Annotated in this window: 53 protein-coding genes and 1 tRNA gene (2 of these 54 running past the window's edge); 36 read left to right on the forward strand and 18 right to left on the reverse strand. The window is 68.7% G+C overall.

The features are described from left to right. Both ACFQY2_RS11355 and holA read left to right on the forward strand, forming a co-directional pair. A protein-coding gene (locus ACFQY2_RS11355; RefSeq protein WP_378745914.1) for a hypothetical protein crosses the window boundary here: on the forward strand, positions 1-464 show its 3' portion. The gene continues 22 nt to the left of window position 1, outside the view; the window shows 464 of its 486 coding nt (coding positions 23-486); its start codon lies off the left edge, out of view; it ends in the stop codon at positions 462-464. A 9-nt stretch (positions 465-473) separates the two neighbouring features. Beyond that, positions 474-1538: a DNA polymerase III subunit delta gene (gene holA / locus ACFQY2_RS11360; protein WP_378745915.1), complete on the forward strand. Its 1065-nt coding sequence runs from the start codon at positions 474-476 to the stop codon at positions 1536-1538. Between the two features lie 58 nt (positions 1539-1596). On the opposite strand, the gene ACFQY2_RS11365 is transcribed toward holA, so the two are convergent. Together ACFQY2_RS11365 and rpsT are read right to left on the reverse strand one after the other, a co-directional pair. Next, positions 1597-2244 (reverse strand): hypothetical protein, encoded by a 648-nt coding sequence (locus tag ACFQY2_RS11365; RefSeq protein WP_378745916.1) that lies wholly within the window; start codon positions 2242-2244, stop codon positions 1597-1599. Between the two features lie 470 nt (positions 2245-2714). Beyond that, entirely contained in the window at positions 2715-2975 is a 261-nt protein-coding gene (gene rpsT / locus ACFQY2_RS11370; RefSeq protein WP_378745917.1) for a 30S ribosomal protein S20, read from the reverse strand. A gap of 233 nt (positions 2976-3208) precedes the next feature. On the opposite strand from rpsT, the gene ACFQY2_RS11375 reads away from it, so the two are divergent. Beyond that, complete coding sequence (locus ACFQY2_RS11375; protein WP_378745918.1) at positions 3209-4555, forward strand: GH1 family beta-glucosidase; 1347 nt, start codon at positions 3209-3211, stop codon at positions 4553-4555. Beyond that, complete coding sequence (locus ACFQY2_RS11380) at positions 4552-5787, forward strand: MFS transporter (RefSeq protein ID WP_378745919.1); 1236 nt, start codon at positions 4552-4554, stop codon at positions 5785-5787. Before ACFQY2_RS11375 ends, ACFQY2_RS11380 begins: the two co-directional genes overlap by 4 nt. On the opposite strand, the gene ACFQY2_RS11385 is transcribed toward ACFQY2_RS11380, so the two are convergent. From ACFQY2_RS11385 to ACFQY2_RS11405, 5 genes are all read right to left on the reverse strand, one after another. Next, a complete protein-coding gene (locus tag ACFQY2_RS11385) occupies positions 5738-6460 on the reverse strand; it encodes an alpha/beta fold hydrolase (RefSeq protein WP_378745921.1) in 723 nt (240 codons plus the stop codon). The two genes, ACFQY2_RS11380 and ACFQY2_RS11385, sit on opposite strands and share 50 nt — an antisense overlap. A gap of 88 nt (positions 6461-6548) precedes the next feature. Then, entirely contained in the window at positions 6549-8264 is a 1716-nt protein-coding gene (locus tag ACFQY2_RS11390; RefSeq protein WP_378745922.1) for an ABC transporter family substrate-binding protein, read from the reverse strand. A 142-nt stretch (positions 8265-8406) separates the two neighbouring features. Beyond that, positions 8407-10350, reverse strand: coding sequence for a dipeptide ABC transporter ATP-binding protein (locus tag ACFQY2_RS11395; protein WP_378745923.1), 1944 nt, complete (start codon positions 10348-10350; stop codon positions 8407-8409). Beyond that, on the reverse strand, positions 10347-11267 hold the full coding sequence (locus tag ACFQY2_RS11400) for an ABC transporter permease (protein WP_378745924.1): 921 nt from the start codon (positions 11265-11267) through the stop codon (positions 10347-10349). The genes ACFQY2_RS11395 and ACFQY2_RS11400 overlap by 4 nt, the downstream gene beginning before the upstream one ends. 13 nt (positions 11268-11280) lie before the next feature. After that, positions 11281-12264 carry an ABC transporter permease gene (locus ACFQY2_RS11405; protein ID WP_378745925.1) on the reverse strand — a complete coding sequence of 328 codons (984 nt, stop codon included), beginning with the start codon at positions 12262-12264 and terminating at the stop codon, positions 11281-11283. Positions 12265-12520: 256 nt separating this feature from the next. Here ACFQY2_RS11405 and lepA point away from each other — a divergent pair, with 256 nt between their 5' ends. The 16 genes from lepA (at position 12521) to ACFQY2_RS11485 (ending at position 29148) form a co-directional block, all read left to right on the forward strand. Further along, a complete protein-coding gene (gene lepA / locus ACFQY2_RS11410) occupies positions 12521-14389 on the forward strand; it encodes a translation elongation factor 4 (RefSeq protein WP_378745926.1) in 1869 nt (622 codons plus the stop codon). 134 nt (positions 14390-14523) lie between these two features. After that, positions 14524-15174, forward strand: coding sequence for a DUF1990 family protein (locus tag ACFQY2_RS11415; RefSeq protein ID WP_378745927.1), 651 nt, complete (start codon positions 14524-14526; stop codon positions 15172-15174). Further along, complete coding sequence (gene hemW, locus ACFQY2_RS11420; protein ID WP_378745928.1) at positions 15174-16409, forward strand: radical SAM family heme chaperone HemW; 1236 nt, start codon at positions 15174-15176, stop codon at positions 16407-16409. Before ACFQY2_RS11415 ends, hemW begins: the two co-directional genes overlap by 1 nt. Positions 16410-16493: 84 nt before the next feature. Beyond that, positions 16494-17537 (forward strand): heat-inducible transcriptional repressor HrcA, encoded by a 1044-nt coding sequence (gene hrcA, locus ACFQY2_RS11425; protein WP_378745929.1) that lies wholly within the window; start codon positions 16494-16496, stop codon positions 17535-17537. Between the two features lie 43 nt (positions 17538-17580). Continuing rightward, positions 17581-18690, forward strand: coding sequence for a molecular chaperone DnaJ (gene dnaJ, locus ACFQY2_RS11430; protein WP_378745930.1), 1110 nt, complete (start codon positions 17581-17583; stop codon positions 18688-18690). Between the two features lie 34 nt (positions 18691-18724). Then, entirely contained in the window at positions 18725-19453 is a 729-nt protein-coding gene (locus tag ACFQY2_RS11435; protein WP_378745931.1) for a 16S rRNA (uracil(1498)-N(3))-methyltransferase, read from the forward strand. Positions 19454-19530: 77 nt separating this feature from the next. Continuing rightward, positions 19531-19878, forward strand: a complete 348-nt coding sequence (locus ACFQY2_RS11440) for an HIT domain-containing protein (protein ID WP_378745932.1) — start codon at positions 19531-19533, stop codon at positions 19876-19878. Positions 19879-19963: 85 nt separating this feature from the next. Continuing rightward, positions 19964-20989, forward strand: a complete 1026-nt coding sequence (locus ACFQY2_RS11445; protein WP_378746164.1) for a PhoH family protein — start codon at positions 19964-19966, stop codon at positions 20987-20989. Then, positions 20986-21444 carry an rRNA maturation RNase YbeY gene (gene ybeY, locus ACFQY2_RS11450; RefSeq protein WP_378745933.1) on the forward strand — a complete coding sequence of 153 codons (459 nt, stop codon included), beginning with the start codon at positions 20986-20988 and terminating at the stop codon, positions 21442-21444. Before ACFQY2_RS11445 ends, ybeY begins: the two co-directional genes overlap by 4 nt. Continuing rightward, positions 21441-22739 (forward strand): hemolysin family protein, encoded by a 1299-nt coding sequence (locus ACFQY2_RS11455; RefSeq protein ID WP_378745934.1) that lies wholly within the window; start codon positions 21441-21443, stop codon positions 22737-22739. The genes ybeY and ACFQY2_RS11455 overlap by 4 nt, the downstream gene beginning before the upstream one ends. Then, positions 22732-23682: a GTPase Era gene (gene era / locus ACFQY2_RS11460; protein ID WP_378745935.1), complete on the forward strand. Its 951-nt coding sequence runs from the start codon at positions 22732-22734 to the stop codon at positions 23680-23682. Before ACFQY2_RS11455 ends, era begins: the two co-directional genes overlap by 8 nt. A gap of 18 nt (positions 23683-23700) precedes the next feature. Further along, entirely contained in the window at positions 23701-24648 is a 948-nt protein-coding gene (locus ACFQY2_RS11465; protein ID WP_378745937.1) for a zinc-binding alcohol dehydrogenase family protein, read from the forward strand. A gap of 174 nt (positions 24649-24822) precedes the next feature. Then, positions 24823-26577 carry a 2-isopropylmalate synthase gene (gene leuA, locus ACFQY2_RS11470; RefSeq protein WP_378745938.1) on the forward strand — a complete coding sequence of 585 codons (1755 nt, stop codon included), beginning with the start codon at positions 24823-24825 and terminating at the stop codon, positions 26575-26577. Positions 26578-26672: 95 nt separating this feature from the next. Continuing rightward, entirely contained in the window at positions 26673-27434 is a 762-nt protein-coding gene (recO, locus tag ACFQY2_RS11475) for a DNA repair protein RecO (protein WP_378745939.1), read from the forward strand. After that, positions 27431-28234 (forward strand): isoprenyl transferase, encoded by an 804-nt coding sequence (locus ACFQY2_RS11480; RefSeq protein ID WP_378745940.1) that lies wholly within the window; start codon positions 27431-27433, stop codon positions 28232-28234. Before recO ends, ACFQY2_RS11480 begins: the two co-directional genes overlap by 4 nt. A gap of 215 nt (positions 28235-28449) precedes the next feature. After that, positions 28450-29148, forward strand: a complete 699-nt coding sequence (locus ACFQY2_RS11485; RefSeq protein WP_378745941.1) for a DsbA family protein — start codon at positions 28450-28452, stop codon at positions 29146-29148. A 48-nt stretch (positions 29149-29196) separates the two neighbouring features. Here ACFQY2_RS11485 and ACFQY2_RS11490 read toward each other — a convergent pair whose 3' ends face one another. Further along, positions 29197-29691, reverse strand: a complete 495-nt coding sequence (locus tag ACFQY2_RS11490) for a glutathione peroxidase (RefSeq protein WP_378745942.1) — start codon at positions 29689-29691, stop codon at positions 29197-29199. 60 nt (positions 29692-29751) lie between these two features. Here ACFQY2_RS11490 and dusB point away from each other — a divergent pair, with 60 nt between their 5' ends. From dusB to ACFQY2_RS11515, 5 genes are all read left to right on the forward strand, one after another. Then, a complete protein-coding gene (gene dusB, locus ACFQY2_RS11495) occupies positions 29752-30927 on the forward strand; it encodes a tRNA dihydrouridine synthase DusB (protein WP_378745943.1) in 1176 nt (391 codons plus the stop codon). Beyond that, a complete protein-coding gene (locus ACFQY2_RS11500; protein WP_378745944.1) occupies positions 30917-32302 on the forward strand; it encodes a deoxyguanosinetriphosphate triphosphohydrolase in 1386 nt (461 codons plus the stop codon). The genes dusB and ACFQY2_RS11500 overlap by 11 nt, the downstream gene beginning before the upstream one ends. Further along, the gene (dnaG, locus tag ACFQY2_RS11505) at positions 32302-34164 is read left to right on the forward strand and encodes a DNA primase (RefSeq protein WP_378745945.1); all 1863 of its coding nucleotides are present in this window, start codon (positions 32302-32304) and stop codon (positions 34162-34164) included. The genes ACFQY2_RS11500 and dnaG overlap by 1 nt, the downstream gene beginning before the upstream one ends. Before the next feature lie 34 nt (positions 34165-34198). Further along, the gene (locus ACFQY2_RS11510) at positions 34199-34966 is read left to right on the forward strand and encodes an ATP-binding cassette domain-containing protein (RefSeq protein WP_378745947.1); all 768 of its coding nucleotides are present in this window, start codon (positions 34199-34201) and stop codon (positions 34964-34966) included. A gap of 88 nt (positions 34967-35054) precedes the next feature. Then, positions 35055-35130 (forward strand) — tRNA-Asn (locus ACFQY2_RS11515). Positions 35131-35222: 92 nt separating this feature from the next. Here the strand turns inward: ACFQY2_RS11515 and ACFQY2_RS11520 are convergent. Further along, positions 35223-36209, reverse strand: a complete 987-nt coding sequence (locus ACFQY2_RS11520; RefSeq protein ID WP_378746165.1) for a diaminopimelate dehydrogenase — start codon at positions 36207-36209, stop codon at positions 35223-35225. After that, positions 36209-36775 (reverse strand): peptide deformylase, encoded by a 567-nt coding sequence (gene def, locus ACFQY2_RS11525; protein WP_378745948.1) that lies wholly within the window; start codon positions 36773-36775, stop codon positions 36209-36211. Before def ends, ACFQY2_RS11520 begins: the two co-directional genes overlap by 1 nt. A 58-nt stretch (positions 36776-36833) precedes the next feature. Between def and ACFQY2_RS11530 the strand changes: the two genes are divergently transcribed. Further along, on the forward strand, positions 36834-37892 hold the full coding sequence (locus ACFQY2_RS11530) for a DMT family transporter (protein ID WP_378745949.1): 1059 nt from the start codon (positions 36834-36836) through the stop codon (positions 37890-37892). On the opposite strand, the gene pgl is transcribed toward ACFQY2_RS11530, so the two are convergent. From pgl to tkt, 6 genes are read right to left on the reverse strand one after another with little or no spacing between them, the layout of a single operon-like run. After that, positions 37886-38665: a 6-phosphogluconolactonase gene (pgl, locus tag ACFQY2_RS11535; protein ID WP_378745950.1), complete on the reverse strand. Its 780-nt coding sequence runs from the start codon at positions 38663-38665 to the stop codon at positions 37886-37888. The genes ACFQY2_RS11530 and pgl overlap by 7 nt on opposite strands. Positions 38666-38669: 4 nt before the next feature. Next, positions 38670-39605 (reverse strand): glucose-6-phosphate dehydrogenase assembly protein OpcA, encoded by a 936-nt coding sequence (locus ACFQY2_RS11540; protein ID WP_378745951.1) that lies wholly within the window; start codon positions 39603-39605, stop codon positions 38670-38672. After that, the gene (zwf, locus tag ACFQY2_RS11545; RefSeq protein WP_378745952.1) at positions 39602-41152 is read right to left on the reverse strand and encodes a glucose-6-phosphate dehydrogenase; all 1551 of its coding nucleotides are present in this window, start codon (positions 41150-41152) and stop codon (positions 39602-39604) included. Before zwf ends, ACFQY2_RS11540 begins: the two co-directional genes overlap by 4 nt. A 32-nt stretch (positions 41153-41184) precedes the next feature. Beyond that, on the reverse strand, positions 41185-42789 hold the full coding sequence (locus ACFQY2_RS11550) for a glucose-6-phosphate isomerase (protein ID WP_378745953.1): 1605 nt from the start codon (positions 42787-42789) through the stop codon (positions 41185-41187). Continuing rightward, positions 42786-43898, reverse strand: a complete 1113-nt coding sequence (gene tal, locus ACFQY2_RS11555; RefSeq protein WP_378745955.1) for a transaldolase — start codon at positions 43896-43898, stop codon at positions 42786-42788. The genes ACFQY2_RS11550 and tal overlap by 4 nt, the downstream gene beginning before the upstream one ends. After that, positions 43895-45991 (reverse strand): transketolase, encoded by a 2097-nt coding sequence (tkt, locus tag ACFQY2_RS11560; protein ID WP_378745956.1) that lies wholly within the window; start codon positions 45989-45991, stop codon positions 43895-43897. Before tkt ends, tal begins: the two co-directional genes overlap by 4 nt. Before the next feature lie 271 nt (positions 45992-46262). Here tkt and ACFQY2_RS11565 point away from each other — a divergent pair, with 271 nt between their 5' ends. After that, positions 46263-47177, forward strand: coding sequence for a heme o synthase (locus tag ACFQY2_RS11565; RefSeq protein WP_378746166.1), 915 nt, complete (start codon positions 46263-46265; stop codon positions 47175-47177). A 93-nt stretch (positions 47178-47270) separates the two neighbouring features. Here ACFQY2_RS11565 and ACFQY2_RS11570 read toward each other — a convergent pair whose 3' ends face one another. Next, positions 47271-48362 carry a heme A synthase gene (locus ACFQY2_RS11570; RefSeq protein WP_378745957.1) on the reverse strand — a complete coding sequence of 364 codons (1092 nt, stop codon included), beginning with the start codon at positions 48360-48362 and terminating at the stop codon, positions 47271-47273. Between the two features lie 233 nt (positions 48363-48595). Here ACFQY2_RS11570 and sufB point away from each other — a divergent pair, with 233 nt between their 5' ends. From sufB to ACFQY2_RS11605, 7 genes are read left to right on the forward strand one after another with little or no spacing between them, the layout of a single operon-like run. After that, on the forward strand, positions 48596-50014 hold the full coding sequence (sufB, locus tag ACFQY2_RS11575) for a Fe-S cluster assembly protein SufB (RefSeq protein WP_378745958.1): 1419 nt from the start codon (positions 48596-48598) through the stop codon (positions 50012-50014). 1 nt (position 50015) lies between these two features. After that, positions 50016-51212, forward strand: a complete 1197-nt coding sequence (sufD, locus tag ACFQY2_RS11580) for a Fe-S cluster assembly protein SufD (protein WP_378745959.1) — start codon at positions 50016-50018, stop codon at positions 51210-51212. Further along, positions 51209-51535, forward strand: a complete 327-nt coding sequence (locus ACFQY2_RS11585; RefSeq protein ID WP_378745960.1) for a non-heme iron oxygenase ferredoxin subunit — start codon at positions 51209-51211, stop codon at positions 51533-51535. Before sufD ends, ACFQY2_RS11585 begins: the two co-directional genes overlap by 4 nt. Further along, positions 51536-52306: a Fe-S cluster assembly ATPase SufC gene (gene sufC, locus ACFQY2_RS11590; protein ID WP_378745961.1), complete on the forward strand. Its 771-nt coding sequence runs from the start codon at positions 51536-51538 to the stop codon at positions 52304-52306. Between the two features lie 9 nt (positions 52307-52315). Continuing rightward, positions 52316-52645, forward strand: coding sequence for a metal-sulfur cluster assembly factor (locus ACFQY2_RS11595; RefSeq protein WP_378745962.1), 330 nt, complete (start codon positions 52316-52318; stop codon positions 52643-52645). Between the two features lie 19 nt (positions 52646-52664). After that, a complete protein-coding gene (locus tag ACFQY2_RS11600; RefSeq protein WP_378745963.1) occupies positions 52665-53840 on the forward strand; it encodes a MalY/PatB family protein in 1176 nt (391 codons plus the stop codon). Then, positions 53837-55228, forward strand: coding sequence for an MFS transporter (locus tag ACFQY2_RS11605; protein ID WP_378745965.1), 1392 nt, complete (start codon positions 53837-53839; stop codon positions 55226-55228). Before ACFQY2_RS11600 ends, ACFQY2_RS11605 begins: the two co-directional genes overlap by 4 nt. On the opposite strand, the gene ACFQY2_RS11610 is transcribed toward ACFQY2_RS11605, so the two are convergent. Beyond that, positions 55203-55757, reverse strand: coding sequence for a TetR family transcriptional regulator (locus ACFQY2_RS11610; RefSeq protein ID WP_378745966.1), 555 nt, complete (start codon positions 55755-55757; stop codon positions 55203-55205). The two genes, ACFQY2_RS11605 and ACFQY2_RS11610, sit on opposite strands and share 26 nt — an antisense overlap. A gap of 79 nt (positions 55758-55836) precedes the next feature. Between ACFQY2_RS11610 and ACFQY2_RS11615 the strand changes: the two genes are divergently transcribed. Together ACFQY2_RS11615 and ACFQY2_RS11620 are read left to right on the forward strand one after the other, a co-directional pair. Beyond that, positions 55837-56412 carry a biotin transporter BioY gene (locus ACFQY2_RS11615; RefSeq protein ID WP_378745967.1) on the forward strand — a complete coding sequence of 192 codons (576 nt, stop codon included), beginning with the start codon at positions 55837-55839 and terminating at the stop codon, positions 56410-56412. Further along, positions 56402-56917: the 5' portion of an energy-coupling factor ABC transporter ATP-binding protein gene (locus tag ACFQY2_RS11620; protein ID WP_378745968.1), read on the forward strand. It continues 180 nt past the right edge of the window; the window shows 516 of its 696 coding nt (coding positions 1-516); it begins with the start codon at positions 56402-56404; the stop codon falls past the right edge of the window. The genes ACFQY2_RS11615 and ACFQY2_RS11620 overlap by 11 nt, the downstream gene beginning before the upstream one ends.

The raw sequence follows: 56917 nt of genomic DNA on the forward strand, positions 1-56917 counted from the left end.
TCATGGTGCTGGCCGGAGCGCTCTTGGTGTCATCGAGTGGGTGTGCTCCGCAGCCGACTCTGGACACCCCGGAGGTGCGGGCGGATGCCGTGGATTCCGCGTTCGACGATCTCGCGGATGCGATGGAGGCCCGGGACACTGAGGCGATCGAGGCGTTCGTCTGCGAGGACCACGAGCTGATCGACGTGCCGAAGCCGGTCGCGGACGGAGAGAGACGACTCGCGATCGCGGTCAGGGATCTGCGTGCCTTCGAGATCCACGACACCACGTACGTCGATTCGGATCCGGATGCCGAGTTCCGCATCGCACTGCTGGAGGAGCCGGCACTGCAGGGGGATGAGCCTGTGCAGGTGAGGGCGATCGTGCGGGTGGACGATCATGACACCTGTCTGTGGATGGCTCGGAAACACGATGCTCACGCTGATGGCGCCGTGAGACGGCGGCGATGTCGAGGTCGCCGGTAGGCTGGATCCATGGCCGCACCTCGCTCTTCAGCCCGTGGATCCGGCGCGCGCGGCGGTGCGGCGGCCAAGGGGACGAAGATCCCTCAGGTGGCCTGGCGTGAGCCTCGGCCGGCGCCGATCGTGCTCGTCTCGGGTCCGGAGGAGGTGCTGGCCGAGCGGGCCATCGCCGGCGTCCGCGAGTACCTGAGAGCGGAAGACCCCTCCCTCGAAGTCAGCGACATCCGCGCGGACGACTATGCGGCGGGGACGCTTCTCGGACTCACCTCCCCGTCGTTGTTCGGCGAACCGCGGCTGGTGCGCGTCTCCGGTGTGGAGAAGTGCTCCGACGCATTCCTGCAGGAGGCGGTGAAGTACGTCGAGAATCCGCAGGAGGGTGCAACGGTCATCCTGCGGCACACCGGTGCCAGTGTGCGCGGGAAGAAGCTCCTGGATGCCGTGCGCGCCGGTACGGGCGGCGGTATCGAGATCCCGTGTGCTGCGGTCAAGCGAGACAGCGACCGCGTGGACTTCGCGGCGGGGGAGTTCAGTGCGGCGCGCAAGCGAATCGCTCCCACCGCACTTCGCGCGCTCGCGTCGGCCTTCGCGGACGATCTCACCGAACTCGCCGCCGCCTGCCAGCAGTTGATCGCCGACGTCGAGGGCGACATCACCGATGAGATCGTCACGAAGTACTACGGCGGCCGCGTCGAGGTGTCGGCGTTCGTCGTCGCCGACACCGCGATCGCGGGGCGCTACGGCGAAGCGCTGATCGCGCTGCGGCATGCGCTGGCGTCCGGTGCCGACCCGGTGCCGATGGTCGCGGCGTTCGCGATGAAGCTGCGCACCATGGCACGGGTGGCGGGCAACCGCGAGCCGAGCCGCCAGCTCGCGCAGCGCCTGGGTATGAAGGACTGGCAGGTCGACCGGGCCCGTCGTGACCTCACCGGCTGGAACGAGCGCTCACTGGGCATGGCCATCCAGGCCACCGCCCGCGCGGATGCGGAGGTCAAGGGCGCCTCGCGGGACCCGATCTTCGCGCTTGAGCGCATGGTCGCGGTCATCGCCACGCGCGAACCTTTCGGGGACGTGCACTGACTCGGAGCTCAGCGGTACGGGTCTGCGGTGACGCGGGGGTGACGGGATGCGGTACGGGTCAGAAGGGTGCGCTGGCCATCGCCGTGCGGCATGGTCGACGCTGAAGCGTCGATCTGTGGGTTCGCGGGTCCGTGGCCGGGTCGGCTTGAGTGGCGTGGGCGTCGCGGAGCGCGGCCGCTTCGGCGTCGGCGTCGGTTTCGGTTTCGAGGTTGTCCTCGTCCTGTCGGGGGAGAGGGTCGGTGCTGAACGTGTCGCCGGCGAAGATCGCGTCGAGGAGCCGGTTCTGCTGGACCTCTGCGAAGGTCTCCTCTGTGGCATCCCACCCGGCCTGCTCCGGGGCCAGCGGGGGAAGGGTCGGGGTGCGGTGTTCGGGGTGCTGTGCCTGGTGGCGGGCCATCTGGGTGAGCCGGGCCAGGATCCCGATGGCGAGGTGTTCGGGCAGCACTGCCTGCAGGAGCGCCAGTCCGTCGCCGACGGAGCGGACGGTGACCGTGCGCTCGTCGCGGGCGCGAGTGTGGCGTTCCACGACTGTGAGGCCGGCGAGGGCAGCAGCGACGGTGCGCGCGTGGGCCCTGGTGCGGGCGGGGGTGTCGTGCTCGGCGACTTCCAGCGCGGCCGCTTCAAACAGGCCCAGCGTGTCGGGGGAGACGGCGCCCTCGCGCACCGCTTGACGCACGGCATCCGATTCCCGGATGATCTCCCGCACATGCCCCGGCGTGACCCGTCCCTCCTGGAACGCAGCCCGGGTGAGGGGGGAACTCCTCGGCGAGCATCCGGGCGTCGGCGAACGCGAACTCCATCGACCCGGTCGACACACGCCCGGCAGCGGAATGCTCCGCAATCATCGACCGGTGAATCGCCTCCCGATGCAACGGGGCCGCCGCGATCTCGTCCTCCATCAACGCCCACCGCTGCGCCAGTAATCCGGCCGCCTCGGCCTGCAGCACCGCGATCTGCCTCTGCTTGTCCCGCCACGCATCCAACAGCGCCACGCGCCGTTCGATGAGAGTGGAGACGTCCTCGGCCATACCGCCAGTTCAGAACAAAACTACGAAGAAAGGAAGAGAATCCGAGACGGTGGACAACTCGATCCTCGCCCGGATCCCGGCGTCTCCTGGACACGACGAAGAAGGCCCGCCCCGCGAACGGGACGGGCCTTTCTCACAGGATCGGAGCTCAGAGAGCGGCGACCTGCTTGGCGATGGCCGACTTGCGGTTGCTCGCCTGGTTCTTGTGCACGACGCCCTTGCTGACGGCCTTGTCGAGCTTGACCGATGCGACCTTGAGCGCGGCCTCAGCGGCCTCCTTGTCGCCGGCGCTGACGGCCTCGCGGGTCTTGCGGACGAGGGTACGCAGTTCGCTCTTGACGGCCTTGTTGCGCTCCTGAGCCTTCAGGTTGGTCTTGTTGCGCTTGATCTGCGACTTGATGTTTGCCACGTGTGGACGCTTTCTGTCTGGATGAGTGTTCGGATGCTGCAGACGAGAGAGGGCGTCGACAGCGGTCGTGAGGGACGAACCCACACGCAAGCCAAGAGTCAATGTTACCAGCACTGCGGCCGAGTGCCGAAACGACGCGTTCCGCACGACCCGCGCGGGATTCAGTCGCGCAGATCGTGACACGGGGTGCAGAATCGAGGTCACACGAACGACGACGCAGTCAGAGGAGACCCATGACCTCCCCACAGCCCGCTGTCGGACTGCCGCCCCTGCGCTGGTCGACAGCCACGGCGGCCTTCCAGATCGAGGGTTCGCGCACCGCCGACGGCCGAGGTCGCTCGATCTGGGACGACTTCGTCGATCGGCCCGGTGCCGTCGTCGACGGGAGCACCGCGGAGCCCGCGTGCGACAGCTACCGGCGCACCGCCGATGACATCGAGCTCGTGGCCGGACTGGGCGTCGACCGGTACCGCTTCTCGATTCCGTGGGTGCGCATCCAGCCCGGTGGCGCCGGCCCCGCCCGTGTCGCCGCGCTCGATCACTACTCCCGGCTGGTCGACGGCCTCCTGGAGCGGGGTGTCACACCGTTCCCCACGCTGTACCACTGGGAGCTGCCCGTCGAGCTCGAAGCCGCCGGGGGCTGGATGACGCGTGACACGGCGGAGCGATTCGGCGACTATGCGACCCTCGTGGCCGATCGTCTGGGGGACAGGGTGCGCAGCTGGTACACGCTGAACGAACCCGCGATGACCACTCTGCAGGGGTACGGCATCGGCGAGCTCGCGCCGGGCCGGCAGCTGCTGTTCGACGCGCTGCCGACCGTGCACCACCAGCTGATGGCCCACGGCCTCGCTGCGGCGGCACTGCGTGCGGCTGGCGCCACGCAGGTCGGCCTCACGAACAACCACACCCGGGTGCTGCCCGCCAGCGCGTCCGAGTCGGACCTCCTGGCCGCGTTCATGTACGACACGATCCACAACCGGATGTTCTCGGAGCCTCTGCTGGCCGGCGTCTACCCCGACATCGAGGCGCTCGGTCTGCCGGCGATGCCGGTGCGGGACGGCGACATGCGGCTGATTGCCGCGCCGCTGGATTTCTACGGCGTCAACTTCTACAACCCCACGACGGTCGCCGCGGCGCCCGGCGAGGCACCCCTGCCGTTCGAGCTGCTGCCGACGCCGGATGCGCCGGTGACCGGATTCGGCTGGCCCATCGTTCCGGATGCACTGCGCGACCTTCTCCTGGATCTCGCCCACCGGCATCCCGCCATGCCGCCCATCGTGATCGGCGAGAACGGCGCGTCCTTCCCCGAGCCGAGCGAGGCCGGCCCGGTGCAGGACGACCAGCGCATCGCCTACCTGAGCGCGCATATCGCGGCCGTCGAGGAGGCGAGGGCTCAGGGCGTACGCGTGGAGGAGTACACGGTGTGGTCGCTGCTGGACAACTTCGAGTGGGCGGACGGGTACACACAGCGCTTCGGACTCGTGCACGTGGACTTCGACTCCGGCATCCGCACACCGAAGGCCTCGTACGCCTGGTACCGGGACCTCATCCGGGCCGTGCGGGGGGACGCCCGATGACCGGTACGGCGCGCGTCGGCTCCGGGTGGATGACCCTGTTCACCCTCGCCTGGCTCGCGATCTGGACAGTGCAGTTGACGCCTGTGCAGCTGCTGCTGCCCCTGCAGCTGGACACGGCCGAGGAGGACTGGATCCGCGGTGTCGTCTCCTCCGGCGTGGTGCTCGGCGTCGGCGGTCTCGCCGGGATCATCGCCGGACCGCTGGTCGGCGCGCTCTCGGACAGGTCACGGTCCTCCCGAGGGCGTCGCCGTCCCTGGGCGCTCGTGGGCGTGTGGGTCGCGGCGGGGTTCCTCGTGCTCACCGGGTTCGCACAGGGACCGTGGCTCGTGGGCGCATGCTGGGTGGGCGTGTCGATCGGCGTCTCGGTCGCATCCGCTGCGTTCACCGCACTGATTGCAGATCAGCTTCCGCCGTCCCAGCGCGGTGCGGCCTCCTCCGCCGTGGGATCCAGCCAGGCGGTCGGAATCGTCCTGGGCGCCGGGCTGGTGGTGCTGCTGGGTCTCGGAGTCCTCGCCGGATACCTCCTGCTGGCCGCCGTCATCGCCGTCGTGGGTACGTCTGCCGCCCTGCTGCTGCCGGATCCTCCTGCCACGGCATCCGATCTGCCTCCGCGCTCGGGGACGCGTCCGCGCCTCGCCTCGCTGCGTGATCGGGATTTCGCCTGGATGCTGTCGGGACGGCTCGTCGTCAACATCGGCAACGCGCTCGGCACGGCGCTGTTCCTCTTCTTCCTGCTGCATGGGCTGGATCAGCCGAGCGCTCAGGCGCAGGACAACCTGCTGCTGCTGATCGTGGTGTACACGGTGTTCGTCGTGGTCGCTTCGGTGTTCACCGGCATCCTCTCCGACCGCACTGGTCGGCGGCGCCGACTGACGGTCGCAGCCACCTTCGTGCAGGCGGCCTCCGGGGTGGTGATCGTCCTCCAGCCCACCTTCGAGATGACGCTCGTCGCGGCAGCGCTGATGGGAGTCGGTTACGGCGCCTTCTCGACCGTGGGCCTCGCCTTCGCCACCGACCTGCTGCCGGATGCGCAGGATCACGGTCGTGACCTGGGGATCGTCAACGTCACGGCGGCGCTGGGTCAGCTGATCGGCCCCGTGCTGGGTGCCGCGCTCGTCGCGATGGTCGGCGGGTTCTGGCTGGTCTTCCTGATGGCCGCCGTGCTCTCGGTCGTCGGAGGCCTCATGACCGCTCGCGCACGACAGCCACTGCCACTCCCAGCACCGCGTTGAACACCTCGGGGCGCATGGCTGTGACCAGGTGCGTGGTGCGCGGTACCACGACCAGCTCGGCGTGCGGCGCGAGCCGGCGGAATAGTGCCTCATGGGTGCGCAGCTGGTCGTACTGCCCGTTCACGAACCACAGCGGCACCCGGATGCGGGCGACCGCCGCGGCGAGATCCAGTGATGACAGACTCCGGAGGGCGGTCGCCTGCGCGTCGAGGGCGTAGCCGCCCGCCGCATAGTCGGCCCGCGTCTCGGCGGGGATCGTCGCGGCGAGCATCCGCTCGGTGACCCAGAGCCCGCGCCGAGGCAGACGGTCCACCGCACCGGCGAGGGCGCGGTACGCGCCCAGAGCCGCACCCCGCGGAAGCGCGGTGCAGGACGCCGCGAGCAGCCCGGCGACCGGGGGAGGCTCTGCGGAGCCGGTGTACTCGAGCGAGAGCAGACCGCCCATCGAATGCCCGACCAGCAGCACCCGGCCCTGCCGGGCCGCGTCGCGCACGGCCGAGTCGATGGTGAGCAGCGCGCCCTCCAGAGTGAAGGCCTCCGCCATCCGGCTGCCGTGTCCCGGCAGGTCGACGGCGTGCGCCGGGATGCCGTGCTCGTCGAGCCACGCCACCTGCGACCGCCACATGGTCGCGGAGGTGCGGATGCCATGTACGAGAACGACCTGGACAGCCACACTCCCAGCATAGGAAAGCGGGGCCGGTGGATGAACCACCGGCCCCGCTCGCGATCGCCGGGCCGAAGCTCAGCGGATCAGATAAGGATTACTTCTCCCAGCCCACGTTCTCCACCGGCTGCACGCCGAAGAGGTCCAGGCCCACGTAGGGCTCGGGGGTCAGGTTGGCCAGACCCTTCTTGGCTGCGGAGATCGACGGACCGTTGTAAAGCGGGATGATGCCCCACTCCTGGTAGATCTCGGCCTCGAGCTTCATCGCTGCCTCGGTCTGCTTGACCGGGTCGCTGATGGACTCGACCTCGTCGTGGATCCTCTGGTCGGTCTCGGCGTTCTGCACACCGGACAGGTTCAGACCCTGGTCCTGACCGTACAGCTGGAAGAACCAGGCCGCACCGAACGGGTCGGACGAAGTGAACCGCAGACCTGCGACGTCCCAGTTCTTGGAGTTGTAGTCCTCGGCGAACTTGTTGGAGGGGCGGACATCGATCTTGAGCTCGATTCCGACCTCCTTCACCGACTTCTGCATCGACTGCGCGAGCGCAGCCTGCGTCGGGTCGTCGCTGAAGACGGGGTACGTGACCGAGAGCTTCACGCCGTCCTTCTCGCGGATGCCGTCGGAGCCCTTCTCCCAGCCGGCGTCATCGAGGATCTTGTTCGCGGCGTCCGGGTCGTACTTCCAGCCCGCCTTCTCGAGCGAGTTGCTGTAGCCGGGCTGGAACGAGAACAGAGTCAGAGAACCAGCCGGGTCCTCCGTGTAGTCCAGGCCGTTCCACGCGATCTTCTTCTGCTGCTCGATGTTGATCGCCATGAAGAACGCCTTGCGAACCTCGACGTCCTTGAACTGCGGCTTCTCGGCGTCGACCTCGAGGATCGTGTTTGCGGTCTGCTGAGCGCGGTGGATCGTGATGTCCTTCATGTCCGCGACCTGTGCGAGGCGGTCCTTGGTCGCCACGCCGACCGTGTCGATCTCGCCGTTCTTGAAGGCGTTGATCGAGGCCTGTGCGTCCATGCCCTTGAAGGTGACCTCATCGAGCAGGGGCTTGTCGCCCCACCACTTGTCGTTCGGCTTGAACGAGACGAAGTCCGTGTTCGCGTCGAACTTGTCGATGGTGTACGGGCCGGCACCCCACTCGGGGTGCGGGTTGTCGATCATCGCGGTGTTGAAGGTCTCGGGGTCGGCGAGCTTCGGGTGGATGACGCCGCCGTTGAACGGCATCTGCGGCCAGGCGAACTCGCTCTTGAAGGTGACGATCGCGGTCTTGGGCGTGTCGCCCTGCTCGACCTTCTCGATCTCCTTGTAGCCGTCGATCGCGTTCGGGACGAAGCCCTCATCGTTCGAGCGGTTGGCCTTCCACGTGGCGTCGATGGCGGTCCAGTCCATCGGGGTGCCGTCGTTCCAGGTCGCCTTGTCGGTGAAGGTGAAGGTGAGGACCGTCTTGCCGTCCTTGACCTCGTCCTTCCACTCGTCGAGGTAGTTGTCGTTCTTGTAGAGCGTGCCGTCCGGCTTCATCAGGATGATCTGCGGCATGTACCAGGCAGCGACGCGCGCGGTGTCGGCACTGGCGTCACCGTTGAACGCGTTCAGCTGCTCCGGGATCTCGTTGATCGGGAAGTTGACGGTGCCGCCCTGCTTGAGGTTCTCGCGCGGCTGCGGGTTGTAGTCCGCGGCCTGCGTCTCGGGGGCCTTGTCGCCGCCCTTGTCGCCGCCGTCACCGGTGTTGCCGGTGTTGGCTGCACACCCGCTCAGTGCGAGTGCGAAAGCGCCGGTTAGTGCCAGCGCTCCCATCAGCTTGTGCTGCTTCATGGTGCTCCTTTCGCCTTTCGGCGTGTCATAAGGGGAAGATTAGTTCGCGTCGCGATGCGTTCGCGGCGACGACGAGTGAATCGTGACTAACCGTTATCGGACGGTGACCCGACGGTTACCTGACCGACATATCGGATGATTCTCAGACAGTCGCGGGCCGCGTGCTCATGCTCTCGGCGTCGAAGATCACGCGCTGGCGCGTGCGCTCGATGTCGGGGTCCGGCACGGGGATCGCCGACAGCAGAGCCTGCGTGTACGGGTGCTTCGGGTTCTCGAAGACCTCGTCGACGTCACCGTGCTCGACGAACTCGCCGAGGTACATCACGGCGACACGGTCGGCGATGTGGCGGATGACAGAGAGGTCGTGCGCCACGAAGAGGTACGAGAGACCGAGCTTCGCCTTGAGCTCGTCGAGCAGGTTGATGACGCCGGCCTGGATCGACACGTCCAGGGCGGACACCGGCTCGTCCAGCACCACGATCTTCGGGTTCGTCGACAGTGCGCGAGCGATGCCGATGCGCTGTCTCTGACCGCCGGAGAAGGCACCGGGGAAGCGATCGCGGTGCGCCGGATTCAGGCCCACCAGATCCATCAGCTCCTGCACGCGCGTCTGGATCTCGTCGCGGGGCATCCCGATGGCCTGCATCGGTTCTGCGATGATGTCGGTCACCGTCATGCGCGGATCCAGGGCGCCCATCGGGTCCTGGAAGACGATCTGGATGTCGTGGCGCAGTTCCCGCTCGAGCTTCCTGTTGTGCAGTCCGTTGACACTGGTGCCGGCGATGATGATGTCGCCGTCCTCCTGCTTCTCGAAGTTCATGATCTCGAGGAGCGTGGTCGTCTTGCCGGAACCGGACTCGCCGACGATGGCCATGGTCTCGCCCTCGCGGACATCGAAGCTGATGCCCTTGACGGCGTGCACCTCGCCCACCTTGCGCTTGAACAGCGCGCCTTTGAGCAGGGGGAACGTCTTCACCATGTTGCGGACCTCGAGGGTGACCGGCCGCTGCTCGCGGGGGACGCGGGTGAGCTCGCTCTCCGGAATCACGACGGGCGGGTACACCGGCAGCCCGCCGATGAGCCCGTCATCGTCGATCTGATCCGCCCGGATGCAGGCGGCCTCATGGAATTCGCCACCGCTGGTGACCACCGGTTCGAGGTCGGGTTCGCGTCGCACGCAGGCGTCGATCGCGATCGGGCAGCGCGAGGCGAACGGGCAGGCGTCCGGCAGATCGATCAGCAGGGGCGGGTTGCCCTTGATCGGGATCAGCGGCTCCTTCTCGGCCTTGTCCACCCGGGGAATCGCGCCCAGGAGACCGATCGAGTAGGGCATCCGGGTGTTGTGGAACAGTTCGTGCGCGGCCGCGTGCTCGACAGGCTTGCCTGCGTACATGACCATGACGTCGTCCGCGGTGCGCGCGACCACGCCCATGTCGTGGGTGATCATGATCACCGCGGCGCCGGTCTCGTCCTGAGCCTTCTCGATCAGATCGAGGATCTGCGCCTGGATGGTGACGTCCAGGGCCGTGGTGGGCTCGTCGCAGATGATCAGCCGCGGGTTGTTCGCCATGGCGATGGCGATCACGACGCGCTGACGCATGCCGCCGGAGAATTCGTGCGGGAAGGACTTCATCCGCCGCTCCGGGTTGGTGATGCCCACGACGGTGAGCAGTTCGAGCGACCGCTCCCAGGCCTCCTTCTTGGAGAGTCCGCGGTGCACGGTCAACGCCTCGACGAGCTGATCGCCGATGGTGAAGACGGGCGTGAGCGAGGTCAGCGGGTCCTGGAAGACCATGGCCATGCCGTTGCCGCGGATCATCGACATCTGCTTGTCGGACTTGCCGAGCAGCTCCTGGCCCTCGAACTGGACGGAGCCGGTGACCTTCGCGTTCTCGTCGAGCAGGCCCATGATGGCGAGTGACGTGACGGACTTGCCGGAGCCGGATTCGCCGACGATTCCGAGCGTCTTACCGGCCTCGAGGTCGAAGGAGACGCCGCGGACCGCGTCGACGCGCCCGGCCTCGGAGGCGAAGCTGACCGTGAGGTCGCGGACGGAGAGGACGATGTTCGTGGTGGGGGTGCTCATGCGCGGCCTCCAGCCGACGAGGTGGGATCGAAGGCATCGCGCAGGCCGTCCGCGATCAGCGCCATCGAGACGGTGAGCAGGGTCAGCGCCAGGGCGGGGAAGTAGAACAGCCAGGGTGCGCTCGTGACGCTGGCGGCGCCGTACCCGATCAGCGAACCGAGCGAGACATCGGGGAGCTTCACGCCGAACCCGATGAACGACAGGCCCGTCTCGGTCATCACCGCGCTCACGACGCCGAGCGTGAAGTTGATCACGAGGAGTGAGCCGATGTTCGGGACCAGGTGGCGCAGCACGATGCGCATTCCGGAGACGCCCATGTAACGGGCAGCGTCGACGTACTCGCGCTCGCGCAGCGACAGGGCCAGCGTCCAGATGACGCGGGCGGGGAAGAACCAGCTCACGAAGATCATCGCGAGGGAGATCACCCGCCAGTCCCCACCGGCGTCATTGGAGATCAGAGCGAGGATCAGGAAGGTCGGCACCACCATGAGGAAGTGGATGACGATCAGGGTGATCTGCTCGACCCGGCCGCGGAAGTACGCGGCGGCCGTACCCACCACGGCGGACAGGACGGTGACGCCGATCGACACGGTGAGAGCGATCATCAGCGAGCGCTGCAGTCCCACGGCGGTCTGCAGCCAGTTGTCGTTGCCTGCCGCGTTGGTGCCGAACCAGTGCTCGGAGGAGGGGCCCGTGCTGAGGTTCAGGAAGTCCTGATCGTCGATCTTGTAGGGCGTCAGAAGGGGGACGACGATCGAGTAGATCACCATCAGGATGAAGATGATTACGCCGGCCACGGCCGGCTTGTTGCGCATGAAGCGGCGCGTGTACAGCGTCCACTTGCTCAGCTGCTTGGCGGGGACGCGCTCGTCGGTCGTCTGGGGGCCGACCTGCGGCTGCACGGTGGGGTCGATCATGTCGGTGCTCATATCAGCTCACCCTCACTCGCGGGTCGAGGACGACGACGGCGATGTCGGCGAGCAGGGCGCCGATGGCGGTCAGCACGGCGCCGAAGGCGGCGACGGCGACCACGCCGTGCACGTCGTTTCCGTTGATGGTGGTCAGGAAGTATCGGCCCATGCCCTGCCAGGCGAAGATGGTCTCTGTCAGGATCGCGCCGGTGAAGATCGCCGGGATCGAGAACGCCACCTGCGTGGCGACGGGGATGAGCGAGGTCCGCAGCGCGTGCCGGCGGATGGCCTGCTGCTTGGTCAGTCCCTTCGCGCGTGCGGTGCGCACGTAATCCGCGCTGATGTTGTCCAGCAGCAGGGTGCGCTGCAGGAAGTGATACTGGGCGTAGCCGATGATGACCAGGGCGATGGTCGGCAGGATGAGATGCTGCAGCGCGTCGATGATCACCGGGAAGAACCCGGTCACTCCCTCGGTCGAGGATCCGGTCACGTAGAAGACGCGGGTTCCGACCCAGTTGTTGAAGTTGATGGCGAGGATCACCACCGCGAGGCCGGCGACGATGATGTTGATGTTCATCGTGACGATGGAGACGCCCTGCCAGATGCGGTCACCCAGCTTGTACTGGCGGGATGCGGTGTAGACGCCGATCCAGATGCCCAGCAGCGTTGCGATGATCGTGGCGCCGAGCACGAGCTCCGCGCTGACCCACATGCGGAACGCCACCTGATCGTTCACCGAGCCGCCGGTCGGGCTCACCCCCCAGTTCCACTGGAAGATGATGCCGGAGAACCAGGTCCACCACCGCTCGATCAGCGGGACGGTCGCGTCGAGATTGCGCGGGCGGAGCAGGTTCTCGATCTGCTCGGGGCTCATCGGTGGCTTTCGGCCGACGTAGTTGCTGTGCGGATCGAGGAACGACCAGGCCAGGAAATAGGTGACGTTGGTCGCGACCACGATCATCAGCAGCCAGCCGAGTGTCCGGCGCACGAGATACTTGATCAAGGTGGTGATTCTTTCTCTTCTACAGCACGCGCGGGATCTGCCGACGCAACGCTGGGTCGGGATGATATTCAAGCATCATCCGCGCGATTACGCACACCGACAGCGCGGCCGGCTGTGATGGAGTCCTGAGCATCGCGACACTCGGTGTCACGACGGGCGGGCAACTTCGCGAGACTATCACCGGTATCTCCGAATGGGGTTTTCCGCACCCGACTCGTAGACTTGGCAGAACCCTTCCGGCCGCCTCAAGGACCACATGTCACCCCGCGCTATCACCCCGTTGTCGCCGTCGGCGACGCCCGCCACGCAGATCCGCAACTTCTGCATCATCGCTCACATCGACCACGGCAAGTCGACCCTGGCCGATCGGATGCTGCAGATCACGGGTGTGGTCGCCGACCGCGACATGCGCGCCCAGTATCTCGACCGGATGGACATCGAGCGCGAGCGCGGGATCACGATCAAGAGCCAGGCCGTGCGGATGCCGTGGCAGGTGGCCGCAGACGCGGCGGCGGGCCCGCAGACGTTCGCGCTGAACATGATCGACACGCCGGGGCACGTCGACTTCACCTATGAGGTGTCGCGCTCGCTGGCGGCCTGCGAAGGCGCGATCCTTCTCGTCGACGCCGCGCAGGGCATCGAGGCGCAGACGCTGGCCAACCTGTATCTCGCGCTCGAGAACGATCTGACCATCATCCCGGTCCTGAACAAGATCGACCTGCCGGCTGCCGACCCCGACAAGTTCGCGAAGGAGCTCGCCGATCTGATCGGCGGACGCCCCGAGGACGTGATGCGAGTGTCCGGCAAGACCGGCGTCGGCGTGGAGGACCTGCTCGACAGGATCGTGCAGGAGATCCCCGCCCCGGTCGGCGACGCCGATGCTCCGGCGCGGGCGATGATCTTCGACTCCGTCTACGACGCCTACCGGGGCGTCGTCACCTATGTGCGCATGGTGGATGGAAACCTCTCGCCGCGCGAGCGCATCCAGATGATGTCGACCCAGGCGACGCACGACCTGCTGGAGATCGGCGTGTCGAGCCCGGAACCGATCCCGTCCGAAGGTCTCGGCGTGGGAGAGGTGGGCTACCTGATCACGGGCGTGAAGGACGTCCGGCAGTCGAAGGTCGGTGACACGGTCACGACGGCGCGCGGGGCGGCATCCGAAGCGCTCCCGGGCTACACCGATCCCAAGCCGATGGTGTTCTCGGGTGTCTACCCGATCGACGGCAGCGACTACGGCGATCTGCGGGAGGCGCTCGACAAGCTGAAGCTCTCCGACGCATCCCTGCAGTACGAGCCGGAGACCTCCGTGGCGCTCGGCTTCGGCTTCCGCTGCGGCTTCCTCGGTCTGCTGCACCTGGAGATCATCACCGAGCGGCTCTCGCGCGAGTTCGGGCTCGACCTGATCACGACGGCGCCGAGCGTGATCTACGAGGTCATGACCGACGCGGGCGAGGCCGTCACCGTCACGAACCCGAGCGAGTATCCGGACGGGCGTGTGGCATCGGTAGCCGAGCCGATGGTCAAGGCGGCGATCCTGCTGCCCAAGGACTATGTCGGCACCGTCATGGAGCTGTGCCAGTCCCGACGCGGCTCGCTGCTGGGCATGGAGTACTTCAGCGAGGAGCGCGTCGAACTGCGGTACATGATGCCGCTCGGCGAGATCGTGTTCGACTTCTTCGACCATCTCAAGTCGCGGACCCAGGGCTATGCCTCGCTGGACTACGAGCCCGCCGGCGTGCAGACAGCCGACCTCGTCAAGGTGGACGTGCTGCTTCAGGGCGACAAGGTCGATGCGTTCAGTGCGATCGTGCACCGCGACAAGGCGTACGCGTACGGCACCCTCATGACCGAGCGCCTGCGCAAGCTCATTCCCCGACAGAACTTCGAAGTGCCGATCCAGGCGGCCATCGGCGCGCGGATCATCGCGCGCGAGACGATCCGCGCCCTCCGCAAGGACGTGCTGGCCAAGTGCTACGGCGGCGACATCAGCCGCAAGCGCAAGCTGCTCGAGAAGCAGAAGGAGGGCAAGAAGCGCATGAAGATGGTCGGCAGGGTCGAAGTTCCCCAGGAGGCGTTCATCGCCGCCCTGTCCGGCGACGTCGAGGGGAAGGACAAGAAGTAGCCCTTCGATTCCCGCGCTCCACGCTGAGCGCCGCTTCGGGTCGCTGTGAGCCTCGGGGCGCGTGGGCCCGGCGCAGGGACCACCACGGGCGGGTCGTGATGTCCCGTCCAGGTGCGTCCCGTAGTGTTGAACCCATGCGTCGCGGGACATTCCGAGAAGGTACGGTGGACTACGCCGCGGTCGGGGCGACTCACGCCCCCGATCTCATGCAGTATCCGCCGGAGCACAGCATCCCCGCTGAGGACTCGTGGCGGATCGGCAGCGGGGAGGACCGCTTCCGGACAGCGGCCGAGGCGCTGCTGTCGTGGACGGCGCAGCGGGCGGCCGGACTGCAGCTGAGCGACGTGCGCCCCGAGTCGGGCGCCGCGTACACCGGCGTCAGCTTCGACGCGGAGGGCACGCCGATCGCCCCCAACCGCACTCAGCTGGAGCAGCGCTTCGATGCCGAGGGCACCCCGTTCGCGGCACCGGGCATGACGCTGCGGCTGCGTGGGCGTGTCAAGGGAATGCGCGCGGATGCCGAGCTGCGGGTGATCTCGGTCACCGAGGAGCGCCGCCGGGTCGGCTTCGTGCTGGGCACGCTGGGCGGATCCGTGGTGAGAGGCGAGGAGTCCTTCGATATCGAGTGGCGCGAGGCGACCGACGAGGTCTGGTTCACCGTGCGCGCCTTCGACGCCCCGGCTTCGCTGCTCTACCGCCTGCCCGGTCTGGTGCGTCGACGTCGACGCGAGCTCTTCGCCCGCTACCTGCGTGCGATCTCGCCGCTGTACGCGACGCCGATCTGATGGCAGGGCCGCTACCGCTGGGCGATCCGGCGCCGACGGACGGCAGGCTGCCCGCGGACCTGCACGTCGACACGACGACGCCGTTCTCCGCCTACCTGCACGTGCCGTTCTGCCGCGTCCGCTGCGGGTACTGCGACTTCAACACGTACACCGCCACCGAGTTGCGCGGCGCGCGCCAGGACCAGTACGCCGACACGCTCATCCACGAGATCGAGTTGGCGCGGCGGGTGCTCGACGAGGCCGGCGCGCTGCGTCCGATGGACACGGTCTTCTTCGGCGGCGGCACGCCCACTCTTCTGCCCGCCGGTGATCTCGCGCGCATGCTGCACGCAGCATCCGAGGCCTTCGGGATCCGCGACGGCGCCGAGGTGACCGTCGAGGCGAATCCGGACACGGTGACTCCGGAGGTGGTGCAGACACTGCGGGAAGCCGGCGTGAACCGACTCTCCATCGGCATGCAGTCCGCCGTCCCGCACGTACTCGCGGCACTGGATCGCACGCACCGTCCCGAGAACGTGGACACCGCGGTCCAGGCGGCGCGCAGCGCCGGCCTGGATGTCAGCGTCGACCTCATCTACGGAGCCCCCGGGGAATCGCTGTCGGACTGGGAACAGTCCCTGGACGCCGCCCTCGCGCTGGAGCCGGACCATATCTCCGCCTACGCACTCATCATCGAGGACGGCACGAAACTCGCCAGGCAGATCCGGCGGGGCGAAGTACCCGCCCCGGATGACGACCTGCAGGCCGACATGTACGAGGCCGCCGATCAGCGACTCGCCGCCGCCGGATTCGACTGGTACGAGGTGAGCAACTGGGCGCGCCGGTCCGCGGACCCGCAGGTGGACCATCGTTCGCTGCACAACATGGCGTACTGGCGGGGTGCGGATTGGTGGGGCTTCGGGCCCGGCGCGCACAGTCACGTCGCCGGTCTGCGCTGGTGGAATGTCAAGCATCCTGCGGCGTACGCGCAGCGACTCGGCTCCGGGGACTCTCCCGCCGCCGGCCGCGAACAGCCGGACACTCGCGCGCGCACCCTGGAGCGCGTGCTGCTGCAGAGCCGTCTCGCCGAGGGTCTTCCGATCTCGGAGATCGCGGAGGACTACCGAGTCCGGGTGGCCGAACTGATCTCCGACGGGCTCATCGACCCGGCATCCGCGCTGCGCGACGACCGGGTGCGCCTCACGCTGCGTGGCCGCCTGCTCGCGGATGCGGTCGTCCGGGCGCTCACCGAGTAGCGGGTTCACGGCCTGCAGGGCTCAGGAATCGGCAGCGGGGTAGGATTGGCACTCGGAAGGTCGGAGTGCCAGCGGGGAGGGATCATGGTCACAGAACGAGGACTCGAGGTTCTCCGTGCGATCGTTCAGGATTACGTCGCCACGCACGAGCCCGTCGCCAGCAAGTCGATCGTCGAGCGGCATGCGTTCGGTGTCTCGGCCGCGACGATCCGCAACGACATGGCCCTGCTCGAGGACGAGGACCTCATCGAGGCGCCGCACACCTCGTCCGGACGCGTTCCGACGGACAAGGGCTACCGCGTCTTCGTGAACCACCTCTCGCAGGTGCGGCCGCTCTCGACCGGGCAGCGCAATGCCATCGAATCGTTCCTCACCGATCCCGCCGACCTGGACGACCTCATGGCGCGCACGGTACGCGTGCTGACCCAGCTCACCGGTCAGGTCGCGCTGGCGCAGTATCCGTCGTTCGCGCGAGCCAGCATCACGCACATCGAGCTCGTCGCCCTCGCCCCGAATCGGATGCTGGTCGTGCTGGTGACCGATGCGGGCGGCGTCTCCCAGCGCATCGCGCCGCTGCCCATCCTCCTCGACGACGAGGACGTGGCGGTGCTGCGCGCGCAGCTCGCGTCGCTCATCACCGGGCGCGCTGTCGGCGAGGCCTCGGACCGCATGCAGCTGCTCATCGACGCGGAGCAGGCGACGGCGATTCCGCGACTGCATCCGGCACTCGTCGTGCTGGCCGGGGTGATCTCCGAGGAACTGGCCGAGTTCCGTCAGGAGCGGCTCGTGATGGCGGGAGCCGCCACGCTCGCCCGCCGCGAGCAGGACTTCCGCGGCAGCATCCATCCCCTCCTCGAGGCGATCGAGGAGCAGGTGACCCTGCTGCGGCTGATGAGCGAGATGGTGACCGACGAGCACGGGCTCGCGACCAGCATCGGCACCGAGAACGCCCCTTTCGGGCTCGGGGACGCGTCTTTCGTCGCCAGCAACTACGCCGCGCCCAGCGGCACCGCACGCGTCGGTGTGATGGGGCCGACGCGCATGGACTATCCGAGCAACCTCGCGGCGGCCCGAGCCGTGGCGCGCTACCTGTCGCGCATGCTCGAAGAAGACGGCACCGGACGCTGAGGCGTCGGGTGGAAGACATTCACGCACACGCAGAAAGGTGATCGTGGCGGATCATTACGAAGTACTCGGGGTCTCCCGTGACGCATCGCAGGACGAGATCAAGAAGGCGTATCGCAAACTCGCCCGACAGCTGCATCCCGACGTGAACCCGGGTGAGGACGCGTCCGAGCGGTTCAAGCTCGTGACGCACGCCTACGACGTGCTCAGCGACGACGAATCCCGCCGTCGCTACGACATGGGAGGCGACGACAGCAACGGCTTCGGCGGTTTCGGCGGCTTCGGGGACATCTTCGAGACGTTCTTCGGCGCCGCGGGTGGAGGCGGCCGTGCGGCCCGCCCGCGGTCGCGTCGCGAACGCGGCGAGGACGCGCTGGTGCGCCTGGATCTCGACCTCGGCGACGTCGTCTTCGGCGTGCACCGGGACATCGAGGTCGATACGGCCGTGCTCTGCGAGACCTGCAACGGCAGCTGCTGTCAGCCCGGCACCTCTCCGGTGACCTGCGACGTCTGCGGCGGATCCGGACACGTCCAGCGCCAGGTGCGCAGCCTGCTGGGCAACGTCATCACGACGCAGCCGTGCGGCAGCTGCGAGGGCTTCGGCACGAGGATCGAGTCCCCCTGCGGCGCCTGTGCCGGTCAGGGGCGCGTGCGCACACGGCGCACCGTCGCTCTCGACATCCCTGCCGGCGTCGAGACGGGACTGCGGCTGCAGCTGCCGGGTTCCGGCGCCGTGGGCAGGGCGGGCGGTCCGAACGGAGACCTGTACATCGAGGTCACCGTCGCCCCGCATCCGGTGTTCAGCCGGGAGGGCGACGACCTGCTGGCCACCCTCGAGGTGTCCATGACGGATGCGATCCTCGGCACCACGACGACCATCGAGGGTCTGGACGGGCCGGTCGATCTCGAAGTGCGCACGGGAGTGCAGTCCGGTGACGTGCTGACGATCAGCGGCCGCGGGATCACGCCGCTGCGCGGCAGCCAGCGCGGCGACCTCCGCGTGGGCGTGCAGGTGCTGACCCCGACCCGGCTGGATTCCGCGCAGCGCAAGCTGATCGAGGAGTTCGCGAAGAAGACCAAGGCGCCGGAGCCCAGACTGTCCCAGTTCCAGCAGGGCCTGTTCTCGAAACTGCGCGATCGCTTCCGCAGCCACTGAGCTCACTGACCGCCGGACCCCGATCGGAGCCGACATGGCCCTGCACTTCATCGTTCCCGACTGCGCGGACGCCGCGATCGGCGACCTCATCTCCCTGACCGGCACCGAAGCCAAGCACGCGTCGGTCGTGCGCCGGGTCCGGGTGGGGGAGACCATCACGCTCGGCGACGGGAAGGGCACGTGGCTGGAGGGGACGGTCGACGACGTCTCCGCGTCGCGGGTGACGGTGCGGGTCGGCTCGCGCAGCACCCAGGAGGTCCCCGAGTCCCGTCTCGTGCTCGCGCAGGCGCTGGCGAAAGGCGATCGCGATGAACTCGCGGTGCAGGCCGCATGCGAGCTCGGCGTCGACCAGGTCATCCCGTGGCAGGCCGCTCGCAGCGTCTCGCGCTGGGAGGGCCCGAAGGCAGCGAAGGGACGTGAGCGCTGGGCGAACATCGTCCGCGAGGCGGCGAAGCAGGCCCACCGCGCCTGGGTTCCCGACGTCACCGCGGTGGAGACGACCGCGCAGCTGGCGGTGCGTGCTGCGGATGCCAGGATGCTGGTGCTCGATCCGTGGGCTCCCACGCGGCTGTCCGCCGTCGTGCCGGACGGGCGCGACATCCTCCTGGTGGTGGGCCCCGAAGGCGGCATCGCCCCGGAGGAGCTGGAGCGGCTGGAGGCGTCGGGCGGCGAGCGGGTCAAGCTCGGAGACACCGTGCTGCGCACGTCGACCGCGGGTCCCGCGGCGATCGCGGTGCTCTCCGGCATCCTCGGCCGCTGGTGACCCTTCGACAGGCCCAGGGACCGTTCGACGGCCCAGGGACCCGCCGACAGGCTCACGGACCCGGATAAGCTGAATCCATGACAGAGCCCTCCATCTTCACCCGCATCCGGAACGGGGAGATCCCCGGCGAGCTCGTCGCGGAGACCGAGCGGGTCTTCGCCATCCGGGACATCGATCCGCAGGCGCCCGTGCACCTTCTCGTCATCCCCAAGACCGAGCAGTACCGCGACGTCACCGAGCTGGCCGCAGGAGACCCCGGTCTGCTGGCCGAGGTGGTCACCGTCGCCCAGCAGCTCGCGACCGAGCACGCGAACGGCGAGTACCGGCTCATCTTCAACAAGGGCGCCAGCGCCGCACAGTCCGTCTTCCACGTGCACGCGCACGTGCTCGCCGACATCGAGAAGGGCAAGCTCGTTGGCTTCTGACACCGCACCATCCTCCGACGACGGGGCCGCGCATTTCCCCGCCCAGCCGGAGCGAACCGAGCGCATCTACGCCGACGGCGTCGCCATGGTGCAGCTGCTGGGCCCGCAGGACCGTCTGCTGCGCATGCTCGAGAAGCAGCATCCACGCGTCCAGGTGATGGTCCGAGGGAACGAGATCAATCTGGGCGGCTCGGCATCCGACGTCGAGGACGCCAAGAAGCTGGTGGAGGAGCTGCTGGAGATGACGCGCTCCGGACACGACCTGCTGCCCAGCGACGTGGAGCACTCCGCCCGCATCCTGCGGCGGGAGGAGGGCCCGCGTCCCAGCGAGGTGCTCGGCGAGGCGATCCTGACGACACGGGGTCGGGTGATCCGGCCGAAGACCCTCGGGCAGAAGGAGTACGTCGACGCGATCGAGGAGAACACGATCGTGTTCGGCATCGGCCCTGCCGGCACCGGGAAGACCTACCTCGCGATGGCCAAGGCCGTGCAGGCGCTGCAGCGGAAAGAGGTGCAGCGCATCATCCTGACGCGTCCGGCGGTCGAGGCGGGGGAGCGGCTGGGCTTTCTGCCCGGCTCGCTGACCGACAAGATCGATCCGTACCTGCGCCCGCTCTACGACGCGCTGAACGAGATGATGGACCCCGAGGTCGTGCCGCGCCTGATGGCGACCGGCACCATCGAGGTGGCGCCGTTGGCGTACATGCGGGGTCGCACCCTGAACGACTCGTTCGTCGTGCTCGACGAGGCGCAGAACACCACCCCCGAGCAGATGAAGATGTTCCTCACGCGCCTCGGCTTCGGCACGCGGATGGTCGTCACCGGCGACATCACGCAGGTCGATCTGCCGCAGGCCGCGTCGGGGCTGCGTCTGGTGACACGGGTGCTGAGCGACATCGAGGACATCCACTTCTCACGCCTCACCAGCGACGACATCGTGCGCCACTCGCTCGTGGGCCGGATCGTCGACGCCTACAGCGAGTACGACGAGCGACGCACCGCCGCGCGCGTCGAACGCGAGCAGGCGCACGAGTTCGCGAACCGCGCCGAGCGGCGAGCGGGCACGCGCCCGAACCCGAGAGACCGGAAGCCGAGACGGGGCCTGGAATGATCGAGATCAACAACGAGTCGGCGATCGAGATCGACGAGACCGTCCTGCAGCGACTCACGGACTTCAATCTCGCGCAGCTCCACGTCAGCCCCGACGCCGAAGTGGCGATCGTGCTGGTGGACGAGGGTGCCATGGAGTCGCTGCACGTGCAGTGGATGGACGAGCCCGGTCCCACCGACGTGCTCAGCTTCCCCATGGACGAGCTGCGGCCGGGCAGCCCGGATCGACCGACCCCGCCCGGGCTGCTGGGCGATATCGTGCTGTGCCCGCAGGTGGCGGAAGCGCAGGCCCAGGCGGCCGGTCATACGCTGATGGACGAGCTGATCCTGCTCACCACGCACGGGCTGCTCCACCTGCTGGGCTTCGACCACGCCGAGCCCGACGACGAGCGTGAGATGTTCGGGCTGCAGAAGACCCTCATCGACGGCTTCGCGCGTTCCGAACGGCACCGATGACACCGGTAGCACTCCTCGCCGTCGCGGTGCTCATGGTCGCCTTCGGCGGCGTGATGGCTGCGGTCGACGCCGCGTTCTCGGTCAGTTCCACCTCCGACCTGGAGGAGCTCGCCGAGACCGGTCGCGGCGCGTCGGCGCTGCGCCGTATCGCGGCCGACCCCGACCCGCACGTCAACGCCGTCGCCTTCATGCGCGTGCTGTCGGAGACCACCGCCGCCGTGCTCGTCACCGTCGCGCTGGATTCGCTCCTGCCCAGCATCTGGTGGGCCATGCTCGCCGCCGTGGTGCTGATGACCGGCATCACGTTCGTGCTCGTGGGCGCCAGCCCGCGCTCCTACGGCCGCCTGCACGCCGCCGGCATCCTGCGGGCCTGGGCTCCCACGGTCCGTGGTGTGCGCATCCTGCTCGGCCCGCTCGCGCAGGCGCTGGTCCGCGCCGGGCGCCGGGTGACCCCCGGAGGCGGGCGCAGCAGCTTCGCATCCGAGGAGCAACTGCTGAGCATGGTCGACGAGGCCGCGTCGCATGACCTCATCGAGGAGGACGACCGTGATCTCATCCACTCCGTCTTCGATTTCACCGACCAGTTCGTGCGGGCCGTCATGGTGCCGCGCACGGAGATCCTGACCGTGGACGCCGCCGCCACGACCACCGAGGCGATGGACCTGTTCCTGCGCAGCGGCGTGTCCCGCATGCCGGTGGTCGACGACGACGCGGATGACATCGTCGGAGTGCTCTATCTCAAGGACCTCGTGCAGTTCGCCTACCGGGACGAGAGCTCGTGGCGGGGGGCTCCGGTCAGGCCGATCGCCCGGCCGGCGATCTTCGTGCCCGAATCGATGCGCGCCGAGACGCTGCTGCAGCAGATGAAGCGCGACGCCGTGCACGTGTGCATCGTGATCGACGAGCACGGCGGCATCTCCGGCCTGATCACGCTGGAGGACCTGATCGAGGAGCTGGTGGGCGAGATCGCCGACGAGTACGACCGCGGTCCCGCCGAAGTGGTCGAACTGGGGGTGGGGCGCTATCGGGTGAACTCCCGGATGCCGCTCGAGGACGTGGGCGACCTGTTCGGGCTGGAAGTCGAGGACGAGGACGTCGACTCCATCGGGGGACTGCTCGGCAAGGAACTCGGACGGATCCCCCAACCGGGCGCGACGGCCACCGTGCAGGGACTCGTGCTCACCGGGGGAGCGTCGCGCGGCCGAGGCCGCGGCATCGCGACGGTGTTCGTGGAGCGGGCTCCCGAGGGGCATGATGGGGACGGCGATCGTGACGGAGGACAGCGGGATGACTGAGCACAGGGACGAGACCGCGCACGGCGACGGCAGCGAGCAGGCGACCGGCGGCGCGCAGACGCGCAGCGGGTTCGTGACGTTCGTGGGCCGGCCGAACGTGGGCAAGTCGACGCTGACGAACGCTCTGGTGGGCGAGAAGATCGCGATCACCAGCGAGAAGCCGCAGACCACCCGACGCGCCATCCGGGGCATCCTGAACCGCCCCGACGGGCAGCTGGTGATCGTCGACACACCCGGCATCCACCGCCCTCGCACCCTGCTCGGAGAGCGCCTCAACGACCTGGTGGAACAGGTTCTCGGGGATGTCGACGTGATCGGCTTCTGCGTGCCCGCCACCGAGAAGGTGGGCCCGGGCGACCGCAGGATCGCCGCCTCCCTGGATGGCTACTCGCGGGCCAAGAAGATCGCGATCGTCACCAAGACGGATGCCGCCGACAAGGACGACATCATCGAGCGCCTCATGGAGGTCGACTCGCTGCGGGAGGACTGGGCCGCGGTCATTCCGCTCTCCGCCGTCGGAAGCGATCAGCTGGACGTGCTCGCCGACGAGATGCTCAAGCTGATGCCGCGCGGGCCTCGACTGTACGAGGACGGCATCGTCACCGACGAGTCCGAGGAGGACCGCATCGCGGAGATCATCCGCGAAGCGTCTCTGGAGGGTGTGCGCGACGAGCTGCCGCACTCCATCGCCGTCGTCGTGGACGACATCGCACCGCGCGAGAACAGCGACCTCACCGACGTGTACGCCTCGATCGTCGTCGAGCGCGACAGCCAGAAGGCCATCATCATCGGGCACAAGGGCTCGCGGCTGCGGGACGTCGGCGCCGTCGCCCGCGCGGACATCGAGAGACTGCTCGGCACCCGCGTGTTCCTCAAGCTGCATGTGAAGGTCGCCAGGGAGTGGCAGCGCGATCCCAAGCAGCTGGGGCGCCTGGGATTCTGAGAGGCGGACGAGGCTGAGATGGCACTGCACTGGATCGCACCGGACTTCGGCTCGCCCGACACCTGGCGCTTCGAGGAGTACGACGTGCCGACGCCCGGCCCCGGCGAGGTCACGATCCGCGTGCTGGCGGCCGGCGTGAACCCCGCGGATGCCAAGCACGTCGCCCGACCGCGCCCCGGCATCGAGATGCCCGTGCCGATCGGGTACGAGATCTCGGGGATGCTCACGGCGATCGGGCCGGACACCGAGATCGTCACCGGTCCGGCAGTCGTCGGCGACGAGGTCATCGCCTTCCGGGTGCGCGGCGGTTATGCGACCGAGATCACCGTGCCGGCGCAGAAGGTGCTGCGCAAGCCCGCCGCCCTCAGCCATCCCGAGGCCGCGAACCTCCTGCTGGCCGGCACCACCGCGGCGGAGATGCTTGAGGTCGTGCGTGCGCAGCCGGGGGACACCCTGCTGCTGCACGGGGCATCCGGTGCGGTGGGTGTCAGCGTGCTGCAGCAGGCGGCTCTGCGCGGCATCCGGGTGATCGGCACCGCCTCGCCGGAGCGATTCGACGAGGTGCGCCGCTTCGGCGGCATCCCGGTGGAGTACGGCGACGGACTGCGGGAGCGCATCGCGGCGGCGCTCGACGCGGCCGGCTCGGGGCATGTCGATGCCGCGCTGGACGCCGTCGGCACCGACGAAGCGGTGACCGTCTCCCGGGAACTCGTGGACGACCCGTCGCGCATCGTGACCATCGCCGCACCCGCAGCCGCTGCCGAGCACGGCTTCCACGCGATCGCCGGCTCGATGCCGGCCAGCGCAGACTTCCGCGACGGCATCCGCGAGCATCTGGTCGAGCTGGCCGAACGCGGCGATCTCCTCGTGCCCGTGGCCCGCGAATTCCCGCTCGATCAGGCGCCCCAGGCGCTGGCGCTCTCGGCATCCGGGCATCCCGGCGGCAAGATCGCGCTGATCCCCTGACCGGCCGCGACGGCATCGCGCGAGCAATGTGCCAAGCAGGGTGTTAGCATTTGGGCATGCCTCTGGGCGGTCTGCTTCTTCTTAGCTGCCGTGACGAGTCCTGAACTTCGGGCCTTCTCGTCGCGGCGCTCGTGTTGGCCTGAGCACATTTCCTGACGAAGAGAAGCCCCCATCATGAAGAACACCCAGAAGCCGTCGGCGATGCCGGTGCACAAGTATCGCCCCTTCCACGAGCAGATCGCCGTCGACCTGCCCGACCGCACCTGGCCCTCGAAGCGGATCACCCAGGCGCCGCGCTGGTGCGCGGTCGACCTGCGCGACGGAAACCAGGCCCTCATCGACCCGATGTCGCCCGAGCGCAAGCGGGTGATGTTCGAACTGCTCGTCAGCATGGGCTACAAGGAGATCGAGGTGGGGTTCCCGTCGGCGAGCCAGACCGACTTCGACTTCGTGCGTCAGCTCATCGAGGAGAACCTGATTCCGGACGACGTCACCATCCAGGTGCTGACCCAGTGTCGCGAGCACCTCATCGAGCGCACCTACGAGGCCATCTCCGGCGCCAAGCAGGCCATCGTGCACTTCTACAACTCCACCAGCGTGCTGCAGCGCGAGGTGGTGTTCCGCTCGGACCGCGAGGGCGTCAAGCAGATCGCCCTGGAGGGCGCCCGTCTCTGCCGTGAGTTCGAGAAGCGGATCCCGGACACCGAGGTCTACTACGAGTACTCGCCGGAGAGCTACACCGGCACCGAGCTGGAGTACGCGGTCGAGGTGTGCAACGCGGTGATCGAGGTGTTGGAGCCCACCCCAGACCGCAAGGTGATCATCAACCTGCCGGCCACCGTGGAGATGGCGACCCCCAACGTCTACGCGGACTCGATCGAGTGGATGAGCCGGCGCCTCGCACACCGCGAGAACGTGATCCTGTCGCTGCACCCGCACAACGACCGCGGGACGGCGGTCGCCGCCGCCGAACTGGGCTACCTGGCGGGCGCCGATCGCATCGAAGGATGCCTGTTCGGCAACGGCGAGCGCACCGGCAACGTCGACCTGGTCGCCCTGGGCATCAACATGTTCACGCAGGGCATCGACCCGCAGATCGACTTCAGCGACATCGATCAGGTCAAGCGCACCGTCGAGTACTGCAACCAGCTGCCGATCCCCGAGAGGCACCCGTGGGTCGGCGACCTCGTGTTCACCGCATTCAGCGGGTCGCACCAGGACGCCATCAAGAAGGGCTTCGAATCGATGGCGGCCAAGGCCGAGGCGCAGGGCGTGACGGTCGACGACATCGAATGGGCCGTGCCGTACCTGCCGGTCGACCCGAAGGATCTGGGCCGTTCGTACGAGGCGGTCATCCGCGTGAACTCGCAGTCCGGCAAGGGCGGCGTCGCCTACCTGCTGAAGACGGACCACGCGCTGGATCTGCCCCGCAAGCTGCAGATCGAGTTCTCGGGCGTCGTGCAGGCGAAGACGGATGCCGAGGGCGGCGAGGTCACGAGCGACCAGATCTGGTCGATCTTCAACGACGAGTATCTGCCCGCCGATGACGACGACGCCAAGTGGGGCCGCTTCGAGCTGCTCGGCACGCAGACGCGCAGCGACATGACCGGCGAGGTCTCGCTGGATGTCGTGCTGCGCGACGGCGACGAGCGGGTGGCGACGGCGGGCACCGGCAACGGGCCCATCGCAGCGTTCATCGAGATCCTGCGCGAGCGCGGTTTCGCCGTCTCGCTGTACGACTACGTCGAGCACACCATGTCCAGCGGAGGCGACGCCCAGGCGGCGGCCTACGTCGAGCTGCAGGTGGACGACCACCGTCTGTGGGGCGTGGGGATCGACGGCGACATCTCGACCGCATCCCTCAAGGCGATCGTGTCGTGCGTGAACCGATCGATCCGCTCGCGCGCCTCGGAGCTGGTCGAGGCCTGACGCTGCGGCGTCGATCCCGGTCCGGGCGGATCGGGATCGACGCCGCGACGGTCGGGCCTGCGGCCGGACCGGCATGGGCGGGGGATAATCGATGAGTGCCCACCTATCGAGACGAAGCGGTGATCCTGCGCACTCACAAACTGGGTGAGGCCGATCGGATCGTCACCATGCTCTCGCGCCGCAACGGCAAGATCCGTGCCGTGGCGAAGGGCGTGCGCCGCACATCGTCGAAGTTCGGATCGCGGCTCGAGCCGTTCATGGTGGCGGACGTGCAGCTGTACCAGGGACGCTCGCTCGACATCGTGCAGCAGGCGGAATCGCTGGGCACCTACGGTGCTGAGATCGCTGCGGACTACGAGCGGTTCACGGCGGCCAGTGCCATGGTCGAGACCGCCGACCGACTCAACGAGTCCGAGGCCACACCCGATCAGTACCTGCTGTTGGTCGGTGGCCTGCGCTCGCTGTCCCGCGGCGAGCACGCCGCGCGCAGCATCCTGAACTCCTACCTGCTCCGAGTGATGGCGCTCTCCGGCTGGGCGCCGGCACTCGACGACTGTGCTCGCTGCGGCGCGGCGGGTCCGCACCTGCACTTCGGCGCGCAGCTGGGCGGGGCGGTGTGCCCGGACTGCGCGCCGGCCGGCAGCCCGCGTATCTCCGCGTCGACGCTCGGCCTGCTGCGCGCACTGATGCGCGGCGACTGGGAATCGGTCGACGCGGCGGCGCCGGGCGATCTGGCCGCGGCCTCCGGTACGGTCGCTGCCTACGCGCAGTGGCACCTGGAGCGCGGCATCCGCTCTCTCGAGCACGTGGTCGCACCCGAGCGACTCGCTCCCTTCCCACGACGAGGATCCCCGTGACCCCGAAGCCCTATACGCACAAGGACGCGGTGCCGTTCCGCCCGCTGGACTGGACGGGCTCTCACCCGCCGGAGTTCCCGGCCGTTCCGAAACATGTCGCGATCGTCATGGACGGCAACGGGCGCTGGGCGAACCGGCGGGGGCTGACCCGCATCCAGGGCCACAAGGCCGGCGAGGAGGTTCTGCTCGACGTCGTGGCGGGCGCCATCCAGGCCGGCGTGAGGCACCTGTCCGTCTATGCGTTCTCGACGGAGAACTGGGCGCGGTCCCCGGAGGAGGTCCGCTTCCTGATGGGCTACAACCGCGATGTGCTGCATCGTCGCCGCGACCAGCTCAACGAGTGGGGTGTCCGGGTGCGGTGGGCAGGACGCAGACCGCGGCTGTGGGGCTCGGTGGTCAAGGAGCTGCGGTTCGCCGAGGAGCTCACCCGCGACAACGACGTGCTGACGCTGACCATGTGCGTGAACTACGGCGGCCGGATCGAGCTGGTGGATGCCATGCGCGCTCTCGCCGAGGACGTCAGGTCCGGCCGGATCAAGCCGAGCGCCATCACGGAGAAGCAGATCCGCAAGCACCTCTATGTCCCGGAGATGCCGGACGTGGACCTGTTCCTGCGCAGCTCGGGCGAACAGCGCACATCCAACTTCCTGCTCTGGCAGTCGGCCTACGCGGAGATGGTCTTCCTCGACACCCTGTGGCCCGATTTCTCGCGGGAGGAGCTGTGGCGCGCGATCGGGATCTACCTGTCGAGGGACCGCCGCTTCGGCGGCGCCGTGGACGCACCGGTCGAGTCCTCCTGATCCACGGCGCCCGATCTGCGTGAGGCGGCGGCGCCCGATCTGCGGACGGCGGCGGCCGCCCGATCTGCGGAGGTCGTCCCGATCCGCTGACACATGTCGCGTATCCGTCCGCAGATCGTGCCCTCGTCGGCTGATCGGGCGGTCTCAGGCTGCTGGCGAGCCGGCGCTCGGGATGCCGCGGAATAGACCGAGGGGGTCGTGCGGTTGCATCGGTTGTGAGCGAACCCATCTCGATAGACATCTGGTCCGACATCGCCTGCCCGTGGTGCTACATCGGCAAGCGCAATCTCGAGACGGGACTGGCTGCTGTCGCCGGTGACGAGGACGCGCCGCAGGTGACCGTCACCTTCCACTCGTTCGAGCTCTCACCCGACACCCCGGTGGACTTCGACGGCGACGAGATCGACTTCCTGTCCGGTCACAAGGGCCTGCCGCGCGAGCAGGTCGTGGAGATGCTGGACAACGTCACGAACGTCGCCAGGAACGCCGGTCTGGAGTACCGCTTCGACCGGCTCAAGCACACGAACACGGTGAAGGCGCACGAGCTGCTGCACCACGCCAAGGAGCAGGGGCTTCAGCACGAGATGGAGGAGCGGCTGATGTCCGCGTACTTCACCGAGGGCAAGCATGTCGGCCGGGTCGACGATCTGGTGGAGCTCGCCGTCGAGGTCGGGTTGGACGCCGAGGCCGCGCGGGAGGCGCTCGAGTCGGCCAAGCACCTTCCCGACGTTCGGCAGGATCAGGCGCAGGCGCGCGCCTATGGCATCCAGGGCGTGCCGTTCTTCGTGATCGACGGTCAGTACGGCATCAGCGGCGCCCAGCCGCCGGCCGCGTTCGAGAACGTCATCCGCGACGTCTGGGCGGAGAAGAACGCCGAGACGACTGCCGAGGAACGGGATGTGACGGCGGGCTGACGCTCGCCCTCACCGGCGGCTCGGCGGATGAGATCCGCCGAGCCGGACTCACGCGGCGAGCGCCTCCTCGATCGCGGAGACGATCTCGGGCGAGTCCGGCAACTGCTTGGGACGGAACCGCTGCACGGAGCCGTCCCGGCCGACGAGGAACTTCTCGAAGTTCCACTCCACCCGGCCGCCCTTGCCCCTCGCGTCTGCCGTCTGCTTGAGGGCCTTGTAGAGCTCGTGAGCGCCGCGTCCGTTGACCTTGACCTTGTCGTTCACCGGGAAGCTGACACCGTAGGTCGTGGAGCAGAACTCCAGGATCTGCTCGATCGAACCCGGCTCCTGGCCCATGAACTGGTTGCACGGGAACCCGAGGACGGTGAACCCACGATCGGCATAGGTGCGCTGCAGCTGCTCCAGCTGTTCGTACTGGGGGGTCAGGCCGCACTTCGAGGCGACATTGACCACCAGGACCACGCCGGAGCCGTAGTCATCGAGTGTCTTCGTCGAGCCTTCGGCGTCGGAGAACGGGATCTGGCGGATGGTCGCGTCGGTCATGTCCACAGCCTAATTCCGCCGGGTCCAGCCGAGGCCGAGGTCTGGGAGAATGGAAGGGATATGACTCTCGCCACCACCTCCGCTCCCGCCCTGCGCATCGGCCCGATCGACCTCGACGTGCCCGTCGTCCTCGCCCCCATGGCGGGAATCACGAACACGGCGTTCCGGAGACTGTGCCGCGAGTACGGGGCGGGTCTCTACGTCAGCGAGATGATCACGTCGCGGGCTCTGGTCGAGCGCAACGCCATCACGATGCGCCTCATCCAGCACCACGAGAGCGAGACGCTCCGCTCGATCCAGCTGTACGGCGTGGACCCGGCCACGATCGCCGAGGCCGTGCGCATCATCGTCTCCGAGGACCGCGCCGACCACATCGACCTGAACTTCGGGTGTCCGGTGCCCAAGGTGACGCGCAAGGGCGGGGGGGCAGCGCTGCCGTGGAAGATCGGCCTCTTCGCCGACATCGTCGACCGCGCCGTCAAGGCGGCAGGAGAGGTGCCCCTGACCGTCAAGATGCGCAAGGGCATCAACGACGACCACCTCACCTACCTCGACGCCGGCCGTGCCGCGGAGGACGCCGGGGCCGCGGCCGTCGCGCTGCACGCGCGCACCGCCTCCCAGTACTACTCCGGACACGCGGACTGGAGTGCGATCGGCGAGCTGAAGCAGGCCGTCACCAGCATCCCCGTGCTGGGCAACGGCGACATCTGGTCGGCGGACGACGCCGTGCGGATGATGTCGGAGACCGGCGCCGACGGGGTCGTGGTGGGCCGCGGATGCCTGGGGCGCCCGTGGCTGTTCGGCGAACTCTCGGATGCTCTGGGCCCATCGACGGGCCCGGGGACCGCGACCCGGCGGCCGAAGGTCGACGCCACGCTGCAGTTCGTGGCGCAGGCGTTCCGCCGGCATGCGGAGCTGCTCGTGGAGTTCTTCGAGGACGAGGACCGCGGATGCAAGGACGTGCGCAAGCATGTCGCCTGGTACTTCAAGGGCTATCCCGTCGGCGGAGAGGTGCGGGCGGCTCTGGCCAGGGCGTCCAGCCTGCAGGAGATCGACGATCTGCTCGGCACGTTGGGCGACGCACCGTATCCCGGCGTCGGCGCCGAGGGCCAGCGCGGTCGTGCGGGCTCTCCCAAGCGCACGGCACTGCCGGAGGGCTGGCTGGACTCACGGGACATCGGTGCGGGCGTCGGCGACATGATGCGCGGTGCGGAGGTCGAGAACAGTGGTGGTTGACCCGGTGGCGGATGCAGGGACGCCGGGTTACGGCGCGCACGACGCCGAGCGGTTCTTCTCCGAGACGCACAGGTCGGAGCGCAACGATTTCTCCCGTGACCGCGCCCGCGTGCTGCACTCCGCGGCGCTGCGCCGTCTCGCAGCGAAGACGCAGGTCCTCAGCCCCGCCAGCACGGCCGACTTCGCCCGCAACCGTCTCACGCACTCGCTGGAGGTCGCTCAGGTCGGACGTGAGCTGGCCAGCGCGCTGGGCGTGTCCGAGGACGTCGTCGACACGGCCTGCCTCAGTCATGACCTCGGGCACCCGCCCTTCGGGCACAACGGGGAGCGCGCCCTCAACGACTGGTCAGCCGACATCGGCGGCTTCGAGGGCAACGCGCAGTCCCTGCGCATCCTCACCCGTCTGGAGACGAAGGTGATGGACGACGACGGTCACTCCGTCGGCCTGAACCTGACCAGGGCGAGCCTCGACGCGGCCTGCAAGTACCCCTGGACGATCGACAACCCGATGCCGGACCCCGGCGGTCGTCTGAAGTTCGGCGTGTACCCCGAGGACGAACCGGTCTTCCGCTGGATGCGCGACGGCGCGCCGGGACGGATGCGCTGCATCGAGGCCGAGATCATGGACCTCTCCGATGACATCGGCTATTCCGTGCACGACTTCGAGGACGCCATCCTGAACGGCTACCTGGACGTCGCCCAGCTCTCCGATCCCGTCGAGCATGACGCGCTGATCGACCGGATCCAGCAGTGGGTCGGCTACGACTACACCCGCGAGGAGCTCGCCGACGCCCTGTACCGGCTGGCGCGGCAGCCGATGTGGCTGAGCACCTTCGACCGATCGCGGCGCGACCTCGCCCGTCTGAAGAACCTCACGAGCGACCTCATCGGTCGCTTCGCGCGCGCGGCGGTGGCCGCGACCCGAGAGGCGCACCCCGGCCCCTCGATCGCCCGCTACAGCGGACACGTCGTGGTTCCGCGCGTCGTGGAGACCGAGATCGCCGTGCTCAAGGGCATCATGGGGCAGGCGATCGTCACCATCGACGCGCGCAAGGGCGTCTACAAGGAGCAGCGTCGCGTGCTGGGCCGACTTGCAGATGCGCTGTGGTCCACCGATGCGCTGTGGTCGGCAGGCGCCGACGTGCTCGAGCCGGCGTTCGCCGCGGACTTCCTCGCCGCGACGACGGATGCCGAGCGGGCTCGCGTCGTCGTGGACCAGATCGCCAGCCTGACCGACCAGACGGCCGTCGACTGGCACAACCGCCTGGTCGGCGAGATCGACCCGGCAGAGGTCGGCATCTGGACGCCGCGGCACGCACGGGCCGTGGTGCACCGGCGTCCCGCTCCACGAGCGACCGTCGAAGAGGTCCGCTGATGCCCCGCATCCTGCAGGCCGACGTCGAAGAGGTGAAGTCCCGCACCAACATCGCGGACATCATCGGCGAGCGCGTGGCGCTGAAATCCGCCGGCGTCGGGTCGTTGAAGGGGCTGTGCCCGTTCCACGACGAGAAGAGCCCCAGCTTCCACGTGCGCCCGCAGGTGGGGTTCTACCACTGTTTCGGATGCGGTGCCTCCGGCGACGTGTACTCCTTCCTGCGCGAGATGGATCACGTCAGCTTCACCGAGGCGGTCGAACGGCTGGCGGGGCGCGTCGGCTACGCCCTGCACTACGAGGACGGCGGCGCGGCCCCCGAGAGCAGCGGACGCAGCCGGCTGTACGCCGCCAACACCGCCGCGGCGGAGTACTTCCGCGGCCAGCTGCTGACACCCGAAGCCGAGAGCGCACGCCGCTTCCTCGGCGAGCGCGGTTTCGACGCCGGGTCGGCGGCGCACTTCGGTGTGGGCTACGCGCCCCGCGGGTGGGACAAGATGCTCACCGCGCTGAGCGATCAGGGCTTCACCCGGGAAGAGCTCAGCAGCGCCGGCCTCGTCTCCACCGGGCAGCGCGGCGTGTACGACCGGTTCCGGGGACGCGTCGTCTGGCCGATCCGCGACGTCACCGGGCAGACGATCGGCTTCGGCGCCCGCAAGCTGTACGACGACGATCAGGGTCCCAAGTACCTGAACACCCCGGAGACGCCGATCTACAAGAAGGCCCAGGTGCTGTACGGCTTGGACCTCGCCAAGCGCGACATCGCCCGCGGCGACCCGCGTCGCGTGGTCGTCGTGGAGGGCTACACCGACGTCATGGCCGCGCACCTCGCCGGCGTCACCACCGCCATCGCCACCTGTGGCACGGCCTTCGGCACCGAGCACATCAAGGTGCTGCGGCGTGTGATGGGCGACGACTCCGCGGCGGGGGAGATCGTCTTCACCTTCGACGGCGATGAGGCGGGTCAGAAGGCCGCGCTGCGCGCGTTCTCGGAGGATTCCCGGTTCACCGCACAGACGTTCGTGGCGGTGGCGCCCGATGGCCTGGACCCGTGCGATCTGCGCCTGCAGCGCGGTGACGCGGCCGTGCGGGGACTGATGGACGCGAAGGTTCCGATGTTCGAGTTCGCGATCGACCGCAAACTCGCCGGCTACGACCTCTCCACGGTCGAGGGGCAGGTCGGCGCGCTGCGCGCCGCGGCGCCCATCGTCGCGGTGATCCGTGACGAGCTGCTGCGCCCCGGCTATGAGCGCGTGCTGGCCCGCCGTCTCGGGATGGACCCGACCGACGTGCACCAGCAGGTGCTGAGGGCAGCGCGGGGAGCCGCGGCCGCCGAGCGCGAACCGCAACGGCCTGCGCAGCACTCGGCCACTCCTGACTCCGAGGCGCAGCCCACGCGCGTGCGACTGAGCGATCTTCCCCGCACCGCCGACGTCGCCATCGAGCGCGATGCCCTGATGGGCATCCTGCAGTACGGGCATCTCATCGACCAGGCCCTGCTGGAGCGCGCCGTGGCCGAGCCGTTCCGTCATCCGGCGCTGGACGCGGTGCGCGAGTCCGTGACCTCCGTCGAGGACCGCACGCGGGTCGGCTGGTCGACTTCGGCGGCCGACACGGTGCGCGAGCCGTACCGCGCTCTGGCGGGCGAACTGCTGATGATGCCGTTCCCCGCGAAGGACGAGGAACGAGCGCTGGTCTCCGCCACCGACCTGTGCCGACGTCTGATCCTGCGCACGATCGAGCGCGAGAAGAACGAGCTGCTCGGGGCCGTTCAGCGGGTCCCCGCCGACTCCGACGGCGGCCGTGCGCTGCGGATGCGCCTGCGGGACATCGACCTGGAACGGATGCGATTCGTCGAGTCCTGACCACGGGACCGCGAACTCCGGGCAGGATGGAGGCATGCCAGCCCCCAGCGACATCGCGATCGAGTGCTCCGACCTGGTGATCGACCGCATCGGCCACGGCGGCGTGACCCGGGCCATCGACGGCGTGACCTTCTCGGTGCGGCCCGGCGAGCTGCTCTGCGTCGGCGGGGCGACCGGATCCGGGAAGTCGACGCTCGTGGCGGCTCTCGCGGGCGTGCACGACTCCTCGCTGAAGGTTGCGGGCGGCCGCGCGGAGGTCTGCGGTGTCGACATCCGCAGGCCCGGGCGCCGGCGCCGGATGCTGACGGCTCTCAGCGGCTACGTGGCGCAGGGTGCCGGAGCGAACCTGCCCCCGCGACTGACCGTCGGCGAGGTCATCGCGGAGCCCATCACCTCACGCGAGAAGCGCGTCAACAGCAGGGCGCTCGCGATCAGGGTGGCGTCGCTGCTGGACGAGCTGCACCTGCCTCTCGGCGCGGCGGCGAAGTTCCCATACGAGCTCAGCGCGGGCATGCGTCAGCGTGTCGCGATCGCCCGCGCGTTCATGATGGAGCCGCGTGTGCTGATCGCGGACGAGCCGCTCGCGAATCTCGATCTCGAGGTCCGTCCGGTGGTGTTCGAGGCGATCACCCGGCGCCGCACCGAGCAGTCGATGGCGGCTCTGCTGGTCACGAACGACGCGGCGTTCATCCGTGAGCTGGACGCCGAGGCCCTGATGCTCCGCAGCGGGCATGTGGTCGCCAGGGGGATCGGTCGGAACCTCGTCTGGGCGCCCAACGCGGAGGCGGATGCCGCGCGCTGATCGCGCCACGCCCGGGGTTCCCTCCGTGTTCGAAGCAGGGTGCGGAGTTTGCTACGCTAGACGAGTTGCCCGCCCGCGGGGAACATGATCCTCGGTAGCTCAATTGGCAGAGCAGCCGGCTGTTAACCGGCAGGTTCTTGGTTCGAGTCCAAGCCGGGGAGCCAACCCCACGAAACCCCGCCCTCGAGGCGGGGTTTCGTCGTCGGGGGAGAGGCGGTCGCGTCGACGGGGGGGGGGGGGGGGGGAGAGGCGGACGTCAGAGCAGCTCTGCGCGCAGCTGCTCGGCCGGCTTGGGCGAGAGCAGGCCGGGAGCCACGTCGAACGGTGTCTTCGCGCCGTGGTCCCCGGCGGATGCCATCCGTGCGGCTGCACGCGCGTAGGCGACGAGCACGCTCGCCGTGAACTCCGGGTTCGAGTCCAGCGCGAGACGGAATTCCACGCTCTGACTCGTCCCTGCCGACGTGCTGCCGCTGCGGATCACGAAGCCGCCGTGCGGTGCGCCGGCGTGATCACGGACGAGTTCCTCGGCGGTGATGAAGTGCACCGTGGTGTCGTACGGCTCGAAGTAGTCCGGCATACCGACGATCGCGTCGCGAACCGCCTGCGCATCCGCGCCGTCTTCGAGCACCGCGAAGCATTCGCGGGTGTGCTTGTCGCGGGTGCTGAGCGACGGCTGCTGCCCCGCGCGCACGCGCGCGACCGCATCTGCGGAGGGGATCGTGTACTGGACGCCCCCGGCGACACCGGGAACGCGTCTGACGGCGTCAGAATGCCCCTGGCTGAGTCCGCGGCCCCAGAACGTGTGCGTCTCGCCCTGCGGCAGTATCGCCTCGCCGTAGAGGCGCTGCAGGGAGAACAGGCCCGGATCCCAGCCGGTGGAGATGATGGCGGTCGTTCCGCCCGCGCGCGCCGCGGCGTCGACGGCGGCGAAGTGCTCCGGAATGCGGGCGTGCGTGTCGAAGCTGTCGACGACGGAGAACTCGGATGCCAGAGACGGCGTCTGCACGGGCAGGTCGCTCTTGGAGCCGCCGCACAGCACCAGCACGTCGATCTCCTCGCGCATCGCCGGCAGGTCGTCGATGCGTCGCACGACCGTGTCTGCGCGGAGGGGAGTGATCGTGTGCGGATCGCGCCGGGAGAACACGCCCACCAGGTGCATGTCCGGGTTGCGCTCGAGGGATCGCTCCACACCTCGGCCGAGATTGCCGTAGCCGGCGATCGCGACGCGGATCGGCCCGTTCATCATCCCTCCAGATCGTCCACACCGGGCATCCAGCTCGACCCGCCGTGGGACCAGCCGCGTTTGCGGGCGATCTTCTGCGCGGTCTTCCAGTCGCCGTCCGAGAGACGGTCGACGTAGAGGATGCCATCGAGGTGGTCGTACTCGTGCTGCATGATCCGGGCGCGCCAGCCGTCCACTTCGATGCGCACCGGCGCACCCGCCAGGTCGGTGCCGGTCACCATCACCCGATCCGAGCGGCGCAGCGGGAACCGTTCGCCGGGGAAGGACAGACATCCCTCCGACTCCTCGTCCGGGTCGGGATCCCCCGGCTCGGTCGGTGCCATCCACAGGGTCGGGTTGATGATCTCGCCGCGCCACGGCTGCTCCTCGTCGTCCACGTACGAGTACACGTAGATGCGCAGAGCCACGCCCACCTGCGGGGCGGCGAGCCCCACGCCAGGCGCGAGATCCATCGTCTCGTACATGTCGGCGACGAGCGCGCGGATCTCGTCGGTGATCTCCGCGACCTCCGCTGCGGGGGAGTGCAGAACGGGGTCGCCCATGATGCGGATCGGAAGAACAGCCACGCCATAACCCTACTGGGCCGCTCACGCCGGGTAGGGTGAAACGGTGCAAGGGGCGGAAATGGCAACCGGGGTGAGCGACCAGCTGATCGGTGTCTTCCAGAACCCGGCTCTGCTGCTGGGAATCCCGCTGGCTCTCGCCGGCGCGGTGTTCATGTCACTGGGAGCGCAGTACCAGCATCGCGGCGTGGAGAAGGTGGAGAAGCTCACCGGCGTCGAAGGCGCCTCGGGCCTGAGCGGCGCTCAGCTGAAGAGCCTGCTGTCCCGTCCCTCATGGATCATCGGCACGATCATGCTGGGCTTCGCCATCATCTGCCAGCTCAGCGCCATCGCGATCGCCCCACTGATCGTCGTGCAGCCGCTGGGGGCCGTCGCCCTCGTCGTCACCACCCTGCTCAACGCCCGGGTCTCGGGCCATACCCCCACGAAGAAATCGCTCATCGCCATCGGCAGCTGCCTGGGTGGCATCTTCCTGTTCGTGGCGCTGGCCGCCCTGTACGCCGTCGAGCGGGAGATCAGCGATGAGGACCTCTTCACCATCCTCGCGGTGCTGCTGGTGGTCATCATCGCGCTCGGCACGTGCTGGCTGATTCTGCGGCGCCGCATGCGCGCACTCTTCTACGTCACCGGCGCCGGCATCCTGTACGGGTTCGTCGCCACACTGGCGAAGGCCGTGATCAGCCGCATCCAGGCCGGCAACTTCGAATGGCTCACGGTCGTGTGCGTCATCGCCCTCATCGCCGCGGCCGCCGTCGGCGCGTATTTCGTGCAGACGGCGTACAGCTCCGGCCCGCCCGACCTCGTCATCGCGGGCCTGACCGTGGTGGATCCGATCGTCGCCGTGCTGATCGGCGCTCTCGTGCTCGGTGAGGCGGATGCGGCACCGGTGCCGGTGCTGGTCCTGTTCGCGGTGGCAGGAGCGATCGCCGTGTTCGGCGTCTTCGGCCTCGCCCGGTACCATCCCCAGGTGCTCAGCGACAGTCAGGAGCTGGGGATACGGCGGGGCAGCGGCTCCTCACCCGACGGGCGCGGCCCTTCGACAGGCTCAGGGACCCCGCGTGGCTCGGGTGGCCCTCCGACAGGCCCAGGGACCCAGGCGGGCGACGCGCCGACTCAGTAGTCGAGATCGATGAGCTCGGGCGCGACCTCGGCCGCGGCCGCCTCATCGACGAAGAACACCGTGCGTCGGCGTCCCTTGGCACCCGCAGCGGGCACGCTGGCATAGCTGGCACCCGCCAGCGCGAGTCCGAGAGCCGACGCCTTGTCCGCACCGGTCAGCACGAGCCAGACCCGCTTGGACGCATTCAGCACCGGACGGGTGAGGGTCACCCGCTCCGCGGGAGGCTTGGGGGAGTTGCGCACCGGCAGGGCAGCGGCATCCGTCACCGTCACCTCCGTGCGGTCCGGGAACAGCGAGGCGATGTGACCGTCCGGCCCCACACCGAGGAAGCACACCGCGAACGACGGCCACCGCTCGTCGTCCGTGCCGAAACGTGCGAGCTCGGCGGCGTACGCCGCAGCAGCCTCGTCCAGGCTCAGCCCGTCGGACGGGGCGGCCACCTCGTGGACGTTCTCGGCGGGCACCGGGATCCTGTCCAGGAAAGCGCGTCGCGACTGGAGCGAGTTGCGGTCGGGGTCATCGCGCTCGACGAAGCGCTCGTCGCCCCACCAGAAGTGCACGAGCGACCAGTCGATCTGCTCCGTCCTGGCGTCCTCGGCGGCGGCCGCCAGCACGGCACCGCCCATCGAGCCCCCGGTCAGGCAGATGTGCGCCACGCGCCCGTTCCGCGTGCGCGCGCGCACTCGGGTGAGGAACCGGTCGGCGACGCGCGCCGCCAGCGCCGCCGCTGTCGGCTCGACCACGACGGACTTGACCGATCCCTGCACCTTCATGCGCTCACGCTCCCTTGTCAGCGGGGCCCAGACGACTCCAGCCCTCGGTGATGACACGACCGTACAGCAGGTCCGCGTCGAGGCGCCTCAGCTCCTCTGCCAGGCACTCGCGCAGCGTGCGCCTCGGCAGGTGCAGCTCGTGATCGGGCTGGTCGGGCTGGGTGAGGATCGCCACCCCGGGCGTCGGGCGCTCCAGCAAGATGTCGCCGCTGGCGCGTGTCAGGCGCACCGACTTGATGCCCTCCTGCCAGTGCTCCGGGTCCTCATAGGACCAGCTGACCGGCACGTCCAGCGCCATCCGCAACCAGGCCGCCAGCAGCGCGGTCGACGGCGACGCCGCCGCGCCGCGCACCTCGACCGCGGTCACGCGCTCGTACGGGGGCTGATCGAGCACCGCGGCCAGCTGCTCGCGCCAGTGCGTGAGGCGGGTCCACGCCAGGTCGGTGTCGCCGGGGGCGTGGGTCTTGCCGAGCAGCGCGAGCCGGTCGCGGACGTCCGGCGAGGTCGCGGCGTCCGTGATGCGGCGCTGCGCGATGCGCCCGAGGGGCGATGCTGCGGCATCCGTGGGCGCCTCGTCCGGCCACCATGCCACGACCGGGGCATCAGGCAGGAGAAGACCTGTCACCAGGCTCTCGGTGTTGCTGGCCGCGTCGCCGAAGGCGTGCAGCACCACGACCTCGCTGGCGCCGGCGTCGCCGCCGACGCGGATCTGCGCGTCGAGGTGGGCGGATCCCTCGCCCGAGACCAGCACGATGACTCGCATCGGGTGCTCGCGGGAGGCGTCGTTGGCCGCGTCGATGGCGGCTTCGGCCACACCGTTGCGGGCGACGATCAGCAGCGTGAGCACACGACCGAGGGCGACCGCGCCGCCCTCCTCGCGGACCTTGACCAACTGCTTGGCCACCTGGCTCACTGTGGTGTCGGGAAGATCGATGATCACGGGCGTCTCCAGACTCGTCCATCGCGGGCTAGCAGGGCATCGGCGGAGGCCGGACCCCAGGAACCGGGCGCATACTGCTCCAACGGGGTGTGCAGCGAGGCCCAGTACTCCTCGACCGGATCGAGGATCTTCCAGGACAGCTCCACCTCCTCGTGGCGGGGGAACAGCGGTGGATCGCCGAGCAGGACGTCGAGGATCAGACGCTCGTACGCCTCGGGGCTGGCCTCCGTGAACGCGTGGCCGTAGCCGAAGTCCATCGTCACGTCGCGGACGTTCGCACCGCTGCCCGGCACCTTGGAGCCGAACCGGATGGTGACGCCCTCGTCGGGCTGCACGCGGATGACCAGGGCGTTCTGTCCCAGCTCGGAGGTCTGCGCGCGGCCGAACAGGTGTTCGGGCGCGCGCTTGAAGACCACGGCGATCTCCGTCACGCGACGGCCCAGGCGCTTGCCGGTGCGCAGGTAGAAGGGGACACCGGCCCAGCGGCGGGTGTCGATCTCGAGCTTGATCGCGGCGTAGGTCTCGGTGGTCGACTGCGGCGCCATGCCGTCCTCTTCGAGGAAGCCGTTCACCTTCTCACCGCCCTGCCAGCCGCCGGCGTACTGCCCGCGGGCCGTGGCGAGAGAGATGTCCTCGGGAAGGCGCACGGCCTCGAGGACCTTCTCCTTCTCGGCGCGCAGGTGGTCGGCCGACATGCTGATCGGCTCCTCCATGGCGGTCAGGGCCAGCAGCTGCAGCAGGTGGTTCTGGATGACGTCGCGTGCCGCTCCGATGCCGTCGTAGTAGCCGGCGCGGCCGCCCACGCCGATGTCCTCGGCCATCGTGATCTGCACGTGGTCGACGTAGTTCCGGTTCCACAGCGGCTCGTACAGCTCATTGGCGAAGCGCAGCGCCAGGATGTTCTGCACCGTCTCCTTGCCGAGGTAGTGGTCGATGCGGAAGATCGAGTCGGTGGGGAACGCGGACTCCAGTGCCTCGTTCAGCGCCCTGGCCGACTCGAGGTCGCTGCCGAAGGGCTTCTCGATCACCACGCGGCGCCAGTGCAGGTCCTTCGCGCTCTGCTCGCCGACCAGGCCGGACTCGCGCAGCTGCTTCGCCACCTGGGGGAACGCCTTCGGCGGGATGGACAGGTAGTAGGCGTGATTGCCCATCGTGCCCCGCTCGACGTCGAGCTTCTCGACGGTCTCGCGCAGGCGACGGAAGGATTCGGGATCGTCGAACGTGCCCTGCACGAAGCGGATGCCCTGCAGCAGCTGCTGCCAGGTCTCCTCACGGAACTCCGTGCGGGCATGCTCCTTTACCGCGTCGTACACGACCTGGGCGAAGTCCTGGTCCTCCCAGTCGCGGCGGGCGAAGCCCACCAGGGCGAACCCCGGCGGCAGCAGGCCGCGGTTGGCGAGGTCGTAGACGGCGGGCATCAGCTTCTTGCGTGACAGGTCGCCGGTCACACCGAAGATCACCAGCGCGCTGGGACCTGCGATGCGATTGAGACGACGGTCATCGGGGTCGCGGAGGGGGTTTCTTCCGCGCGAGATCGGGGCAGTCATCGAGGGGGATATCTCCAGATCTTCCGGATGGTTCACTGCGCAGCAGTGAACAGGGTGAGGACGTCTTCGGCGGCATCCGTGATGGTCAGTGAGACGACGGGACGCCCGTGGTCGGCGAGGACGGCGGCATCGCCTGCCGCCTGGGCCTGGATGAGCTGTCCGAACGTGAAGGGTCGGCCCGGGATCTCGAGGTCGACGTCGGTGCGCTCGAGGATCTGCAGGAACACGCCCTGCGCGGGGCCGCCCTTGTGGAACTGCCCGGTGGAGTGCAGGAACCGAGGACCCCAGCCGAAGGTGGTCGGTCGAGCGGAATCCGCCGCGACCATCTCGCGGATGCCCTGCAGCTGGCCCAGCTCGAGACGATTGACATAGGCCTGGATCGAGACGTAGCCGTCGGCGGGCAGAGAAGCCCAGAGGGCGTCGAGAACGCCCTCGATCGATCCGGATGCGGCCAGCGCCGCATCGTTGACGCGCACCTCGATGCCGTCCTGCACGAAGGCGGGATCCGGCACGGCCGGGCGCGCGTCGAGAAGCCCTCGCGCGGCGGTCTTCGAGGCCTCGACATCCGGCTGGTCGAACGGATTGATGCCGAGCAGAAGCCCGATGACGGCCGTCGCGTGCTCCCACAGCAGGAACATCGCGCCGAGGCTGCCGCTGACGAGGACCTCGCCCGCGTGTCGATCGCGCAGATGGAATTCGCCGGCGTCCTCGACCAGACGCACGATCTGCAGATCGGACGGCCGGGCGTCGAGCTCGGGCGAGACGGGAAGCAGCACGACGGGGAGCAGGCCGGTGCCGTGCTTGCCGGTGGACTCTGCGATCAGCTGCTCGATCCAGTCGGGCAGGCCCTCGATGTGGGTGCCGTCCGATACGAGCCCCACCTTGTCGCGATGCGGCGTCGAGCCCGCGATGGCCGCGGCGAGCCGCAGGGCGGGGTTGTCAGGGGAGTCGATCGCGAACTCCAGCAGCGAGGCCTCCGCCTCGTCCAGGAGCTCGGCGATGTCGACGCCGGCCAGACCGGCCGGCACCAGGCCGTACGCGGTTAGCGCGGAGAAGCGGCCTCCCACGTTCGGGTCGGCGTGGAAGACCCGGTAGCCGGCTTCCGTCGCCGAGACATCCAGGGGCGAGCCGGGATCGGTGACGACGACGATGTGCTGCGCGGGGTCGATGCCGACATCGCTGAACGCGGCTTCGAACGCGCGGCGGTGGGAATCCGTCTCGATGGTGGTGCCGGACTTGGACGACACCACCAGCACGGTGCGGGAGAGATCGCCGTCGAGGGCGGAGAGCACCTGTGCGGGTGAGGTGGAGTCCAGAATGGTGAGGCCCACGCCCACCGTCCTGGCGATCACCTCGGGGGCGAGGGAGGACCCGCCCATACCGGACAGCACCACCCGGTCGACGCCCCGGGCGGACAGCTCGTCGCGCAACGCGAGGATCCGGGGGACGAGGGGTCGCGATACGGAGACCGCGTCCACCCATCCCAGGCGGACGGACGCCTCGGCCTCGGCGTCCGCCCCCCACAGGGTGGGATCGCCTGCGGTGACACGCGACGCCACGAGTCCGGCGACGAGGCGGGCGACCGTGTCATCCACCGCCGTCCTGGCCTCGTGCGCCACGTGCACCGAGACGGTCATCGCGCTTCTTCCAGCCCCTTGGTCACCTGAGCCAGCAGATCGTGCCAGGAGTCGATGAACTTCGAGACCCCTTCGTCCTCGAGCACCTGGGTGACGTCGTCGAAGTCCACGCCGACCGACTTGAGGCCCTCGAAGACCTCGCGGGCGGAGTCGTAGGTGCCGGTCACGGTGTCGCCGGTCACCGCGCCGTGATCGAACGTCGCTTCCAACGTCTTCTCGGGCATGGTGTTGACGACACCCGGGGCGACGAGCTCGGTCACGTAAAGCGTGTCGGGCAGCGCCGGGTCCTTGACCCCGGTCGAGGCCCACAGCGGGCGCTGCAGGGTCGCACCGGCGTCGAGCAGCGCCTTGGCGCGGTCGCCGGCGAACGACTTCTCGTACAGCTCGTACGCCAGACGGGCGTTGGCCAGACCCGCCTTGCTCCGGAGAGCCCTGGCCTCCTCGGTGCCGATCGCCTCCAGACGCTTGTCGGTCTCGGTGTCGACGCGCGACACGAAGAACGAGGCGACCGAGTGGATTGTCGACAGATCGATGCCGGCGGCCTTGGCCGTCTCCAGACCCGTCAGGTATGCGTCGATGACACCCGCGTAGCGCTCCAGGCTGAAGATCAGGGTGACGTTGACGCTGATGCCCGCGCCGATCGCCTGCGCGATGGCGGGAAGGCCGGCCTTGGTCGCCGGGATCTTGACGAGCAGGTTCTCGCGGTCGATGCGCTTCCACAGCTCCTTGGCCTGAGCGACCGTGCCGTCGGTGTCGTGCGCGAGATCGGGCGAGACCTCGATCGAGACGCGGCCGTCGACATGGTTCGAGGACTCCCACACCGGGCGGAACACGTCCAGGGCGTCGCGCACGTCCTGCGTGGTCGCCGCGAAGACGGCGTCCTCCGCGCTGGCGCCGGAAGCGGCGAGCTCCTGCACCTGCGCGTCGTAGGACGTGTCATCGGGGTTGGTGATCGCGTTGGCGAAGATGGTCGGGTTGGTGGTCACCCCGACGACGTTGCGCGAGTCGATGAGCTGCTTGAGGTTTCCCGTGGTGATGCGGGTGCGGGACAGGTCGTCGAGCCAGATGCTGACGCCGGCGGCCGAGAGGTCTTCGGTGGGGGTGCTCATGCGTTCTCCTTGATGCTGTCGCGTGCCGCCTCGACGACGGCCTCGGCGGTGATGCCGAACTTCTGGAACAGGGTCTTGTAGTCGGCGGAGGCGCCGAAGTGATCGATGCCGACCGACCGGCCCCGGTCGCCGACGATTCCGCGCCAGCTGAGCACCGAGCCCGCCTCGACCGAGACGCGCGCCGTGACGGCCTTGGGCAGCACCGACTCGCGGTACGCCTCGTCCTGCTCGGCGAACCACTCCAGCGACGGAGCCGACACCACACGGGCGTTCACACCCTCCGCAGCGAGCGTCTCGCGTGCGGCGACGGCCAGCTGCACCTCGGATCCGGTGGCCACCAGGATGACGTCCGGCTCGCCGTTCGGCGCCTCGGCGAGGACGTACGCGCCCTTCGCCGTGGCGGAGGCGGAGGCGAGGACGTCTCCGGACGCCTCGCCCTCGCCGCGCTCGAACACGGGGATGTTCTGGCGGGTCAGCGCGATGCCGACCGGACCGCCGTGACGGCGCAGGATCTCCAGCCAGGCGGCAGCCGTCTCGTTCGCATCCGCGGGACGCACGACGGTGAAGTTCGGGATGGCGCGCAGCGACGCCAGCTGCTCGATCGGCTGGTGGGTCGGACCGTCCTCGCCGAGGGCGACGGAGTCGTGGGTCCAGACGAACGTGCTGGGGATGTCCATCAGCGCGGCGAGGCGCACGGCGGGACGCATGTAGTCGCTGAAGATCAGGAACGTGCCCCCGTAGGCGCGTGTCGGTCCGTGCAGCGTGATGCCGTTGAGGATCGCGCCCATGGCGTGCTCGCGGATGCCGAAGTGCAGCACCCGTCCGTACGGGCTGCCCTTCCATTCGTGCGTCGACCACTCGGCCGGGATGAAGGAGGGGGCGCCGGCGATGGTGGTGTTGTTCGAGCCGGCGAGGTCGGCGGAGCCGCCCCAGAGCTCGGGAAGCTGCTCGGCGAGCGCGTTGAGGACCTTGCCGGATGCGGCGCGCGTGGACACCTCCGTGCCGCCCTCGAAGACGGGGAGCGCGTTCTCGATGTCGTCGGGCAGGGCGTGCGCCTCGAGGCGGTCCAGCAGCTTCTTGCGCTCCGGGTTGGCAGACGCCCACTCGTCGAATGCCTTCTGCCATTCGGCGCGCGCCTGCTGTGCGCGGGCTCCGAGCTGTCGGGTGTGCTCGATGACGGCGTCCTCGACGACGAAGGACTTCTCGGGGTCGAAGCCGAGCACCTTCTTGGTGGCGGCCACCTCCTCGGCGCCCAGTGCGCTGCCGTGCACCGATTCGGTGCCCGACTTGGTCGGTGCGGGCCAGCCGATGATCGTCTTCAGGATGATCAGGCTGGGCTTGGTCGTCTCGGCCTGGGCCTGGCGGATCGCGTCGTCCAGCTCGTGCATGTCCTCGACGTACTGGCCGGTGCGACGCCAATCGACTTCGAGCACCTGCCAGCCGTACGCCTCGTAGCGTGCGCGGACGTCCTCCGTGAACGCCACATCCGTGTCGCCCTCGATCGAGATCTGGTTGGAGTCGTAGAAGGCGATGAGGTTGCCGAGCTGCTGGTGCCCTGCCAGCGAGGACGCCTCGCTGGTGACGCCCTCCTGCAGGTCGCCGTCGCCGGCGATCACGTACACGCGGTGGTCGAAGGGGCTGGCTCCGGCGGGTGCCTCAGGATCGAAGAGGCCGCGCTCGTAGCGCGCCGCGTAGGCGAAGCCCACGGATGAGGCGAGGCCCTGTCCCAGCGGGCCGGTGGTGATCTCGACCCCCTTGGTGTGGTGGTACTCGGGGTGGCCCGGCGTGAGCGAGCCCCAGGTGCGCAGCGCCTCGAGGTCGCCGAGCTCGAGGCCGAAGCCGCCCAGATAGAGCTGGACGTACTGGGTGAGCGAGGAGTGGCCGACCGACAGGATGAAGCGGTCGCGGCCGAGCCAGTCGGTGTCGGCGGGATCGTGGCGCATCACGCGCTGATACAGCAGATAGGCCAGCGGTGCGAGGCTCATCGCCGTGCCGGGGTGACCGTTGCCGACCTTCTGAACGGCATCGGCCGCCAGGATTCGGGCGGTGTCCACCGCTCGTCGGTCGATCTCGTCCCACTGAAGTTCTGCCACGGTCATACTCCTTCTGACAACTGCGGAGGCGCCCGTATTCCTGCGCGGTCCGCGTCGTCACGGAGATGAGTGCACAGCGCCCGGGCGCGCGAGTGTTCTCAGCATACCCGCGTGCAAACAGGTCCTGCGGGTGGATTTCACGCAGTGACGGGGTGCATTTCCGATGCCGGGATGGTCCGTTGCGGGAGTCGATCGCGCGGTCCGCTGGCCGGGGTCCGGACGCTCTAGACTGGGAGGAGTGCCCACATCCGTTCAGAAGGAGGGGATCGCGATCTCTTCGACATCGCAGGCCGCCGAGACGACGTACTCGTTCGGTCAGAAGATCCGCGGATATTTCGCCCTCACCAAGCCCCGCGTGATGGAGCTGCTGCTCGTCTCCACCGTGCCGGTGATGTTCCTCGCGCACGGCGGCCTGCCGGATCTGTGGCTCGTCCTCGCGACGGTGCTCGGTGGTGCGATGAGCGCCGCGTCGGCGGCGTCGTTCAACATGTACCTGGATCGCGACATCGACGTGCACATGAAGCGCACGGAGAACCGGCCTCTGGTGACGGGGGAGGTGTCGCCGCGTGGTGCCCTGGTCTTCTCATGGGTGCTCGCGGTCGTGTCGACGATCTGGCTGCTCGCGTTCACGAACTGGCTGGCCGCGACCCTGTCCGCCATCGCCATCTTCTTCTACGTCGTGATCTACACGATGATCCTCAAGCGCCGTACAGAGCAGAACATCATCTGGGGCGGCATCGCCGGCTGCTTCCCGGTGCTCATCGGCTGGACAGCGGTGACCGGGTCCCTGGCCTGGCCGCCTATGGTGCTCTTCGTGCTCGTCTTCCTGTGGACGCCGCCGCATTACTGGCCGCTGTCGATGAAGTACAAGCACGACTACGACGACGTGGACGTGCCCATGCTGGGTGTCACGCGCTCCGCTTCGCAGGTCGGCCTGCAGGTCATCCTGTACGCCTGGGCCACTGTCGCCTGCTCGCTGCTGCTCGTTCCTGTCGCCCAGATGGGCGTGGTCTACATCGTCTCGTCTCTGGTGTTCGGCGGATGGTTCATCTACGAATCGCACCGTCTGTACAACCGCGCGGTGCATGGTGATGAGGCGCGTCCGATGCGCGTGTTCCACGCATCGATCACGTACCTCACGCTGATCTTCCTGGCCGTCGCGGTCGACCCGCTGCTGCCGTTCTGATCACTCCGGCCGGCCCGGTCTCTCGGGGCGGCTCACGGACGAACGCCCCGGTCCTCGCCGGGGCGTTCGTCCGTCGTGGCGCGAGAGCCCCGGTCAGTCCTCGGCGGCGGGCCGCTTCAGCGTGGTGACCATCACCGTGTAGGCCGCGGCCGAGAGCGAGGCGAGGACCATGTGGATCCCCACGAGGATCCCCGGCAGTCCGGTGCGCGCCTGCACCACGCCGACGGCGACCTGCACCAGGATCGCGACGATCAGGACCAGCAGCCAGGTGCGCGGAGGCAGGCGCAGCATCCACGCGGAGACGGCCAGGACGAGCACCAGCGCCGCGAGGATGTAGCCGGGCCATGAGTGCACGTGCGCCAGGATGGTGGCGTCGAAGCCCTCCCGCTTGATGCTCGCGTCACCGGAGTGCGGGCCGGATCCGGTGGTGAGCACGCCCACCAGGATCGTCACCGCGAGGGCGAGCCCCGTCACCTGCGTCAGTACCGTGAACCAGGCCGGGACGGCCGACACGCGGCGACCCGGCTGCATCCGCAACCGCACGAGGAACAGCGCCGTCACGCACACGAGGGTCAACGAGGACGCGTAGTGGAAGCCGACGATGAAGGGGTTCAGGTCGCTGATCACGGCGAACCCGCCGACGACGGCCTGCGCCATGACGCCGATCAGCACGACCCAGGCGAGCACGGCGAGATCCCGCCGGCGCACGGTCTGGCGCAGCGAGTCGAACGCGCCGAGCAGTACGGCGAGCAGCAGCGCGGCGGACATCAGCGCCGCGGCGGGCAGGTGCAGCGCCGAGGCCGCCGCATAGACGCCGATCGCCAGCACGATTCCGCCGACGGCGAACCACACCGCGCGCACGACGAGACGGCGACCACTGATGGCGTGCAGGGTGAGCATGAGCACCGCGAGGGCGAGTAGACCGACCAGGCCGGTCATCATGCGGTTGCCGAACTCGATGGCGCCGTGCAGCCCCTGGATCTCCAGGATGGGCACCAGCGATTCCGGCGTGCAGAGGGGCCATTCCGAGCAGCCCAGTCCCGACCCGGTCAGGCGCACCGCGCCTCCCGTGCCGATGATGAGCACCTCCGCCACGAACGACAGCCAGGCGAGCACGCGGAGCGGGCGGCCGAAGACGACGCCCTGCGGAGCCGCGGTCTGAGCGGGCGTGACGATTTCAGTCATGAGGCCTCCGGTCCGCCGGGACTCGGGCGGATACCGCCCGGCTCTCCGACGAAACCTGTAGAATCGGATCGTTGTGATGGGTGCGCTAAGCGCGGCGTCCATCAGTGACAGTTTAGGCGCGATGTGAGCGCCGATGATGGGGCCCACCAGCGGCATCCGATCTCCGAAGACTCGACGGAGGTCAGGTGTGTCGGGGCGGATGACACCGTTGAGGCCCATTTGAGGAGAGTGTGATGTCGGATGTGCTGATCGACCGCCCGGAATTGGACAGTCTGGGGGTGTACGAGTTCGGCTGGCACGATCCCGATGCCGCCGGAGCGAGCGCGACCCGCGGACTCAGCGAGAAGGTCGTGCGCGACATCTCCGCCCTCAAGGGTGAACCCGAGTGGATGCTCAAGAACCGTCTGAAGGGCCTGTCGCTCTTCGAACGCAAGCCCATGCCCACCTGGGGCGCCGACCTCAGCGGGATCGACTTCGACCACATCAAGTACTTCGTGCGCTCCACCGAGAAGCAGGCTCAGTCCTGGGAGGATCTGCCCGCAGAGATCCGCGAGACGTATGAGCGCCTCGGCATCCCCGAGGCCGAGCGCCAGCGTCTCGTCGCCGGCGTCGCCGCGCAGTACGAGTCCGAGGTGGTCTACCACCAGATCCGCGAGGACCTGGAGCAGCAGGGCGTCATCTTCATGGACACCGACACGGCGCTGCGCGAGCACCCCGAGTTCTTCGAGGAGTACTACGGCACAGTGATCCCCGCCGGCGACAACAAGTTCGCCGCGCTGAACACGGCGGTCTGGTCGGGCGGATCGTTCGTGTACGTCCCGAAGGGCGTGCACGTCGAGATCCCGCTGCAGGCCTACTTCCGGATCAACACCGAGAACATGGGGCAGTTCGAGCGGACCCTGATCATCGCCGACGAGGACAGCTACGTGCACTACATCGAGGGCTGCACGGCCCCGATCTACAAGTCGGACTCGCTGCACTCCGCCGTCGTCGAGATCATCGTGAAGAAGAACGCCCGCGTTCGGTACACCACGATCCAGAACTGGTCGAACAACGTCTACAACCTGGTCACCAAGCGCGCGGTCGCCCACGAGGGCGCGACCATGGAGTGGGTCGACGGCAACATCGGCTCCAAGGTGACGATGAAGTACCCGTCGATCTACCTCGTCGGCGAGCACGCCAAGGGCGAGACGCTCTCTGTCGCGTTCGCCGGTCCCGGTCAGCACCAGGACGCGGGCGCGAAGATGGTCCACCAGGCGCCCTACACCCAGTCCTCGATCGTCTCCAAGTCCATCGCGCGCGGTGGCGGACGATCCGGTTACCGCGGGGAGGTGAGGGTCGACCCCGGCGCGCATCACTCCTCCAACTCGGTCGTGTGCGACGCGCTGCTCGTGGACACGCAGTCACGGTCGGACACGTATCCCTCGATCGACATCCGCGTCGACGACGTGAAGCTCGGACATGAGGCCACGGTCTCGAAGGTCAGTGCGGAGCAGCTCTTCTACCTGCAGTCGCGCGGCATCGAGGAGACCGAGGCCATGGCGATGATCGTGCGCGGCTTCATCGAGCCGATCGCGCGTGAGCTGCCGATGGAATACGCGATGGAATTGAACAAGCTCATCGAGATGGGCATGGAAGGCAGTGTCGGCTGAGATGACGCCCTCTACCCAGGCGCCCGAAGCGGCGCCGCGAACAAGCACGCACATCGACCCCGCCGCGCAGGTGGCGAACGCCGGCTCCGTGCCGGTTCAGACCCGATCCGAGCGACCCCGGTCCTTCGATCCCGAAGACTTCGGAGTTCCGACCGGACGCGAGGTCAACTGGAAGCACACGCCAGTGGCGCAGCTGAAGTCGCTGTTCCAGACCGCTCCCGTGAACGAGGGCGTCGCCTACACGATGAGTCACGAGCAGTACCTCGCGCCGGCTCTGCCGTTCGGCTCCGCGCCGCGCGGCGAGTTCTTCCGTCCGGAAGACGTGGTCTCCGCCGTCGCCTGGCAGGGTGCCGCGGACGCGATGCACGTGCGCATCCCCGCCGAGGAGGAGGTCGCGGAGCCGATCGTGCTCCAGATCGACGGAGTCGGAGGGCGCGCGGATGCGCATCTGGTGATCGAGGCCGAGCGGCACAGCGCCGCCACGATCGTTCTGCGTCACACGGGCGCTGCCGAGTACGCGCAGAACCTCGAGATCATCGTCCGTGAAGGCGCCAAGCTCACGCTCATCAGCGTGCAGCAGTGGCAGGATGACGCCATCCATGCCGCGGCCCACCAGGCGCGGGTCGATCGCGACGCGGAGTTCACGCACTTCGTGGTCAGTTTCGGCGGGGGAGTCGTCCGGGTGAATCCGAACGTCGAGCTCGCCGGCACCGGCTCGCACGGCTACCTCTACGGCCTGTCCTTCGCGGACGCGGGTCAGCACCTCGAGAGCCAGGTGTACCTGCACCACAAGGGTGCGCAGACGACCGGCGACGTCCTGTACAAGGGCGCGCTGCGCGGTGCGAGCGCGCACAGCGTCTGGATCGGCGACGTGCTGATCGGACCGGATGCCACCGGAACCGACTCCTACGAGGCGAACCGCAACCTGGTGCTCACCGAGGGCGCGAGGGCCGATTCGATCCCGAACCTCGAGATCGAGACCGGCGACATCGCCGGAGCCGGTCACGCCAGCGCGACCGGGCGATTCGACGACGAGCAGCTGTTCTACCTGCAGTCCCGCGGGATCTCGGAGGCGGAGGCGCGCCGCCTGGTCGTGCTCGGCTTCCTCACCGAAGTCATTCAGCGCATCCGCATCCCCGCCCTGCAGCAGGAGCTGCTGGACGCCATCGAGGCGGAGCTGGTGGGGGTGACCGCATGAGCGCGCAGCGCGCATGCAGTGCCGCTGAGCTGGAGATGGACACGCCGCTGCGCGTGGAGCTCGACGGCGTCGCCATCGCCATCGTGAAGGACTCCGACGGCGAGATCCACGCGATCGGAGACCGCTGCACCCACGGGGATGTGTCCCTGTCCGAGGGATTCGTCGAGGGCAAGACGCTGGAATGCTGGGCGCACGGCTCGGCGTTCTCGCTCGAGTCCGGGATCCCCCTCAACCTCCCCGCCTACGAGCCCGTCCCCGTCTACGCCGTCGTGATCGACGGCGACGACGTGCTCATCGACCCCACTGTCATTAAGGAAGTCTGAATGTCTGTTCTCGAGATCCGCGACCTGCATGTGGAGGTCCAGACCGATCAGGGCGCATCGCCGATCCTCAACGGCATCGACCTGACCATCAACACCGGTGAGACCCACGCCATCATGGGCCCGAACGGCTCCGGCAAGTCCACCCTGGCGTACACGATCGCCGGTCACCCGAAGTACACCGTCACGCAGGGGAGCATCACCTTCGACGGCGAGGACGTGCTGTCGATGACCGTCGACGAGCGCGCTCGCGCGGGGCTCTTCCTCGCCATGCAGTACCCGGTGGAGATCCCCGGGGTCACCGTGACGAACTTCCTGCGCACCGCCAAGACAGCGCTGGACGGGGAGGCCCCTTCGATCCGTCAGTGGACCAAGGACGTCAAGGCGTCGATGACGAACCTGCGCATGGACTCGAAGTTCGCCCAGCGCAGCGTCAACGAGGGCTTCTCCGGCGGAGAGAAGAAGCGCCACGAGATCCTTCAGCTGGAGGTGCTCAAGCCCAAGTTCGCCGTGCTGGACGAGACCGACTCCGGCCTGGACGTGGACGCGCTGAAGATCGTCTCCGAGGGAGTCAACCGGGCCAAGGAGTCCACCAACCTCGGTGTTCTGCTCATCACGCACTACACGCGCATCCTGCGCTACATCCGTCCGCAGTTCGTGCACGTGATCGTCAAGGGCAAGATCGTGGAGGAGGGCGGCTCCGAGCTCGCCGACCGCCTCGAGGAGGAGGGCTACGACCGCTTCCTCGACCCCGCCGATCCCATCGAGGCGTAGGCTGAGGCCATGACCGCAACGCTGACCGATCAGAAGTACGAGGACGTCACCGAAGCGCTCAAGGACGTCATGGATCCCGAGCTCGGGATCAACATCGTCGACCTGGGGCTCATCTACGACCTCGCGTGGGACGACGAGAACGACGCCCTGGTGATCCACATGACGCTCACGAGCGCCGGCTGTCCCCTCACGGACGTGATCGAGGAGCAGACCGCGCAGGCGCTGGACTCCGTCGTGGAGCGCTTCCGGATCAACTGGGTGTGGATGCCGCCGTGGGGACCCGAGAAGATCACCGATGACGGGCGCGACATGATGCGCGCGCTCGGATTCGCCATCTGACGCCCCGCGGAACCACGACATGGTGACGCCGGTGCGGGCGCTGCCGCTCGCGCAATTGCGCGAGCGCAGCAGCGAGAAGTGGCGGGAGTATCCCGAGGACGTCCTGCCGCTGTTCGTCGCGGAGACGGACTTCCCGCTCGCGCCGGCGGTCGCCGCGGCACTCGAGCGCGCCGTCCGCACCGGCGACACCGGCTATGTGGCGTCCCGCACGCCGCTCGCCGCGGCCTATGCCGCCTTCGCCGAGCGCCGCTTCGGCTGGAGCGTCGATCCTCGCCGCATCCGGACCACAGCCGACGTGAGCATGGGGATCGTCGAGATCCTCCGGCGCGTCATCCGGCCGGGTGAGCGCGTCATCGTCAATCCCCCGATCTATCCGCCGTTCTTCGACCTGATTGAGGAAGCGGGCGGCGTCGCCGAGCGCATACCGCTGCGCGAGACCGGCGACGGCTGGCAGCTCGACCTGGAGGGCGTCAGGCGGGCGCTGGCCGGGGGAGCGCGGGCGGTGCTGCTCTGCAACCCGCACAATCCCACCGGCGCGGTGCATTCGGCGGAGGACCTGGACGCCTTGGCGCGCCTGGCCGAGGAGCACGGCGCGACGGTGATCTCCGACGAGATCCACGCACCGCTCACGCAGCCGGACGCCGTCTTCACGCCGTTCCTCGCCAGCGGTGAGGCCGCGCACCGCGTGGGGTACGCCGTCACCAGCGCGAGCAAGGCATTCAACCTGGCCGGGCTCAAGTGCGCGCTGATGATCACCGCATCCGACCAGACCGCGGCGGTGCTGCGCGCTCTGCCCATCGAGGTGGAATGGCGGACGGGGCAGTTCGGTCTGCTCGCGGCCGTCGCCGCCTTCTCTCCCGAGAGCGACGAGTGGCTGGACGGTCTGCTGGCGACACTCGACGAGAACAGACGCCTGCTGGCGGGGCTGCTCGCCGATCACCTCCCGGTGGCACGCTACCGGATGCCCGACGCCGGATACCTGGCCTGGGTGGACCTCACCGGCCTGGGCTGGGGCGCGAATCCTGCGAAGCAGATTCTGCGTCACGCCAGAGTCGCCCTGCACTTCGGCCCCGCCTTCGGCGCTGAGGGCGCGGGGCATGTGCGCATCAACTTCGGCACCAGCGCGGAGATCCTCACCGAGGCGATCGAACGGATCGCCCGGGCGCAGGACACCATCAGCGCGGCACAGGGGTGAGCTCCTCCGCTTCCGCGACGATCTGGGATCGACAGCGGCTCGGCATCACCGTCGGCACGGTCGTCCTGATCTTCCTCGCCGCGATCGAGGCGCTGGCGGTGACGACGGTGATGCCGGTCGTCGCCGCGGACCTGGGCGGTGAGGAGCTGTTCGCCGTGGCGTTCTCGGCGACGCTCGCCACCGGGGTGATCGGGATGGTCGCCGCCGGCGCCTGGAGTGATCGTTCGGGCCCACGGGCGCCGCTCTACACGGCGGTGGCGTTGTTCGCCGTAGGATTGATCGTGTCGGGGTTCGCCCTGGACATGCATGTCTTCATCGTCGGGCGGCTGGTCCAGGGCCTCGGCGCGGGCGGTCAGACCGTCGCCCTGTACGTCGTCGTGGCGCGGATCTACCCGCCTCGCCTGCACGGCCCCGTCTTCGCCGCGTACGCCGCGGCGTGGGTGGTGCCATCGATGATCGGACCGTTCCTCGCCGGTGCGGTGACCGAGTTCCTCCACTGGAGATGGGCGTTCCTTGGAGTCGCCGTACTCACCGCGGCAGCGTTCGGCCTGGTCGCCGCGCGACTGCGCGGCGTGTCGCTGGACGCCGACGCCGGAGAACAGGTGCAGGCCGGCGCGGAGGCACAGGTGATCGCTCGGCGAGGGGGCGTCGCCCTGCGGATGCTGCTCGCCGTCGTCGTCGCGACAGGTGCCGTCGTCGTCGGTCTGGCAGCCGACGCCCCTCCGGGCGTGGGCGGCCCCGTGGCGGCCGCTGCGACGGCGGTGATCGCGTTCGCGCTGCTGCCGCTGCTGCCGAAGGGCACGCTGCGGGCGGCATCCGGTCTGCCCAGCGTGATCCTCATGCGGGGGCTGGCCGCGGGTGCCTTCTTCGCCGCCGAGGCCTACGTGCCGAAGCTCCTGATCGACCGGTTCGAGTTCTCGCCGACGGTCGCGGGTCTGGCACTGACGCTCTCGGCTCTCGGGTGGTCGGGGGCTTCTGCCGTCCAGGGCCGCTACGGCGACCGGCTCGGCAGCACACGCATCGTGGCCATCGCGGTGCTGTTGCTGCTGGCAGGCATGGGCAGCGTGCTCCTCGTGAGCATCGTGTCGGCCGACCCCTGGGTGGTTGTGGTCGGGTGGGGGTTCGCCGGTGCGGGGATGGGACTGCTGTACCCGCGGTTGACGGTCCTCACGCTCGCCTACTCGACGACTGCGAACGAGGGCTTCAACTCCTCCGCGCTGTCGATCTCGGATTCGACGGGCTCGGCCGTGATGATCGCTCTGGCGGGACTCGGCTTCGTGCTCCTGCCTGTCGCCGGATCCGGCTACATCACGGTCTATCTCATCGCCATCGCGGCGCTGCTGATATCGCTGCTGCCCGGACTCAGGATGGGCGACGCCGGGCGCTGACCGACTCGAACGCGCGGAGCCCGGTCTGGAAGACCGCAGCGGACTGCGCGGTCGGGTCGGAACCGTCAGCGGCCACGGCGCCGATGCTGTGCGCGTGCATGCGCTGCTGGACGAGCATGACGTGGCCGAGGATGAACTCGAAGATCGCGTCCGCCGCGTGGGCGTGCTCCGGTGCGCCGCCCAGCGAGGCCAGTAGCGCATCCTGCGCGCGCCGGGCGCCCAGCCGCAGGGCGTAGGTGCTGAGAACCACCTCGGCGCCGTCGCGGTAGGCGAGCAGTGCGTCGCGGATGGAGGAGGCGGTGTGCATCAGCGGGATGCTCTCGTCGGGGTCGGGCACCGTGCGCAGGATGCGATCGGCGACGGCCGCGAGGAGCTCCTGTTTGCTGTCGAAGTGCCAGTACAGTGCGCTGGGCTGGACCTCGAGGTGGGTCGCCAGCCGGCGCATCGACAGGTCAGGCAGCCCGACGTCGTCGAGAAGGCGCACAGCGCAGTCGATGATGCTCTGACGGTCGTGCCGCACGGGGGTCATCGGGCCAGTATAGTGAACACCGTTCAGTTGAACACTGTTCAGGATGCGGTCCCTGCGACCGTGCGAAAGGGGAACCCCGATGACCGAAGCCTCCCGACCGCTCGGAGCGGACCTGGCCAGGATCGCCGTCTTCGCGGCGCTGATCGTCGTGCTGGGCACGGTGATGGTGCCCGTACCGGGCGGTGTGCCCATCACGGGGCAGACGCTCGGGGTGATGCTCGCCGGGCTCGTCCTCGGGGCCAGGCGTGCGCCGCTGGCGGTGCTCGTCGTGATCGTCCTCGCCGCGGCGGGTCTGCCGGTCCTCGCCGGTGGCCGCGGTGGGCTCGGGGTGCTGGTGGGACCGACGGCCGGCTATCTCGCGGGCTGGCTCGCCGGTGCGGTCGTCATCGGGCTGATCGCGCACAGCGGGCGGTTCGCCTGGTGGCGCGCCGCGACGGGCGTGTTCATCGGCGGCATTCTGGTCGTGTACCTGCTCGGCATCCCCGTGCAGGCGCTGGTCACCGGCGTGCCCCTCGGGCCGACGGTGCTGTCGAGCCTGGTCTTCCTCCCGGGCGACCTGGTGAAGGCGACCGTCGCAGTGCTCCTCGCGGTCGCCCTGCGCCGGGCTTACCCGCGGGCGTTCCCGGCCCGCACCCGGGTCGCGCATGCGGGCTGAGCAGATCGTCGACACCGCGATCGTGTGCGATGCGGTCGGGGTGCAGGTCGATGGTGCGGTGCTGCTGCAGGATGTGACGCTGCGTCTCGCGGCGGCGCGCACCGCGGTGATCGGCGCGAACGGTTCCGGCAAGTCGACCTTCGCCCGTCTGCTGAACGGCCTGCGCACCAGCACGACCGGCAGCATTCGCGTGCACGGATTGGATCCCGTGCGGGATGCCGCGCGGCTGAGACGGCGCGTCGGCTTCGTGTTCACGAACCCGGAGGCGCAGATCCTCATGCCCACGGCGGCCGAGGACGTCGCGCTGTCCCTGCGCGAGCTCCCGGCGGCGGAGCGCGCGGCGCGGGTGAGGGCGACCCTCGAGCGCTACGGCCTGGCTGATCATGCCGACGTGCCTGCATCCGCCCTTTCCGGAGGGCAGCGACAGCTGCTGGCGCTCGCGTCGGTTCTCGCGACGGAGCCTCAGCTGGTCGTCGCCGATGAGCCGACCACCCTGCTCGACCTG

This window comes from Microbacterium sp. GCM10027623, from assembly GCF_042666935.1.
Classification (GTDB): domain Bacteria; phylum Actinomycetota; class Actinomycetes; order Actinomycetales; family Microbacteriaceae; genus Microbacterium.

Excerpts from the sequence above, each read along its gene's own strand:
- sufC (WP_378745961.1), top strand. The coding sequence starts at position 51,536 with ATGTCTGTTCTCGAGATCCGCGACCTGCATGTGGAGGTCCAGACCGAT.
- pgl (WP_378745950.1), bottom strand. The coding sequence starts at position 38,665 with ATGAAGGTGCAGGGATCGGTCAAGTCCGTCGTGGTCGAGCCGACAGCG.
- ACFQY2_RS11390 (WP_378745922.1), bottom strand. The coding sequence starts at position 8,264 with ATGAAGCAGCACAAGCTGATGGGAGCGCTGGCACTAACCGGCGCTTTC.
- tal (WP_378745955.1), bottom strand. The coding sequence starts at position 43,898 with ATGAGCACCCCCACCGAAGACCTCTCGGCCGCCGGCGTCAGCATCTGG.
- ACFQY2_RS11445 (WP_378746164.1), top strand. The coding sequence starts at position 19,964 with ATGGTGCAGCTGCTGGGCCCGCAGGACCGTCTGCTGCGCATGCTCGAG.
- ACFQY2_RS11490 (WP_378745942.1), bottom strand. The coding sequence starts at position 29,691 with ATGACCGACGCGACCATCCGCCAGATCCCGTTCTCCGACGCCGAAGGC.
- ybeY (WP_378745933.1), top strand. The coding sequence starts at position 20,986 with ATGATCGAGATCAACAACGAGTCGGCGATCGAGATCGACGAGACCGTC.
- ACFQY2_RS11550 (WP_378745953.1), bottom strand. The coding sequence starts at position 42,789 with ATGACCGTCTCGGTGCACGTGGCGCACGAGGCCAGGACGGCGGTGGAT.
- dnaG (WP_378745945.1), top strand. The coding sequence starts at position 32,302 with ATGCCCCGCATCCTGCAGGCCGACGTCGAAGAGGTGAAGTCCCGCACC.
- sufD (WP_378745959.1), top strand. The coding sequence starts at position 50,016 with ATGACGCCCTCTACCCAGGCGCCCGAAGCGGCGCCGCGAACAAGCACG.
- hemW (WP_378745928.1), top strand. The coding sequence starts at position 15,174 with ATGGCAGGGCCGCTACCGCTGGGCGATCCGGCGCCGACGGACGGCAGG.
- ACFQY2_RS11520 (WP_378746165.1), bottom strand. The coding sequence starts at position 36,209 with ATGAACGGGCCGATCCGCGTCGCGATCGCCGGCTACGGCAATCTCGGC.
- holA (WP_378745915.1), top strand. The coding sequence starts at position 474 with ATGGCCGCACCTCGCTCTTCAGCCCGTGGATCCGGCGCGCGCGGCGGT.
- lepA (WP_378745926.1), top strand. The coding sequence starts at position 12,521 with ATGTCACCCCGCGCTATCACCCCGTTGTCGCCGTCGGCGACGCCCGCC.
- leuA (WP_378745938.1), top strand. The coding sequence starts at position 24,823 with ATGAAGAACACCCAGAAGCCGTCGGCGATGCCGGTGCACAAGTATCGC.
- ACFQY2_RS11610 (WP_378745966.1), bottom strand. The coding sequence starts at position 55,757 with ATGACCCCCGTGCGGCACGACCGTCAGAGCATCATCGACTGCGCTGTG.
- ACFQY2_RS11440 (WP_378745932.1), top strand. The coding sequence starts at position 19,531 with ATGACAGAGCCCTCCATCTTCACCCGCATCCGGAACGGGGAGATCCCC.
- dusB (WP_378745943.1), top strand. The coding sequence starts at position 29,752 with ATGACTCTCGCCACCACCTCCGCTCCCGCCCTGCGCATCGGCCCGATC.
- ACFQY2_RS11435 (WP_378745931.1), top strand. The coding sequence starts at position 18,725 with ATGGCCCTGCACTTCATCGTTCCCGACTGCGCGGACGCCGCGATCGGC.
- ACFQY2_RS11595 (WP_378745962.1), top strand. The coding sequence starts at position 52,316 with ATGACCGCAACGCTGACCGATCAGAAGTACGAGGACGTCACCGAAGCG.
- ACFQY2_RS11380 (WP_378745919.1), top strand. The coding sequence starts at position 4,552 with ATGACCGGTACGGCGCGCGTCGGCTCCGGGTGGATGACCCTGTTCACC.
- ACFQY2_RS11530 (WP_378745949.1), top strand. The coding sequence starts at position 36,834 with ATGGCAACCGGGGTGAGCGACCAGCTGATCGGTGTCTTCCAGAACCCG.
- ACFQY2_RS11615 (WP_378745967.1), top strand. The coding sequence starts at position 55,837 with ATGACCGAAGCCTCCCGACCGCTCGGAGCGGACCTGGCCAGGATCGCC.
- hrcA (WP_378745929.1), top strand. The coding sequence starts at position 16,494 with ATGGTCACAGAACGAGGACTCGAGGTTCTCCGTGCGATCGTTCAGGAT.
- ACFQY2_RS11455 (WP_378745934.1), top strand. The coding sequence starts at position 21,441 with ATGACACCGGTAGCACTCCTCGCCGTCGCGGTGCTCATGGTCGCCTTC.
- era (WP_378745935.1), top strand. The coding sequence starts at position 22,732 with ATGACTGAGCACAGGGACGAGACCGCGCACGGCGACGGCAGCGAGCAG.
- ACFQY2_RS11415 (WP_378745927.1), top strand. The coding sequence starts at position 14,524 with ATGCGTCGCGGGACATTCCGAGAAGGTACGGTGGACTACGCCGCGGTC.
- ACFQY2_RS11375 (WP_378745918.1), top strand. The coding sequence starts at position 3,209 with ATGACCTCCCCACAGCCCGCTGTCGGACTGCCGCCCCTGCGCTGGTCG.
- ACFQY2_RS11600 (WP_378745963.1), top strand. The coding sequence starts at position 52,665 with ATGGTGACGCCGGTGCGGGCGCTGCCGCTCGCGCAATTGCGCGAGCGC.
- ACFQY2_RS11570 (WP_378745957.1), bottom strand. The coding sequence starts at position 48,362 with ATGACTGAAATCGTCACGCCCGCTCAGACCGCGGCTCCGCAGGGCGTC.
- sufB (WP_378745958.1), top strand. The coding sequence starts at position 48,596 with ATGTCGGATGTGCTGATCGACCGCCCGGAATTGGACAGTCTGGGGGTG.
- ACFQY2_RS11395 (WP_378745923.1), bottom strand. The coding sequence starts at position 10,350 with ATGAGCACCCCCACCACGAACATCGTCCTCTCCGTCCGCGACCTCACG.
- ACFQY2_RS11510 (WP_378745947.1), top strand. The coding sequence starts at position 34,199 with ATGCCAGCCCCCAGCGACATCGCGATCGAGTGCTCCGACCTGGTGATC.
- ACFQY2_RS11465 (WP_378745937.1), top strand. The coding sequence starts at position 23,701 with ATGGCACTGCACTGGATCGCACCGGACTTCGGCTCGCCCGACACCTGG.
- zwf (WP_378745952.1), bottom strand. The coding sequence starts at position 41,152 with ATGACTGCCCCGATCTCGCGCGGAAGAAACCCCCTCCGCGACCCCGAT.
- ACFQY2_RS11585 (WP_378745960.1), top strand. The coding sequence starts at position 51,209 with ATGAGCGCGCAGCGCGCATGCAGTGCCGCTGAGCTGGAGATGGACACG.
- ACFQY2_RS11400 (WP_378745924.1), bottom strand. The coding sequence starts at position 11,267 with ATGATCGACCCCACCGTGCAGCCGCAGGTCGGCCCCCAGACGACCGAC.